General features: G+C 68.5%; 48 protein-coding genes and 1 pseudogene (2 of these 49 cut by a window edge). 22 read left to right on the forward strand and 27 right to left on the reverse strand.

Annotated elements, in window-relative coordinates; all coding sequences use genetic code 11:
- Window positions 1–139, forward strand: the 3' portion of a protein-coding gene (locus C5O79_RS23435; protein ID WP_046548012.1) for a MarC family protein. 533 nt of this gene lie to the left of the window's left edge; 139 of the gene's 672 nt are visible here — the last part of the coding sequence; its start codon lies beyond the left edge, outside the window; it ends in the stop codon at window positions 137–139.
- 190 nt (window positions 140–329) lie between these two features.
- Window positions 330–1,310, forward strand: a complete 981-nt coding sequence (locus C5O79_RS23440; protein ID WP_122476087.1) for an aldo/keto reductase — start codon at window positions 330–332, stop codon at window positions 1,308–1,310.
- 20 nt (window positions 1,311–1,330) lie between these two features.
- On the opposite strand, the gene C5O79_RS23445 is transcribed toward C5O79_RS23440, so the two are convergent.
- The 4 genes from C5O79_RS23445 to C5O79_RS23465 form a co-directional block, all read right to left on the reverse strand.
- The gene (locus C5O79_RS23445) at window positions 1,331–2,197 is read right to left on the reverse strand and encodes a CPBP family intramembrane glutamic endopeptidase (RefSeq protein WP_046548010.1); all 867 of its coding nucleotides are present in this window, start codon (window positions 2,195–2,197) and stop codon (window positions 1,331–1,333) included.
- A gap of 74 nt (window positions 2,198–2,271) precedes the next feature.
- Window positions 2,272–2,928, reverse strand: a complete 657-nt coding sequence (locus tag C5O79_RS23450) for a VC0807 family protein (protein WP_046548556.1) — start codon at window positions 2,926–2,928, stop codon at window positions 2,272–2,274.
- 158 nt (window positions 2,929–3,086) lie between these two features.
- Window positions 3,087–5,024 carry a HAMP domain-containing sensor histidine kinase gene (locus C5O79_RS23455; protein ID WP_122476085.1) on the reverse strand — a complete coding sequence of 646 codons (1,938 nt, stop codon included), beginning with the start codon at window positions 5,022–5,024 and terminating at the stop codon, window positions 3,087–3,089.
- Window positions 5,025–5,466: 442 nt separating this feature from the next.
- A complete protein-coding gene (locus C5O79_RS23465) occupies window positions 5,467–6,531 on the reverse strand; it encodes a 2,3-butanediol dehydrogenase (protein ID WP_047849830.1) in 1,065 nt (354 codons plus the stop codon).
- A gap of 526 nt (window positions 6,532–7,057) precedes the next feature.
- On the opposite strand from C5O79_RS23465, the pseudogene C5O79_RS23470 reads away from it, so the two are divergent.
- Window positions 7,058–7,192, forward strand: a pseudogene (locus C5O79_RS23470) (MFS transporter); the annotation flags it as partial.
- A 38-nt stretch (window positions 7,193–7,230) separates the two neighbouring features.
- The gene (locus C5O79_RS23475) at window positions 7,231–7,710 is read left to right on the forward strand and encodes a DUF3331 domain-containing protein (protein ID WP_122476080.1); all 480 of its coding nucleotides are present in this window, start codon (window positions 7,231–7,233) and stop codon (window positions 7,708–7,710) included.
- 24 nt (window positions 7,711–7,734) lie between these two features.
- Here C5O79_RS23475 and C5O79_RS23480 read toward each other — a convergent pair whose 3' ends face one another.
- Window positions 7,735–8,937, reverse strand: a complete 1,203-nt coding sequence (locus tag C5O79_RS23480) for a GNAT family N-acetyltransferase (protein WP_122476077.1) — start codon at window positions 8,935–8,937, stop codon at window positions 7,735–7,737.
- A gap of 216 nt (window positions 8,938–9,153) precedes the next feature.
- On the opposite strand from C5O79_RS23480, the gene C5O79_RS23485 reads away from it, so the two are divergent.
- The 4 genes from C5O79_RS23485 to C5O79_RS23500 all read left to right on the forward strand — a co-directional run bounded on the left by C5O79_RS23485 (window position 9,154) and on the right by C5O79_RS23500 (window position 14,765).
- Window positions 9,154–10,626 carry a PLP-dependent aminotransferase family protein gene (locus C5O79_RS23485; RefSeq protein WP_122476075.1) on the forward strand — a complete coding sequence of 491 codons (1,473 nt, stop codon included), beginning with the start codon at window positions 9,154–9,156 and terminating at the stop codon, window positions 10,624–10,626.
- Between the two features lie 412 nt (window positions 10,627–11,038).
- Complete coding sequence (locus tag C5O79_RS23490) at window positions 11,039–12,625, forward strand: trypsin-like peptidase domain-containing protein (RefSeq protein ID WP_131931794.1); 1,587 nt, start codon at window positions 11,039–11,041, stop codon at window positions 12,623–12,625.
- 227 nt (window positions 12,626–12,852) lie between these two features.
- Entirely contained in the window at window positions 12,853–14,064 is a 1,212-nt protein-coding gene (locus tag C5O79_RS23495) for an MFS transporter (RefSeq protein WP_131931796.1), read from the forward strand.
- Window positions 14,065–14,225: 161 nt separating this feature from the next.
- Window positions 14,226–14,765, forward strand: a complete 540-nt coding sequence (locus tag C5O79_RS23500) for a DUF4303 domain-containing protein (protein WP_047849836.1) — start codon at window positions 14,226–14,228, stop codon at window positions 14,763–14,765.
- A gap of 63 nt (window positions 14,766–14,828) precedes the next feature.
- Here the strand turns inward: C5O79_RS23500 and C5O79_RS23505 are convergent, their stop codons facing one another.
- The 7 genes from C5O79_RS23505 to cobA form a co-directional block, all read right to left on the reverse strand.
- Complete coding sequence (locus C5O79_RS23505; protein WP_047849837.1) at window positions 14,829–15,527, reverse strand: fumarylacetoacetate hydrolase family protein; 699 nt, start codon at window positions 15,525–15,527, stop codon at window positions 14,829–14,831.
- Between the two features lie 125 nt (window positions 15,528–15,652).
- Window positions 15,653–16,594 (reverse strand): helix-turn-helix transcriptional regulator, encoded by a 942-nt coding sequence (locus C5O79_RS23510; protein ID WP_046548001.1) that lies wholly within the window; start codon window positions 16,592–16,594, stop codon window positions 15,653–15,655.
- 119 nt (window positions 16,595–16,713) lie between these two features.
- Window positions 16,714–17,508: a YkgJ family cysteine cluster protein gene (locus C5O79_RS23515; RefSeq protein WP_131931798.1), complete on the reverse strand. Its 795-nt coding sequence runs from the start codon at window positions 17,506–17,508 to the stop codon at window positions 16,714–16,716.
- Window positions 17,509–17,568: 60 nt separating this feature from the next.
- Window positions 17,569–18,168: a uracil-DNA glycosylase family protein gene (locus C5O79_RS23520; protein WP_124472087.1), complete on the reverse strand. Its 600-nt coding sequence runs from the start codon at window positions 18,166–18,168 to the stop codon at window positions 17,569–17,571.
- Window positions 18,169–18,287: 119 nt separating this feature from the next.
- The gene (locus tag C5O79_RS23525) at window positions 18,288–19,340 is read right to left on the reverse strand and encodes a CmpA/NrtA family ABC transporter substrate-binding protein (RefSeq protein WP_046547998.1); all 1,053 of its coding nucleotides are present in this window, start codon (window positions 19,338–19,340) and stop codon (window positions 18,288–18,290) included.
- Between the two features lie 5 nt (window positions 19,341–19,345).
- A complete protein-coding gene (locus tag C5O79_RS23530; protein ID WP_047849841.1) occupies window positions 19,346–19,942 on the reverse strand; it encodes an ANTAR domain-containing protein in 597 nt (198 codons plus the stop codon).
- Between the two features lie 156 nt (window positions 19,943–20,098).
- Window positions 20,099–20,869 (reverse strand): uroporphyrinogen-III C-methyltransferase, encoded by a 771-nt coding sequence (cobA, locus tag C5O79_RS23535; RefSeq protein WP_046548554.1) that lies wholly within the window; start codon window positions 20,867–20,869, stop codon window positions 20,099–20,101.
- A 666-nt stretch (window positions 20,870–21,535) separates the two neighbouring features.
- Here cobA and C5O79_RS23545 point away from each other — a divergent pair.
- Genes C5O79_RS23545 through C5O79_RS23560 form a run of 4 tightly spaced genes read left to right on the forward strand, consistent with a single transcriptional unit; the run spans window position 21,536 to window position 30,070 of the window.
- Window positions 21,536–22,861 carry an MFS transporter gene (locus C5O79_RS23545; RefSeq protein WP_046547996.1) on the forward strand — a complete coding sequence of 442 codons (1,326 nt, stop codon included), beginning with the start codon at window positions 21,536–21,538 and terminating at the stop codon, window positions 22,859–22,861.
- A gap of 21 nt (window positions 22,862–22,882) precedes the next feature.
- A complete protein-coding gene (gene nirB, locus C5O79_RS23550) occupies window positions 22,883–25,480 on the forward strand; it encodes a nitrite reductase large subunit NirB (protein WP_046547995.1) in 2,598 nt (865 codons plus the stop codon).
- A gap of 38 nt (window positions 25,481–25,518) precedes the next feature.
- Window positions 25,519–25,866, forward strand: a complete 348-nt coding sequence (gene nirD, locus C5O79_RS23555) for a nitrite reductase small subunit NirD (RefSeq protein ID WP_046547994.1) — start codon at window positions 25,519–25,521, stop codon at window positions 25,864–25,866.
- 16 nt (window positions 25,867–25,882) lie between these two features.
- On the forward strand, window positions 25,883–30,070 hold the full coding sequence (locus C5O79_RS23560) for a bifunctional nitrate reductase/sulfite reductase flavoprotein subunit alpha (RefSeq protein ID WP_122476058.1): 4,188 nt from the start codon (window positions 25,883–25,885) through the stop codon (window positions 30,068–30,070).
- A 42-nt stretch (window positions 30,071–30,112) separates the two neighbouring features.
- Here C5O79_RS23560 and C5O79_RS23565 read toward each other — a convergent pair whose 3' ends face one another.
- Together C5O79_RS23565 and C5O79_RS23570 are read right to left on the reverse strand one after the other, a co-directional pair.
- Window positions 30,113–30,889, reverse strand: a complete 777-nt coding sequence (locus C5O79_RS23565) for an SDR family oxidoreductase (protein ID WP_046547992.1) — start codon at window positions 30,887–30,889, stop codon at window positions 30,113–30,115.
- A gap of 4 nt (window positions 30,890–30,893) precedes the next feature.
- Window positions 30,894–31,331: a heme-binding protein gene (locus C5O79_RS23570; RefSeq protein WP_122476056.1), complete on the reverse strand. Its 438-nt coding sequence runs from the start codon at window positions 31,329–31,331 to the stop codon at window positions 30,894–30,896.
- Window positions 31,332–31,437: 106 nt separating this feature from the next.
- Between C5O79_RS23570 and C5O79_RS23575 the strand changes: the two genes are divergently transcribed.
- The 4 genes from C5O79_RS23575 (at window position 31,438) to C5O79_RS23590 (ending at window position 37,140) form a co-directional block, all read left to right on the forward strand.
- Complete coding sequence (locus C5O79_RS23575) at window positions 31,438–32,352, forward strand: LysR substrate-binding domain-containing protein (RefSeq protein ID WP_122476054.1); 915 nt, start codon at window positions 31,438–31,440, stop codon at window positions 32,350–32,352.
- An 80-nt stretch (window positions 32,353–32,432) separates the two neighbouring features.
- Entirely contained in the window at window positions 32,433–32,867 is a 435-nt protein-coding gene (locus tag C5O79_RS23580; protein WP_122476051.1) for a hypothetical protein, read from the forward strand.
- 401 nt (window positions 32,868–33,268) lie between these two features.
- Entirely contained in the window at window positions 33,269–35,863 is a 2,595-nt protein-coding gene (mprF, locus tag C5O79_RS23585; RefSeq protein ID WP_047849848.1) for a bifunctional lysylphosphatidylglycerol flippase/synthetase MprF, read from the forward strand.
- The gene (locus tag C5O79_RS23590) at window positions 35,860–37,140 is read left to right on the forward strand and encodes an AcvB/VirJ family lysyl-phosphatidylglycerol hydrolase (RefSeq protein ID WP_122476049.1); all 1,281 of its coding nucleotides are present in this window, start codon (window positions 35,860–35,862) and stop codon (window positions 37,138–37,140) included. Before mprF ends, C5O79_RS23590 begins: the two co-directional genes overlap by 4 nt.
- A gap of 78 nt (window positions 37,141–37,218) precedes the next feature.
- On the opposite strand, the gene C5O79_RS23595 is transcribed toward C5O79_RS23590, so the two are convergent.
- The 6 genes from C5O79_RS23595 to uxuA all read right to left on the reverse strand — a co-directional run bounded on the left by C5O79_RS23595 (window position 37,219) and on the right by uxuA (window position 44,109).
- A complete protein-coding gene (locus C5O79_RS23595; protein ID WP_047849850.1) occupies window positions 37,219–37,629 on the reverse strand; it encodes a DUF934 domain-containing protein in 411 nt (136 codons plus the stop codon).
- On the reverse strand, window positions 37,626–39,410 hold the full coding sequence (locus tag C5O79_RS23600; RefSeq protein ID WP_122476046.1) for a nitrite/sulfite reductase: 1,785 nt from the start codon (window positions 39,408–39,410) through the stop codon (window positions 37,626–37,628). The genes C5O79_RS23595 and C5O79_RS23600 overlap by 4 nt, the downstream gene beginning before the upstream one ends.
- A gap of 201 nt (window positions 39,411–39,611) precedes the next feature.
- Window positions 39,612–40,007, reverse strand: a complete 396-nt coding sequence (locus C5O79_RS23605; protein WP_122476044.1) for a hypothetical protein — start codon at window positions 40,005–40,007, stop codon at window positions 39,612–39,614.
- Between the two features lie 92 nt (window positions 40,008–40,099).
- Window positions 40,100–41,533: a PLP-dependent aminotransferase family protein gene (locus C5O79_RS23610; protein ID WP_122476041.1), complete on the reverse strand. Its 1,434-nt coding sequence runs from the start codon at window positions 41,531–41,533 to the stop codon at window positions 40,100–40,102.
- Between the two features lie 129 nt (window positions 41,534–41,662).
- Window positions 41,663–42,973 carry an MFS transporter gene (locus tag C5O79_RS23615; protein WP_122476039.1) on the reverse strand — a complete coding sequence of 437 codons (1,311 nt, stop codon included), beginning with the start codon at window positions 42,971–42,973 and terminating at the stop codon, window positions 41,663–41,665.
- Window positions 42,974–43,044: 71 nt separating this feature from the next.
- Window positions 43,045–44,109: a mannonate dehydratase gene (gene uxuA, locus C5O79_RS23620; protein ID WP_174242148.1), complete on the reverse strand. Its 1,065-nt coding sequence runs from the start codon at window positions 44,107–44,109 to the stop codon at window positions 43,045–43,047.
- A gap of 270 nt (window positions 44,110–44,379) precedes the next feature.
- On the opposite strand from uxuA, the gene C5O79_RS23625 reads away from it, so the two are divergent.
- The 3 genes from C5O79_RS23625 (at window position 44,380) to C5O79_RS23635 (ending at window position 48,184) form a co-directional block, all read left to right on the forward strand.
- Window positions 44,380–45,102 carry a FadR/GntR family transcriptional regulator gene (locus tag C5O79_RS23625; protein ID WP_122477454.1) on the forward strand — a complete coding sequence of 241 codons (723 nt, stop codon included), beginning with the start codon at window positions 44,380–44,382 and terminating at the stop codon, window positions 45,100–45,102.
- Window positions 45,103–45,263: 161 nt separating this feature from the next.
- Window positions 45,264–46,397: an extracellular solute-binding protein gene (locus C5O79_RS23630; RefSeq protein ID WP_122476037.1), complete on the forward strand. Its 1,134-nt coding sequence runs from the start codon at window positions 45,264–45,266 to the stop codon at window positions 46,395–46,397.
- Window positions 46,394–48,184, forward strand: coding sequence for a GGDEF domain-containing protein (locus tag C5O79_RS23635; protein WP_122476034.1), 1,791 nt, complete (start codon window positions 46,394–46,396; stop codon window positions 48,182–48,184). The genes C5O79_RS23630 and C5O79_RS23635 overlap by 4 nt, the downstream gene beginning before the upstream one ends.
- A 102-nt stretch (window positions 48,185–48,286) precedes the next feature.
- Here the strand turns inward: C5O79_RS23635 and C5O79_RS23640 are convergent, their stop codons facing one another.
- The 3 genes from C5O79_RS23640 to C5O79_RS23650 form a co-directional block, all read right to left on the reverse strand.
- Window positions 48,287–48,586 (reverse strand): DUF4148 domain-containing protein, encoded by a 300-nt coding sequence (locus C5O79_RS23640; RefSeq protein ID WP_122476032.1) that lies wholly within the window; start codon window positions 48,584–48,586, stop codon window positions 48,287–48,289.
- A 282-nt stretch (window positions 48,587–48,868) separates the two neighbouring features.
- On the reverse strand, window positions 48,869–49,123 hold the full coding sequence (locus C5O79_RS23645; RefSeq protein WP_027791787.1) for a hypothetical protein: 255 nt from the start codon (window positions 49,121–49,123) through the stop codon (window positions 48,869–48,871).
- 53 nt (window positions 49,124–49,176) lie between these two features.
- Window positions 49,177–50,502, reverse strand: a complete 1,326-nt coding sequence (locus C5O79_RS23650) for a D-serine ammonia-lyase (protein ID WP_122476029.1) — start codon at window positions 50,500–50,502, stop codon at window positions 49,177–49,179.
- Between the two features lie 103 nt (window positions 50,503–50,605).
- Here C5O79_RS23650 and C5O79_RS23655 point away from each other — a divergent pair, with 103 nt between their 5' ends.
- Window positions 50,606–51,562: a LysR substrate-binding domain-containing protein gene (locus C5O79_RS23655; RefSeq protein ID WP_163009058.1), complete on the forward strand. Its 957-nt coding sequence runs from the start codon at window positions 50,606–50,608 to the stop codon at window positions 51,560–51,562.
- Between the two features lie 315 nt (window positions 51,563–51,877).
- On the opposite strand, the gene C5O79_RS23660 is transcribed toward C5O79_RS23655, so the two are convergent.
- Window positions 51,878–52,780, reverse strand: a complete 903-nt coding sequence (locus C5O79_RS23660) for a sulfite exporter TauE/SafE family protein (protein ID WP_122476024.1) — start codon at window positions 52,778–52,780, stop codon at window positions 51,878–51,880.
- A 321-nt stretch (window positions 52,781–53,101) separates the two neighbouring features.
- Between C5O79_RS23660 and C5O79_RS23665 the strand changes: the two genes are divergently transcribed.
- Window positions 53,102–53,998, forward strand: a complete 897-nt coding sequence (locus C5O79_RS23665; RefSeq protein WP_122477451.1) for a LysR family transcriptional regulator — start codon at window positions 53,102–53,104, stop codon at window positions 53,996–53,998.
- A gap of 123 nt (window positions 53,999–54,121) precedes the next feature.
- Window positions 54,122–54,751: a LysE family translocator gene (locus C5O79_RS23670; RefSeq protein ID WP_046548551.1), complete on the forward strand. Its 630-nt coding sequence runs from the start codon at window positions 54,122–54,124 to the stop codon at window positions 54,749–54,751.
- A gap of 77 nt (window positions 54,752–54,828) precedes the next feature.
- On the opposite strand, the gene yddG is transcribed toward C5O79_RS23670, so the two are convergent.
- The 3 genes from yddG to C5O79_RS23685 form a co-directional block, all read right to left on the reverse strand.
- Window positions 54,829–55,773 carry an aromatic amino acid DMT transporter YddG gene (yddG, locus tag C5O79_RS23675; RefSeq protein ID WP_163009027.1) on the reverse strand — a complete coding sequence of 315 codons (945 nt, stop codon included), beginning with the start codon at window positions 55,771–55,773 and terminating at the stop codon, window positions 54,829–54,831.
- Window positions 55,774–55,980: 207 nt separating this feature from the next.
- Window positions 55,981–56,268, reverse strand: coding sequence for a hypothetical protein (locus tag C5O79_RS23680; protein ID WP_122476018.1), 288 nt, complete (start codon window positions 56,266–56,268; stop codon window positions 55,981–55,983).
- A gap of 97 nt (window positions 56,269–56,365) precedes the next feature.
- On the reverse strand, window positions 56,366–57,671 hold the 3' portion of the coding sequence (locus C5O79_RS23685; RefSeq protein ID WP_047849861.1) for a metallophosphoesterase family protein. It continues 380 nt past the right edge of the window; the window shows 1,306 of its 1,686 coding nt (coding positions 381–1,686); the start codon falls outside the window, past its right edge — the gene reads right to left on this strand; the stop codon is at window positions 56,366–56,368.

The raw sequence follows: 57,671 nt of genomic DNA on the forward strand, positions 1-57,671 counted from the left end.
GCTGTCGCGCTACCTCGGCAGCGAAGGCACCAAGGTCGCGAAACGCGTGTCGGCGTTCCTGCTGCTGTGCATCGGCGTGCAGATCATGCTGACCGGCTTTTCCGCGTTCCTTCAGCCGATCGCCGACCAGGCCAAGTAAGCAAGCGACCCGCGCCGCTGCGCACGTGCTGCGCGGCCGGCGCCCCGCACGACCTCGCGCTCGCGGGCACGCCCTTCGCACCTTGCGGCGACGCCGCACGCATTTTTGCCGCCCGGGATACCATGCGACGGTTCGGCGGATGCGCGGCGCGCATCCGGCCGTCAGCTCAACTTCAATGGCGAGGCGTGCAATGGAATACGTGAAATTCGGATCGACAGGACTGGAGGTGTCGAAGCTGGTGCTGGGTTGCATGACGTTCGGCGAACCGTTACGCGGCTCGCATCCGTGGACGCTGCCGGAAGCGGAGAGCCGTCCGATCATCCAGCGGGCGGTTGAAGCCGGCATCAACTTCTTCGATACCGCGAACATGTATTCCGACGGCACGTCGGAGGAGATCGTCGGCCGCGCGCTGCGCGATTTCGCAAAACGCGACGACATCGTGATCGCGACCAAGGTGTTCTACCGGATGCGCCCTGGGCCGAACGGCGCGGGGCTGTCGCGCAAGGCGATCATGACCGACATCGACCAGAGCCTGAAGCGGCTCGGCACCGACTATGTCGATCTCTACCAGATTCACCGCTGGGACAACGGCACGCCGCTCGAGGAGACGCTCGAGGCGCTGCACGACGTCGTGAAGGCCGGCAAGGCGCGCTACATCGGCGCGTCGTCGATGTTCGCGTGGCAGTTCGCGAAGGCGCTGCACACGTCGAAGCAGCACGGCTGGACCCGCTTCGTCAGCATGCAGAACCACCTGAACCTGCTGTATCGGGAAGAGGAGCGGGAAATGCTGCCGCTGTGCGAAGACGAAGGGATCGCGGTGATTCCGTGGAGCCCGCTCGCGCGCGGCCGCCTCACGCGCAACTGGGACGAGTCGACCGAGCGGCAGCAGAGCGACGCGGTCGGCCAGCGGCTTTACGACGCGACGGCGGAGTCGGACAAGGCGGTCGTCGATGCCGTTGCGACGATCGCGGCCGCGCGCAACGTGCCGCGTGCGCAGGTCGCGCTCGCCTGGGTTGCGCAGAAGCGCGGCGTCACCGCGCCGATCGTCGGCATTTCGAAGCCGCAGCAGCTGGACGACGCACTGGCCGCGCTCGAACTGAAACTGTCCGACGACGAGATCGCCACGCTCGAACGCCCGTACGTGCCGCACGCGGTCGCCGGGATCAACTGAGCGGCGGCGCCGCGCGGCCGTCAGCGCGCGGCGTCGAGCATCGGGTAGGTGAACAGGCCGAAGTGAACGACGTTCAGCCCCGCATGCGCGAGCGCGGACGCGAGCAGCCCGCCGCGCCGCCACGCTAGGCCGTAGCCGACGCCGGCCACCGTGCCGAGCACGATCCATTGCCAGCCGCCGGCCGCATGCGCTGCGCCGAACAGCGCCGCGCCGATCGCAAGCGCGGCCCACGGCCCCCATGCGAACGCGTGCAGCGCGCGCGTCAGCCCACCCTGAACGTAGCCGCGGAACAGCGCTTCCTCGGCGAGCGTCACGATCAGCAGGTTGTTCACGAGCCACAGCCAGCCCGACGGCGGCCATTTGGGCGCCCAGCCGACCATCCCGAACGCGAGCGCGCCGGCCAGGCACGCGGCCGCCGTTGCGACGGCCGCCACCGCGCCGGTGCGCAGCGCGCGCGACAGCGGGATGTCGGGGGCGACCCACGGCAGCACCCACACCAGCCACAGGCCGACGAGCGGTTTGTCGAGATTCAGGTACATCGTGAACGGCGCGGCATCCGGCGTGAAGCGCGTCGGGCCGATCACGCGCGGATTGTGGAAGCCGGGAATCAGGTGCAGGCTGAGCGCGATCGCGACGGCGGCAAAGACGACGTGCGCGGCGATGCGCACCGCGCGCGGGCGCTCGGGCATCACGCCCCAGGCGGCCGCGGCCAGCAACGCGAGCGGGGCCAGCGCAAGCGGCCCGAGCATGCCGAACGCCAGCGCGCACGCATAGCCGAGCGCGGCGAGGCCGACGCTCAGGCCGTGCTGCGGGCGATGCCACGCGAACGCGGCGGCCGCGAACAGGGCGAGCCAGATCGTGGCGGACGGAAGGAGCGAAAGAGACATGACAGGAGCGGCATTCGTCGGACGAGACGCCGCGCATCATACAGCAGCCGTCGTGCGACGACGGTGGGGAGCGGTCAGCGGCCGGCGGTTTCGGTGGCGCCGTCGCGGCCCGGGACGTGGACGCTGTTGCGCTCGCGCATCCGCCGCCGGTACCAGAACGTCCACAGCAGCAGACAGCCGAACACCGTGTAGCCCATGACCGGCGATACGACCAGCACGCGTTCGACCGGCCAGGTCACGACCATCCAGAGGCGCAGCAGCATTTCCAGCGTCATGAACGCGCCCCAGACGAAGGTCATCCGCCGGAGCATCTGCCGCAGCCCCGGCTGTGCGTTCCAGACGGCTTCGAAATGCGCGGCGCCGCCGTCCATCTCGCGGGCCACCGTGGCGCGGGCGAGGTAGAAGATCAGCGGGCGTTCGCGGAACAGCGACAGCAGGAACACGACGCCGATCGTGCCCGACGCGAGCGATTCGCGCATCAGCAGCGTGCGGGCGCTGCCGCCGAGCGCCATCCCGAGGATCGACAGCGCGATGCCCAGCAGCACGATGGCCGCCACCGCATCGACGCGGCGCGAGCGGATGAATTCGACGATCGACCAGATGATCGGTGGGACCGCCGACGCATACAGCGCGCCGGTTTCGCCGAAATACGGCTGTGCGGCCCGGTAGGCAACCCAAGGCAGCACCAGGTTGACGAAGAGTTCGAGGATCAGTCCGGCTCGCGGTTTCACGGTGAGCAATTCCACGCAGGTGGGGCGAACCTGCAAAGGGCGTGGTGGCCCGCGGTTGCCCCGAAAAGGGTTCGGTCCAGTATATCGAAGAATCGGGCGCGGCTGCGGCATCGCTTCGCCGCTTGCAGCTTGTGCTGCCGTCGTCGCCAGCGCCGTCGTTATGGCGTCGTCACAGCCGGCAGCGTGATCGTGACCGTGGTGCCCTGCAGCACGGCGCTGTCGACGTGGATGCTGCCTTGGTGCCGCTCGACGACGGCCTTGACGAACGCCATGCCGAGCCCGACGCCGCTGGTTTCCGGCTGGCCGGCGGTGCGGAAGCGCCGGTAGCGCTCGAACAGCCGCATCTGGTCCGCGCTGCTGATCCCGCACCCGCTGTCGCGGATCGTGCAGCGCACGGTCTTGCCGTCGGCGCCCGGCTCGACCCTGCATTCGACGCTCGTCAGCGATGCGCTGTACTTGACGGCGTTGTCCAGCAGGTTGATCAGCGCGCGCGACAGCAGCGCCGGGTCGCCCAGCACGATCGTGTCGTCGCGCCGCGGCACGTCGTCGATCGACATGGATTTCCGGTGCGCGAGCGGCCACACCGCGTCGCGAGCCTCGTTCATCAGGTCGGCGAGGTTGGCCGGCACGCGTTCGTAGTCGCTGGCCTCCGCCCGCGAGAGCTGCGCGAAGCCGTCGGCCATCGCCAGCGTGTGCCGCGCCAGCTTGCCGATTCTCGCGAACTGCTGATTCGTCTGCACGTCGCCCGCTCTGCCTGCCTGCGTGTCGATCAGGATGATCAACGAGGTCAGCGGAGCGCGCATGTCGTGTGAGAACAGCGTCAGCATGTCGTTGCGCTGGCGCTCGAGCATGTCGCGGCGGACGGTCGCGTGGCGCAACGTTTCGAGCGCGTGATGGATCCGCGCGATCTCCGGCCCGATGCCGCGCGGCATCGCGACGTGCGACGTATCGCCATCGCTGAGCGCGACGATCCGGCGGCCGAGCGCATCGAGCGGCTTCGACAGCAGCCGCTGCACGCCGCGCGCGAGCGACGCGAGGATCGCGATGCACAGTGTCGTGGCGAACGCCGACAACGCGACCTTGATCCGGGCGGTGTTCCGGTCGCCGATCACGCGACGCCGGGCGAGGTCGATCACGCGGTCGCGCAGCAGCTCGCTCGGCCGGAAATGCGGCACGATCGCGCGGGAAAAGTCGGCCGCACTCATCGCATAGACGCCGTTCTTGCCGCCGGCGACGGCCGCGTCGACGAGCGGCAGGATGTGCGCGTCGAAGGCCCCGTTGAGCTGCGCGTATTCGCGTGCCACGTCGGGGTCGTCGAGCTGCGCGCCGATCGAGCCGTCGATCAGCGCGCGCAATTGCTCGATGCGGCCGCGCATCCGCATGATGTCCGCGAACTGCGTGCGGTCGAGCGCCTGCCGCGCGAACATCGGCGCGATGAGCAGCGAGCCCGTGCGGCCCGCGTATTCGCGGAGATCGCCGAGAAGCCGCGCGAGCAGGATCGCACCCGACGTGCGCGGGTCGCGCATCGCGGTATCGGTCATTGCGCCGTCGATCAGCAGCGACAGCGTGTCGACGATCCGGAACAGGCGCGCCTGCGCGTGCTGGATGTCGTGAACGCTGCGTGTCGCGAGCGGCCGCATGCCGAGTGCATCGACTTCCGAACGCGCATCGGCGAGCGTGATCCGGACCGAGTCGAGTGCATGCAGCAGGTTGCTGCGTTCGCGATCGTCGAGCACGGTTGCCTGCGCAATGCCGGCGCGAAAACGTTCGAGCGCCTGGTCGGAACGTACGCGCGCGGCGAGCAGGTTGCGGGCCTCGGCGGCGCCGTCGTCCTTCAGGCGCACCAGCAGGTCGTTCGTCGGGCCGCGTTCGGCCGAGATCACGTTGGCGGTGCTCATCGCGCCACGAACGAATTCGAAGCTCTGCAGGTCGGCATTCTCCTGCCGGTATTGCCGGAAACTCCCCCAGATGATCGTGCCGCACAGCAAGGCCAGCAGCGTGGTGACGAGTGCGAAGCCGATATGGGTCTTCTGCTGGATCGTCAGCGATCGATTGTTATATGCGCGTTCCCGGCTAAACGAGAATGAACGATTCATGACACACCATGTTTGCAAGCTATCCCGGGTGGGCCCGTATTCTCGGCCTGTCGGCGCCGTGACACCGTAAGGTTTTGTGGGGGCGGTGGCCGCCTTCAAGGGGGCGGCCACGAATGCGGCAGGGAGCCGGATCGTGCCTTGCACAGGATCACCTTGCGTCAGTGTCCTGTCGACACCGGACGAATTTCGCTTGATCCGGAGAAACCCTGATCGTGCATCGGACCGGTGGTGAATTACGACGGATGGTTTGGATTGCGAATGTTTCGGATCGTCGTGTTCGATCGGCGCGCGGCACGACGTTCGCGACGGACGACGGCGGCAAGGAAGGGGCGCTGGAAGGGAATGGCAGGCAGGCGCGCCGCCCGCGCACGGACGACGCTTCAGGGTGACGATTGCAGCACGCGTGCCGCGGCGCGAATCGGTGCCGCGGCGGTGCGAGCGATCAGGCGAGGGCGGGCTGGACGATGATCTTCACGTTCCGGTCCTTGTGGTTGACCAGTTCCTCGAAGCCGTGCGAGACGATGTCGCCGAGCGCGATGCGCCCGGTGATGAGCGGCTGCACGTCGATGCGGCCGTCCGCGATGAAGCGGATCACGTCCGCGAATTCGCCGTTGTACGCGAGCGAGCCGATCACTTCCTTCTCGGTCGACACGATGTCGAAGAAGTTGAACGGCGCCGGCTCCTCGAAGATCCCGACCATCACCGACTTGCCGGCCTTGCGGATCACGTCGATCGCGAGCTTCGCGGTGGCCGTGTGCCCGATGCACTCGAACGACACGTCGGCGCCGTAGCCGCCGGTCAGCGCCTTGACTTCCGCGATCGCGTCGGACGTCTTCGGATCGATGACCACGCTCGCGCCGACCTCCAGCGCCTTCTGCTTGCGCGCGGCCGACATTTCCAGCGCGATCACGCGCCCGGCGCCCGCGGCCTTCGCGCACATGATCGTGCACAGGCCGATCGTGCCCGCGCCGACCACGACGACGGTCTGCCCGACGATGTTGCCGGCCTTCTTCACCGCATGCAGCCCGACCGCGAGCGGTTCGATCAGCGCGCCGGCCTCGGTCGGGAAGTCGTCGGGCAGCTTGTACAGCAACTCGGCCGGCACGTTCACGTATTCGGCGAATGCGCCGTTGTTCATCAGCCCGGTGAACGCGAGGTTCTCGCAGATGTTGTACAGGCCGTGCTTGCAATACCAGCAGGTGCCGCAATGCTGGCAGGCGTCGGCCGTCACGCGATCGCCGACCGCGTAGCCCGTCACGCCCGCGCCGAGTGCGGCGATCTCGCCGCTGAACTCGTGACCGAGGATGCATTGGCCCTTCAGGCCCGTCAGCGGATGCGGCGCATCGACCGGGATGAAGACGGGGCCCGCGACGTATTCGTGCAGGTCGGAGCCGCAGATCCCGCACCAGTGCACGCGAATCGTGACCCAGCCTGCCGGCGGGCGCTCGGGAACGGGAACCTGTTCGACGCGGATATCGTGGCGGCCGTGCCAGACGGCGGCTTTCATGCTGGGGGCGGTGGTCGATGCCGGTGTACTCACGTTGCTGTCTCCATCAGGTTGTCGTCGGGCGCGAGGCGTGGCTGCCGGTGCGCCCGTCGCGCGATTGCGCGATCGACCGGCATGCAGGAACGGGGCCAGCTCGAGTGGGGCGCCGGACGGCGATCAGATGAGGTGGGCGCGGTGCGACGCACCATTCACCAGCGCATTGACAGGAAATGATTTGACGGAAGAACGATGTGAAATTTGCTGCGAAAGCAAAAACTCAGGTTGGGTGAGACGCTGGGACGTTCGTCTCAGCGCAATGAGACGAATTGCGAGACGCACGCCGCCACGCGGATCCATTGCCGCGATCGACGGAACGGACCGTTGCGCACATTACCCCTTTACTTGAAGTTAACTTCAATTTGTATCATGTGCGCCGGTCCGATCGCGGGCGTGTGACGCATCCCGTTGCACGCGGCCGTTTCAACGGAGGGGGAGATGACCGAATCGCCTGTCGCGGCCGATGCCGCCACGCTGTCGTCGCGCAGCTATCGGGCCGCTGGCGATCGGCTCGATCGTCGGCGCATTCGGCTGGTCGGGCGGCATCGGGCTGATGCTCGCGGCTGCCGTCACCGGTGCGGCGATCGACCTGTCGCTGCTGCGCGAACCGATGGGCCGGCGCTGAGCGCGGCGCCGTTCAATCTGCTCGGAAATCCGTCAAGCATGCTCAACACCATGGAAAGCCTGATTTGCGAAGAAGCTCCGCCGTGCGATGCATCGGCATGGAGCGAACACGATGCGATGCCGCTGCGTGGCGGTGTCGCGCATCCGCTCACGACGATCGACCGGGCGCTCGTTCCCGAGCACGTGGCGGCGGCCGTCTCGCCGTTGCGCCCGCAACTGTTCGTCACGGTGCTGGAGGCCGACGACAATGCATTGCTGATCCGCTGGGTCGAGAGTGGCCGGTGCCATTACGGCGAGCAGCGCTGGCGCTTGCGCGTCGCATTGCAGCCGGGTCGCTGCGCGATCTCGGGGCAGCCGATCGAGGCGGGAGAGCCGGTGTTCCGGCCGGTGCGAAGGCCGGTACCGGCGAATGGCGACGAGATGATCTGCCCGGCGTCGGTGCCGGGTGCGGCCGGCCTGGCACGTGACGCCGCCGCGGAGGGCGACGACGCGCACGAGCCGGCCGACGTTTCCGGTTGAACGCCGTCCGGCTGCGCCGCCGCGTTACTTCTTCACGTCGTGCCGGTACTGGATGAACCCGGCGTTGTTCGCGAGCTTGTCGTACAGCGCGCGTGCCGTCGTGTTGGTTTCGTGCGTGAGCCAGTACACACGGCTCGCCCCGGCTTCGCGGGCATGTTCGTACACGGCCTCGATCAGCGCGCCGCCGGCGCCTTGCCCGCGTGCGTCGGGTGCGGTGTACAGGTCCTGCAGGTAGCAGTACGGCCCTTCGGTCCAGCACGAGCGGTGGTAGATCGAGTGCACGATCCCGACCAGCGCACCCGATGCGTCGAATGCGCCGAGCACGAACATCGGCTCGGCGGGATCCATCAGGCGCGCCCACGTCGTGGCGAATACCGCCTCGCTCAGCGCGGTGTCGTAGAACTTTTGATAACCCTGCCACAGCGGGCGCCACGCGGCTTCGTCGGCGGCGACGAGCGGGCGCACCGTGACGCGTGTCGCGTCGTTCGCGCGGCTGGCCGCATCGCGCGCGCTTGCCTGCGCGTGGCGGATCGCAGTGAGCGACTGGCGTTGCTTGCCTTGGGCGTCGAAGTTCTCCGGTGCGAGCCACGCGTCGAACGCGGCGCGCACATCCGGCCATTCGCCGTCGATGATCGAGAACCACGCGGTGTCGCGATTGCGGCCGCGATAGATGATCGCCTGCCGGAACGTGCCTTCGTAGCGGAAGCCGAGGCGTGCGGCGGCCTTGCGCGACGGGAGGTTCAGATCGTCGCACTTCCATTCGTAGCGCCGGTAGCCGAGCGTGTCGAACGCGTACTTCATCAGCAGGAACTGCGCTTCGGTCGAAATGGGCGTGCGCTTGAGCAGCGGCGAGAACGTGACGGAGCCGACCTCGATCACGCCGTTGGCCGGATCGATGCGCATCAGCGCGAGCGTGCCGACCGCGCGGCCGGTGGCGCGGTCGATCACCGTGTAGTGCAGCGGATCCGGGCTCGCCTGCGCGGCGCGCGCGTACTCGCGGTAGCTCGCTTCGTCGGCGTACGGGCCGTGTGCGAGATAGGTCCAGTCGCTGCCGTCCGGCGCCTGCGAGTAGGCGGCGTGCAGGTCGGCCGCGTGGCGCTCGGCGTCGAGCGGTTCGAGCCGGCAGTAGCGGCCTTCGAGCACGATGCGCTCCGGGCGCGGGCGCGCGGACCAGTCGGGAACGGGGTGGCCGATGGGTTGCTGGAAAGCATTGGTGAGCGTGGACAAGGTCGATCTCGCTTCGGTTGGCGGCCGGCGACATACCGGCATGCAGACGATCGTAGTCGCGACGAGGTACCATGAGAAGCGCCAGAGATCCGCAAATTTATGGTGCCACGCATTTGGGGGCGCAAACCGCGAGCCGCATGCAACTCGCCGTGCGCAACGAGCTGTCCGCCGCCAGCCGTGCGCCATGTTCCGACATTTTCACGCTGCGATGCTCCGATGACGACTGTTCTTCCCTCCGGCGATGCGCCGTTGCTGCCGCTCGACGCGCCGCTGGCGCGCACGCCGGGCGCGCCTTCGCTGCAGCGCCAGTTGCTGCGCCGCGTGCGCGACGCGATTCTCGGCGGTGCGATGCCGGCCGGCACGCGCTTGCCCGGCACGCGCGCGCTGGCCGAGACACTCGGCGTGTCGCGCAACACGACAGCCGCCGTCTACGAGCAGCTCGTGGCCGAAGGCTTCCTGCAGTCCGACCGCCGCGGTACGCGCGTGGTCGGGTTGTCACGGCCGGCGCCGCCGCGCCGGCGTGCCGCGCCTCCGGCCGTCGCGCAGCGCCTCGGCCGGATTCGCCCGAGCCGCATCGGCACCGGTGAATCGGAGGGCTTCCGGCCGGGCGTGCCCGCGCTGACGCATTTCCCGGCGGACGCATGGCGCCACGCGATCGACCGCGCGCTGCGCCGCGCGGGCCGCGACCTGCTCGGCTACGGCGACCCGCTCGGCGAGCCCGCGTTGCGCGAATCGATCGCGCGCCATCTGGCCGTGACGCGCGGCGTGCGCTGCGATCCCGAGCAGATCGTGATCACGGAAGGCGCACAGGGCGCGATCGCGCTGTGCGCGCAGTTGCTGACGAACCCGGGCGATACGGTGTGGGTCGAGGAGCCCGGCTATCGCGGCGCGCGCACCGCGATGCAGGCGGCCGACCTCGACGTCGTGCCGATGCCGGTCGACGCGGAAGGGCTGCGTGCCGAAGAGGATGACTGGCGCGAGCGGACGCCGCGCCTCGTCTACACGACGCCGTCGAACCAGTTCCCGACCGGCGCCGTCCTGTCGATCTCGCGCCGGCTCGCGCTGATCGATGCCGCACGCCGGCATCGCGCGTGGATCGTCGAGGACGACTACGACAGCGAATTCCGTCACACCGGCGAGCCGATCGGCGCAATGCACGGGCTCGCGCCCGATTCGCCCGTCGTCTATCTCGGCTCGTTCAGCAAGACGATGTTTCCGGCGCTGCGGATCGGTTTTCTCGTGCTGCCCGACGCGTTGCTGGCGGCGGTGCGGCCAGTGTTGCCCGAGATGCTGCGCGGCGGGACGCGCCACGTGCAGCTCGCGCTGGCCGATTTCATCGAGACGGGCGAGTACGGCCGCCATCTCGGCCGCATGCGCCGGCTGTACCGCGACCGGCGGCGCTTGCTGCTGGCCGCGCTCGACGGCAACCTGAGCGTGCCGCATCAGATCGAGGGCGGCCCGTGCGGGCTGCATCTCGCGCTGCGGCTGCCGGCGCGCTACCGCGATCGCGCGATCGTCGACGCGGCGCGCGCGCATGGCATCGGGCCGTTTCCGTTGTCGGGTTTTTCGATCGATGCGGCATCGGCGGGCAACGGGCTCGTGCTCGGTTTCGGCAATACGTCGGCCGACGCGTTCGAGCCGATGTTGCGGATGCTGTCGGCGATCGCGGAGCGGGTGGGTGGGGAGTGACGTGGGGGCGTCCGAGCGCCCGCGATACGTCACCCGTCGCCGGTGATTTCCGCGATCGTATCGATTTCGTTTTCGACCTCGCATTCGCTTCGGCATCCCGACAGGAGAATCGAGTCATGAACATGCGAACTGGATCGGTGACGACCGTCGTCGCTCCGGCTGCTTTCGCTACAGGAGCCGGACGCTCTCGTGCGACGGATGACAATCGGACTTGTGCGGATTGACGAACCGCGCACTTTGTTCGAAACGAACGCCGTCGCGGCTCCGCACTCGCCGCGCCGCCGGCATTCGGGTTTCGATTCGTATGTTCGAACAGGCCGCGTGGACTATAAATGGATGGGTGTACCGGGCCTTGTCGAGCGCCTGCGCGTCTCGCGCATGTCGGCGCCTTGACTCCCGGGGGAGGTGCACCGTGGTTCGCCAGACGCTTGCTCGCGCCGTGCTTCGCACCGCGTTGATCGGGGGCGTGTTTGCCGGCTGTTTGCCGGCCCCGCCGGCCGCCCTTGCCGGCACCCTCTCGCCGCCCGTCACGCCGCACACCATGAAGCAACGGCCGGCTGCCGCGCCTTACGCGATGCCGGTCGATTTTCCGGCGATCGTCGACCGCTACGGCCCGGCCGTCGTGACCGTCATGACCGCCGCACCCGACCAGCAGGCCAGCGGCCCGTCGTTCGCGATCCTCGATCCCGACGATCCGCTCGCCGCGTTCTTCCGGCACGACGCGCCGCCGCCCGCGCAAGGCCCGCAGGGGCAAGGCCAGCAAGCACAGGTACCGGCACCCGACGCCGCACCGCGCGCGGTATCGGGCAGCGGCTCGGGTTTCATCGTCAGCGCCGACGGCCTGATCCTCACCTCCGCGCACGTGGTCGACGATGCGACCGACGTGACGGTGCGGCTCACCGACCGACGCGAATTCAAGGCGACCGTGCTGGCCGTCGATCCGCAAAGCGACGTCGCGGTGCTGCGGATCGACGGGAAGAAGCTGCCGTTCGTGCGCGTCGGCGATTCGTCGAAGGTGCGCGCGGGCGAACCGGTGATGACGATCGGCGCGCCGGACGGATCGGGCAACACGGTCACCGCCGGCATCGTCAGCGCGACATCGCACCGGCTGCCGGACGGCAGCGCGTTTCCATTCTTCGAAACCGACATCGCGCCGAACCCCGACAACTCGGGCGGCCCCGTGTTCAATCGCGCGGGCGACGTGATCGGTATCGCGGTGCAGGTCTATACGGGCACCGACCGCTACGCGAGCACGACGTTCGCGATCCCGATCGCGTTTGCCGCAAAGGTGCGGGCGCAACTGCAGAAGCAGATGCAGGCGCAGGCGCGGCAGTCCCAGGCGCCGGGCGAGTCGTCCTCCGGCAACGCGATCGGCGTCGACGTGCAGGATGTCGGCATGGGGCTGGCCGCGGCATTCGGGCTGCCGCGTCCGGCGGGCGCGCTCGTCAACGGCGTCGCACCCGGCTCGCCGGCCGCCGCGGCCGGGGTGAAGCCCGGCGACGTGATCGTGAAACTGGGCGACAAGACGATCGGCCGCTCGGCCGAACTGAATGACCTGGCCGCCGCGCTGCCGCCCGGCCAGAAAGCGCCGCTGCGGCTGATCCGCAACCGCGCGCCGATGATGCTGACGATCACGGGCGCCGGCGAGGCCGGCGGCAACGCGGATGCGACCGTCGGCATGGCCGCGCCGAAGGCGGCTGCACGACCGGGGGCGGGCGCAGCGGCTGCCGACGGCGGCGACCGCCTCGGGCTGACGATGCATGCGCTCAGCGACGATGAGCGCCGCTCGACCGGGCTCGCGGTCGGGATGATGGTGGACGCGGTGCACGGCCCGGCAGCCAAGGCCGGCATCCAGCCGGGCGACGTCGTGCTGGAGCTCAACGACACGCTGCTCGAGACGCCCGATGACATACCGACGCTCGAAGCGAACGGCAGCGTGATCGCCGTGCTGATCCAGCGCAACAACGCCCGGAGGTTCGTGTCGGTGCATGCGCGGTAGGGCGTTGACGCGCCCGGCATCGTCCGCCTAACATCGTCCGATATCGCACGCAGTCAGCCAGGCCATCAGGAGCCATCCGGCATGAAAGCAGCAATCTTCTTCGTAGTAGTCCACAGGCGCAGGGTCCGGTAGCGGCACCGCGCCGGCACCCATGCGCCCCCGACTCGTTCGGGGGCTTTTTTTTGCATTGCGCACGGCCATGCGGCACGTGCATGGAGGGCATCCGCTTGCAATCGAACCTGCCGGTCGCTTCCGAACGGGCGTCGCCGAGACTCGCGACGCTGATCCTGCTGTGCGCGTGCTCGGTGCTGCCGCTGAGCCTGTTCCTGCCGTCGCTGCCGGCCATCGCGCGCGACCTGCGCGCCGACTATGCACTCGTCGCGTTGTCGCTCGGCGGCTATGCGGCGGTGGCCGCGTCGCTGGAGTTCGTGATGGGGCCGCTGTCGGACCGGTTCGGGCGGCGCCCGGTCGTACTGGCGAGCGTCGGCGTATTCGCGCTCGGCTCGCTCGGCTGCGCGATGGCGACCGACATTCGTGCCTTCCTGGCCTGCCGGCTGATGCAGGCGGCGATCACGTCGGTCTATCCGGTGTCGATGGCGACGATCCGCGACACCGGCGGCGGTGCGCGCGCGGCGAGCCGGATCGGCTATGCGGCGATGGCGGCCGCGTTCGCGCCGATGCTCGGCCCGACGCTCGGCGGCGCGCTCGACCAGACGTTGGGCTGGCGCGCGAGCTTCTGGCTGCTCGGCGCGGTGGGCATTGCGCTGTTCGTCTGGTGTGCGTTCGACCTCGTCGAAACCCATGCGAACCGGGCGTCGACCCTCGCGCAGCAGCTTCGCGCTTATCCGGCGCTGCTCCGCGCGCGCCGTTTCTGGGCCTATGCGCTCTGCATGGCGTTTTCGACCGGCGCGTTCTACGCGTTCCTGGCCGGCGCGCCGCTCGCCGCGCAATCGGTGTTCGGCATCGCGCCGGCGGCGATCGGTTTCTACATGGGGACCATCACGGCCGGCTTCGTGTGCGGCAGTTTCCTGGCCGCGCGTTACGCGCGCCGCTACGCGCTGGCCACGACGATCCTGTTCGGACGGGTGGTCGCGTGCGCGGGGCCGTTGATCGGCCTCGCGCTGATGTTCGGTGGGGCGACGCAGGCGATCGCCTGGTTCGGGCCGTGCGTGCTGGTCGGCATCGGCAACGGTCTGAGCAATCCCGGGGCGCACGCCGGTGCGGTGTCGGTGCGCCCGGAACTGGCGGGCAGTGCGTCGGGGCTGGCCGGCGCGATGACGATCGCCGGTGGCGCCGCGTTTTCGTCGCTGACGGGGGCGGTGCTGACGGCAGGCAACGCGGGCTACGCGCCGCTCGTGATGATGCTGCTGTCGGCCGCGCTCGCACTGGCGGCGGCCGTCTGCGTACGCGGGTTCGATGCGCGCGACGCGGGGCGGTGAACGCAGGCGCGCGGTATCGCCGTCCGGAGCAGGGCATGCGGGCGGGCACCGCTACCGTGCCATGAGCGATTGGCGGACAATCGGTCGATTATCAGGAGACGACGACCCCGCCGCGCGCCGAGCATGCTCCGGCGCGAGAAGGGCGACTGGACGAGGATGCGATGAGCGACTTTTCTGATTTCCAGCGAGACATTGCCGACGCCGCGAGAGCGACATTCAGGGCGCTGCGGGCGCATCATCCGGACGAGCGTTTCTATGCGTTCGCGCTGTATACCGACAGCGGCGCGATGACGGTGGTGCCGGCAGCCAATTCGATCGAGGGGCTGCGCCGGATCCGCGAGCAGCAGGCCGTCCCGGATGACGACCCGTGGTATGCGTGGGGCTTTTCCGAATGGGCGTACGCGGCGGCGGAAGCGTCGCCGTTCAATGCGATCTGCGGCAAGCTTGCCGACGACGTGCTCAGCCCGCAGTTCGTCCGGTCGAGATTCCCGGAATTTTCGCGGCAACTGCACGCCGACATGATCGCGGCGTTGCGCCTGCTCGACCGCGAAGGCTTGTTCGGCACGGGCGACGAAAGGGCGGCGATCACGCTGTTCGTGTCGATCAGCGACGACGATGCTGCCGAGGCGCTGGAAAACGAATCGGCGAAAGCGCTGAATCCTCCGGCCGTCGCCGACGCATTCCTGCGCCGCTACGGCTGACCGAAATCGGGATAGCGCACGGCGGCCCCGCGCAGGCGGCCGCCGTGCGTGCTGCGTGACGGCTTACGGCTTCGCGCCCACGACGAATTCGAACGTCGCGACGCCGTCGACGCCGCCGGTGACGCGATCGCCAGGCTGCAGCGCACCGACGCCCGCCGGCGTGCCGGTGAAGATCAAATCGCCGGCCTTCAGCTCGACCGAACGCGACACATACGCGATGACGTCAGGCACGGCCCAGATCATGTCGGCCAGGTCGCCTTGCTGGCGCGAGTCGCCGTTGACCGCGAGCCAGATACGGCCCGTCGCCGGGTGGCCGGTGGCCGATGCCGCACGCAGCGCGGTTACGGGGCCCGATGCGTCGAAGCCCTTCGCCCAGTCCCACGGACGGCTCAGCTTCTTTGCTTCGGCCTGCAGGTCGCGGCGCGTGAGGTCGACGCCGACGCCGTAGCCCCATACGTGCGACAGCGCGTCGGCCGGGTCGATCGACCGGCCGTCCTTGCCGATCGCGACGACCAGCTCGATTTCATGATGAAGGTCGTTCGTCAGAGGCGGATAGGCGACGGTGCCGCTGGCCGGGACGATCGCATCGGCCGGCTTCGTGAAGAAGAACGGCGGTTCGCGGTCGGGATCGGCGCCCATTTCGCGTGCGTGGTCGGCGTAGTTGCGGCCGACGCAGAAGACGCGGCGCACCGGAAAGCGCGCGGACGACTGGTCGACTTCGACGGAAGGACGCTCGGCAGCGTCGATGACATATGCGGACATCGGATGGCCTCGTTCGATAGGAAGACGGATGCCGCGCCCGTGCGGCGCACGGGCCGGCATGCGTGCAACGATACCCGACCGCCGTGCGGCCGGATGCGACGCAACTGCGTTTTACCGGGACAAAACTACGCGTCGGCCGCCGCCGGTGTGTCGTCGCCGTCCGGCAGCGCGGCGTTCGCGTCGCGGTATGCCTTCGGCGATACGCCGACCCGCGCACGGAAGCGCCGCGCGAAATACCCTTCGTCGCGGAAGCCGACCGAGCGTGCGATATCCGCGATGCGCCGGCTGGTATGCGCCAGCAGCGACTGCGCGAGCGCGATCCGGCGCTCGGTCACGAGATCGGTGAACGTGCTGCCGGTTTCCTTGCGGACCAGGTGCGCGAGGTAGTTGGGCGACAGGAACGCGGCCTCGGCGGTCGCGGCGAGCGTCAGGTCTTCGCGGGTCAGGTTGGCGCGCACGTGCCGCAGCACGCGCGCGAGCGCGTCGCGCCGGCCCGCGCGCTGGGCGCCGCGCTGCGCGAGCTTGTCGAGCGCACCCGCATACTGCGTGCAGACGAGCCCGATCAGCTGCAGCAGGTAGCCGCGCAGCAGCGTGGTCGAGCCGAACGTGCGCACGCGATCGGTGTCGAGCATGCACAGCGCGAGGCGGCGCGCTTCTTCGTAGGTGTCGCCGGTCAGGATGAAGTCGAGGTGTTCCTGGAAGCGGAACGGCGTCAGCTCGGGAAAGCGGTGCGCGGGCACGTCCTCGAGATCGAGCGGGTCGACGTCGAGATCGGCGCGCAGGAACGCCTGGCTGAAGTTGATCACGATGAAGTGCGCGCCTTCCGGATGCGGGATCAGGTGCTCGCGGTGCGGCAGCACGAACGCGAGCGCGCCGCGCGGAAACGGCCGCGTGACGCCGCCGATCCGCTGTTCGGTGTCGCCGCCGAGATTGAACTGGATCTGGAAATACGCGTGCCGGTGCGGTTCGGTGATCGCCTGGCGCGACGCCTGGTCGCGGATATAGAAGTCGAGCCGGTCGCTGCGTTCGGGCATCCCGTACAGGCGCGGCGGGGCGATGGAGGGCATGAAGGATTCTGCTGTTCGTGACGCGGTTGAGCCGCGATGGTACAGCGAACCGGGCGCGGCGGCGATCTGTGCGGCTGGACGGCTTCGCCCGGTATCGCTCGCGGCGTGCCGCGGAGCAATCATTCGTCCGGATGGAAGCCGAGATAACGGGCGTGCGGGTGGCCGCTACCGGTACGCTGGCTTGCCGCGCCGACCGACACGAGTGCATTCAACGTCGACGTACGGTTCGACACCAGCGTCCACGCGATGGCGTCGTCGGCATTGGCCGGGGCCGACTCCGACGCGCGCTGCGTCGTCAAAGCCGTCAGCGCGGCGAGCAGCGTGGCGGCCGGCGGCGCATGGACCGCGAACCCTTCATTGGCCACCGCCGCCGTATCGATCCCCAGCACCGCGCACAACCGCGCTCGCAGCGGCGTCTCGGCTTCGCTCGCCGCACGCGAGCGCGCGATGTTCTCGCGGGTGGCCGCGTCGACGATCGTGCCGCCGCGGACGAACGGCGCCTGCTGCCACGCGTCGGGCGTGCATTGCTTGCCGTCCGGCACCAGCGGCACGAACGGATTCACTTCGGCCGGATAGATCCGGCACACGAGCGGGCGCTCGTCGTAGATCGCGCAACGCAGGTCGTCGCGCAGGTTCGGGCACGGCCCGGCATGCGCGGCAGTGAGCATGACCGTGATGCGGACGGGCAGCGAGCCGCTGAGCGCGGCGGTCGAGCGCACGCGCTTGTACGCGGCGAACGCGTCGTCGGGCTCGGGCTCGACGACCCACGGCATCGCATCGCACAGCAGCTCCACGTGGCCGCCGCGCTGCAGCCACGCGATAGCCTCGTCGATCGTCAGCGGAATGCGCAGGTCGCGGCAGCATCCGCCGCAGCCGTTGCAGGCAAAGTCGAGGTCGGTGGGGGTGTCGTTCATGCTCGATTCGGTACGGGTAACGGGGTGTCGTGAAGCATCGCGACGTGGCAGCGGTTTCGTTTACCGAGTGAGCAAAGGCGCGACCCGGCGCCGCAGCTCGGGCACGACCTCGGCGTCGAACCACGGGTGGTGCTTGAACCACGCCTGATTGCGCGGCGACGGATGCGGCAGCGGCAGCACGTCGGGGCCATAGCCGCGCCAGGCGTGCACGGTGTCGGTCAGCGTGGCCTTGCGCGTATCGCGCAGGAAATGCCGCTGCGCGTACTGGCCGATCAGCAGCGTGAGCCGGATCGACGGCAGTTCGGCGAGCAACCGGTCGATCCACAGTGACGCGCATTCGGGGCGCGGCGGGTTGTCGCCGCTGGCGCCGCGGCCCGGGTAGCAGAAGCCCATCGGCACGATCGCGAAGCGGGTCTCGTCGTAGAACGTGCCGGGGTCGACGTCGAGCCAGCCGCGCAGCCGTTGGCCGCTCGCATCGTCCCACGGAATGCCGCTCGCGTGGACGCGTGCGCCCGGCGCCTGCCCGACGATCAGGATGCGCGCGTCGCGATGGGCCCGCACGACGGGGCGCGGGCCGAGCGGCAGGTCGGCTTCGCAGGCACGGCACGCGCGGATTTCGGTGAGCAGCACGTCGAGCGGCGCGCGCGTGGGTTTCGGCATCGAATCGGGGACGGAGTGGTGGTCATGCGGCGTCGCCCGGGGCCGCGTGCCGGGCGCCGGCAGGCGGCCCGGACAGGCGTGGCGCGGGCGCGCACGCCGCCTGCATCAAGCGGCGCGCATCACGCCTGCGACAGGCCCGGTGCGCCGCTTTCGGCGACGGCAGCATCATACAACGCGGTTTGCGCGATCGCTCGGGCGATCCCCGCGTCGTCGTGCGCCCCGTCGAGCATGCCCCAGCGCCGGTATTGGGACAGGAACCACTCGCCTTCGCGCGGATCGGGGCGGTTCACGGCGCCGCCGTCGTGAAAGCGGATCGGCAGCGGCGGCACGGCGAACGGGCCCGAGCCGTAGTCGCCGAGCAGGCGCGGCGCGATCAGCCGGGCCGGCACGCCGAGCGCATCGGGTGACGCCAGCCAGTCGGCCGCCTCGCGACGGTGCGCGGCGCTGTCGAGCCACGCGCAGGCATCGACGAGCGTGCGGATCAGCGCGCGGGCCGTGGCCGGGTACAGCGCGACGAAATCGCGCCGGGCCGCGAGCACCTTCTCCGGATGATCGGGCCAGATCTCGCTCGTGACGGCAACGGTCCGCCCCGCGCCGCACGCCTCGGCCACGGCATGCCACGGCTCGCCGGCGCAGAAGCCGTCGAGTTCGCCGCCGGCGAGCGCGGCCACCATCTCGGGCGGCGGGATCACGACGCTGCGCACGTCGCGCAGCGGATCGATGTCGTGCGACGCGAGCCAGTGGTTCAGCCACATCGCGTGCGTGCCGGTCGGGAACGTCTGGGCAAGGAGCGGCTTGCGGCCGAGCGTCGCGAACGCGTCGCGCACACTGCCGCCGGCGCGATATGCGTCGGCGAGGCCGCGCGACAACGAGATCGCCTGGCCGTTGCGGTTCAGCACCATCAGCGCGGCCATGTCGGCCTGCGGGCCGCCGATGCCGAGCTGCAATCCGCAGACGAGCCCATACAGCGCATGCGCGGCGTCGAGCTCGCCGCTCAGCAGCTTGTCGCGCACGGTGGCCCACGACGGCTGGCGGCTGAGTTCGAGCGTGAGGCCGTGCCGTTCGCCGAGGTTCAGGCGCTGCGCGACGATCAGCGGGGCCGCGTCGCTCAGCGCGACGAACCCGAGGCGAAGATGCGCGCGTTCCGGCGTGGTGGCAGAAGAGGTATCCATGGCATTCATGACTGGGGTGACGCGTCGAGCAGTTGCCGCGCGACGTCGACGATGCGCAGGCCCTGATTCATCGCGCGCTTGCGCAGCGCCGCGTAGGCGTCGTGTTCGGACAGCTTGCGCTCATCCATCAGCAGGCGCTTCGCGCGGTCGATCAGCTTGCGCTCCGCGAGCTCGCGCTCGACGTCGGCGAGCCGGCGGCGCAGCGCGTCGTCGTGCGAGAAGCGGGCAAGCGCGACTTCGAGAATCGGCGCCAGGCGTTCGGCCGACAGCCCTTCGACGAGATAGGCGCTGACGCCCGCGCCGACCGCCGCGCGGATCAGCGACTGGTTCGAGTCGTGGCTGAACATCAGCACGGGGCGCGGTGCGGTGGCATGCATCACCGCGAGCTGCTCGAGCGTGTCGCGCGACGGCGAATCGGTATCGATGATCACGACGTCGGGATGCTGCTCCTCGACGGCAGCCGGCAGGCGCGCGGGCGTCGCGACGTCGTTCAGCATCTCGTAGCCGAGGTGCGCGAGCGCGTCGCCGAGCTCGCCGATCGGCTTGTCGGTGTCGGTGACGAGCAGCACGCGCAGGCGGGCGGAAGAAGCAGGCGTATTCATGACGCGGACGGCGATGAAAGCGTGGCGCGATGGCCGGAACGGGGGCGACGGCTCCGGGCGCACATCGCGTCGATGTCGCGCGCGGCGGCCCGGCCGCCGGTGCGGCTGTCTTCATGATCGGTGGTGGGCGGCCGGTGCCGCGTGGTGTCGCGCATGTTACGCGGCCCGGGACAAGGCGGTTTCGATCGCGGCGCCCGCGTCCGGCACGTGCTGCACGGCCGCTTCGCCGATCGCGCCGCCGACGAGGATCACGGCCGGGCTGCCGAGGCGCGCTTCGTCGATGCCGCGCGCGAGATCGCCTAGCGTGCCAATCCAGCAGCGTTCGTCGGGCGTGCCGGCCCATTGCACGGCCGCAGCCGGCGTCGAGGGCGACAGCACGGCGAGCAGGCCGGCGGCAATGCTGTCGACGCGGCTCATGCCCATGTAGATCGCGAGTGTGGTGCCGGTCGCCGCGAGACGCGCCCAGTCGGGCTCGCCGTGGTCCTGACGGTGCGCGGTGACGAACGTGACGCCGTGGCAATGCTCGCGATGCGTGAGCGAGATGCCGAGGCTCGCGGCGGCCGCGAAGCCCGACGAGATGCCGTTGACGATCTCGACCGGAATCGCGGCGGCGCGCAGCGTCGCGAGTTCTTCGCCGGCGCGCCCGAACAGCAGCGCATCGCCGCCTTTCACGCGCACCACGTGCGCACCGCGCAGCGCGTAGCGGCGCATCAGCTTCTCGATGAATGCCTGCGGCGTGGAGCGGCAGCCGCCGCGCTTGCCGACGCGGATCACGCGTGCCTGCGGAGCGAGTTCGACGATGCCCGGTGCGACGAGATCGTCGAGCAGCAGCACGTCGGCAGCGGCCAGCGCCTTCACGGCCTTCAGCGTGAGGAGATCGGGATCGCCGGGGCCGGCGCCCAGCAGCGTGACTTTGCCTGTCGTCATGTCGTGTTCCTGTGCCGCCTGCATGGGGCGGTCGATAGCGCATTGTCTTGCGCGGCGGCGGCGGGCGGTCGAAACGCACCGGCATCCGGCCGTGCCGCGCACGGAGGGACGCCGTTGTCCTGATCGGCCCGCCGGAATGACGGGCATGGTTTGCGGGGACTGCCCACCGGCGCCGTTGCCGGTGTCATGCAGCGGATTCAGCAATATCCGGGCCAACCGGCACGACACGTTGCGCCGGTGCGGCGGGAACGGTGAGCATCGTGCCAGCGCGCTGGCCCCGTGCATGCATGCGGCCGCCGCGCGCGGGCAGCCGCAATGCCGTATCGGCGTGCATCGCGCACCGTCGGCGCGCACCGCGATGTCGCACGGCGACAGTGCTGCAGCGCACCACATCTGTGCTTCGCTGCATCACGGCGCATCGTGGGTCGCGTGGCATCGGGCGTCGGAAAACGCCCGATGCGCCTTGCGTGGCGGGGCCGCGGGCTCGATTCGCTTCGACATGGCACGGCGTTTGCGTCAGGGGGTTCGGGCGGATCAATGGCGATTCGTCCGGCAGTACCGATTACAGACGCGCCCGGCAACGGGCTTCATGGGCAACGGCGTCCTACGCATCGGGTCTCGACGAGACCGGGTGCGCAGGACGCCGTTTTTCGTTTGGCGGATGACATGACCGACAAAGCTACCCGTATCGATCTCTTCAGCTTCCGCACCGCGCCGATGCGCGCGTTCCACCTGACGTGGATGGCGTTCTTCGTATGCTTCTTCGCGTGGTTCGCGTGCGCGCCGCTGATGCCGCTGATCGCACGCGAATTTCACCTGACGGCCGCACAGGTCGCCAACATCAATATCGCGGCGGTGGCCGCGACGATCGCCGTGCGGCTGCTGGTCGGCCCGCTGTGCGACCGCTTCGGCCCGCGCCGCGTGTACGTCGGCCTGTTGCTGCTCGGCGCGATCCCCGTGTTCGCGGTGTCGTTCACGCACGACTACCTGTCGTTCCTGATCTGCCGGCTCGGCATCGGTGCGATCGGCGCGGGCTTCGTGATCACGCAGTACCACACGTCGGTGATGTTCGCGCCGAACGTGGTCGGCACCGCGAACGCGACGACGGCCGGCTGGGGTAACGCCGGCGCAGGCGCGACGCAGGCGCTGATGCCGCTGCTCGTCGCCGCCGGCCTGATGCTCGGCTTCGGCGAGGATTCGTCGTGGCGCATCGCGCTGGTCGTGCCGGGCGCCGCGATGCTCGTGATGGCCTGGGCGTACTGGCGCTTCACGCAGGACTGCCCGCAAGGCGACATCCTCGCGCTGCGCAAGGAAGGCGTGACGGTCGACAGCGGCAAGAAGGGCGGCTGGGCGAGCTTTTTCGCGGCCTGCGGCAACTATCGCGTGTGGATGCTGTTCGTCACGTACGGCGCGTGTTTCGGCGTCGAGGTGTTCATCCACAACATCGCCGCGCTGTACTACGTCGATCACTTCAGCCTGTCGTTGAAGGACGCCGGTTTCGCGGTCGGCCTGTTCGGGCTGCTCGCGCTGTTCGCCCGCGCGCTCGGCGGCTGGCTGTCCGACAAGATAGCCGCGCGTCGCAGCCTCGACGTGCGCGCGATGCTGCTGTGCGCGCTGATCGTCGGCGAAGGGCTCGGGCTGATCTGGTTCTCGCATGCGCAAAGCATCGGCATCGCACTCGTCGCGATGCTCACGTTCGGCCTGTTCACGCACATGGCCTGCGGCGCGACCTACGCGCTGGTGCCGTTCATCGACCGCAAGGCGCTCGGCGGCGTGGCGGGGATCGTCGGCGCGGGCGGCAACGTCGGCGCGGTGGCCGCGAGTTTCCTGCTGAAGGGTGTTGGCGACGTGCAGCACACGCTGAGCCTGCTCGGCCTGGCCGTCACCGCGACCGCGCTGTGCGCGATGGCCGTGCGCTTCAGCGAAGAGCACAAGGCGCGCGAAGCCGAGCTGCGCGACCGCGCGCTGGCTGCCAGCGGCGTTGCGAACTGATCGACCGAAGGAAACGTCACCATGAAACTCATCGTCATCGGCCACGGCATGGTCGGCCACAAGTTCCTCGAATGCATCGCGGCGGAAGCGGGCGCCGCGGGCGCGCTGCAGGTCACGGTGCTCGGCGAGGAGCCGCGCCCGGCCTACGACCGCGTGCACCTGTCCGAATTCTTCGCGGGCAAGTCGGCGGACGACCTGTCGCTCGTCGAACCCGGTTTCTTCGAGCGTCATCCGCAGTTCGACCTGCGCCTGAACGCACAAGTCGCTTCGATCGACCGCGCCGCGCATACGGTCACGCTCGTATCCGGCGAAACGCTCGCGTACGACAAACTGGTACTCGCGACGGGTTCGCGCCCGTTCGTGCCGCCGATGCCGGGGCACGATCGGGACGGCTGCTTCGTGTACCGGACGATCGAGGACCTCGAAGCGATGCAGGCGTGCGGCACGCATGCGAAGCGCGGGGTGGTGATCGGCGGCGGGTTGCTCGGCCTCGAATGCGCGAAGGCGCTGCGTGACATGGGGCTCGATACGCACGTCGTCGAATTCGCGCCGCGGCTGATGGCCGTGCAGGTCGACGACGGTGGCGGCCGCATGCTGCGCGCGAAGATCGAGGCGCTCGGCGTGACCGTGCATACGGGCAAGAACACGCTCGAGATCGTCGATGGCGAGGAAGGTACGCACCGGATGGCGTTCGCCGACGGCTCGCACCTCGACGCCGACATGATCGTGTTCTCGGCCGGCATCCGCGCCCGCGACGAACTGGCCCGCGCATGTGGCCTGGAAATCGGCCCGCGCGGCGGCGTCGCGATCGACGACGCATGCCGCACGAGCGACGCCGACATCTACGCGATCGGCGAATGCGCGGCCTGGAACGGCATGGTCTACGGCCTCGTTGCCCCCGGCTACGACATGGCGCGCGTGGTCGCGAAGCAGCTTGGCGGCGATGCGAACGGCCAGGCCGAGGCCGCATTCGCCGGCGCCGACATGAGCACGAAGCTGAAGCTGATGGGCGTCGACGTCGCGAGCATCGGCGACGCGCACGGCACGACGGCCGGCAGCCGCACCTACCAGTACGCGGACGAGCGCCGCCAGGTCTACAAGAAGCTCGTGGTGTCCGACTGCGGCAAGTTCCTGCACGGCGCGGTGATGGTCGGCGATGCAGCCGAATACGGCACGCTGCTGCAGATGATGCTGAACCGCATCGAGCTGCCGGAGTCGCCGGAATTCCTGATCCTGCCGTCGTCGGACGGCGTCGCGAAGCCGGCGATCGGCGTCGAGGCGCTGCCGGCGGCCGCCCAGATCTGCTCGTGCAACAACGTGTCGAAGTCGCAGATCTGCACGGCGGTCGCCGACGGCGCGACGAGCCTCGGCGCGCTGAAGACGTGCACGGGCGCCGGCACGTCGTGCGGCGGCTGCGTGCCGCTCGTCACGCAGATCATGAAGGCCGAGATGAAGAAGCAGGGCCTCGCGGTCAACAACCACCTGTGCGAGCACTTCCCGCATTCGCGTCAGGAGCTGTTCCACCTGATCCGCGTCGAGCGCATCACGACCTTCGACGAGCTGCTCGCGAAGCACGGCCACGGCCTCGGCTGCGACGTGTGCAAGCCGGCGGTGGCGGGCATCCTTGCGTCGTGCTTCAACGAATTCGTGCTGAAGAAGGAGCACGCCGGGCTGCAGGATTCGAACGACTACTACCTCGCGAACATCCAGCGCGACGGCACGTACTCGGTCGTGCCGCGCATGCCGGGCGGCGAAGTCACGCCGGAAGGGCTGATCGCGGTGGGCCAGGTCGCGCAGAAGTACGGGCTCTACACGAAGATCACCGGCGGCCAGCGCGTCGACCTGTTCGGCGCGCGCGTCGAGCAATTGCCGTCGATCTGGGAAGAACTGATCGCCGCCGGCTTCGAATCGGGCCACGCGTACGGCAAGGCGCTGCGCACCGTGAAATCGTGCGTCGGGTCGACGTGGTGCCGCTACGGCGTCGACGATTCGGTCGGCCTCGCGATCGATCTGGAAAACCGCTACAAGGGGCTGCGCGCGCCGCACAAGATCAAGTTCGGCGTGTCCGGCTGCACGCGCGAGTGCGCGGAAGCGCAGGGCAAGGACGTCGGCATCATCGCGACCGAGAAGGGCTGGAACCTGTACGTGTGCGGCAACGGCGGGATGAAGCCGCGCCACGCGGAACTGCTCGCGTCCGATCTCGACCGTCCGACGCTGATCCGCTACATCGACCGTCTCCTGATGTTCTACGTGCGCACCGCCGACCGGCTGCAGCGCACCAGCGTGTGGCGCGACAACCTCGAAGGCGGCCTCGACTACCTGATCGACGTCGTCGTGCACGACAAGCTGGCGATCGCGGCCGAACTCGAAGCCGACATGCAGCACGTGGTCGACACCTACGAGTGCGAATGGAAGAAGGCCGTGACCGACCCCGACACGCGCAAGCGCTTCCGCCACTTCGTGAACAGCGACGCGCCCGACTCGACCATCGAATTCGTCGAGACGCGCGGCCAGATCCGGCCCGCGACGCCCGGCGAACGCGCGGGCGGCAAGCCCGTGCCGATTCCCGTCGTGGCTGTAGGCGCGGCGCAAGCCGCCACCGAACCCGCTACCGTTTGACCGTGACCGACACCAGCGTCTTTTCCAAGGAGTCCATCATGAACGATCGTCTTCCGCTGTCCTGGACCCGCGTGTGCCCGCTCGACGACATCGTGCCGAATACCGGCGTGTGTGCGCTCGTCAACGGCGAGCAGGTCGCGGTTTTTCACGTCGCGCATGCCGAAGCCGGCGGCGTGTTCGCGATCGACAACGTCGATCCCGTGTCGCAGGCGGCCGTGATGTCGCGCGGGCTGATCGGCAGCCTCGGCGAGCGCGTCGTCGTCGCGTCGCCGCTGTACAAGCAGCATTTCGACCTGCGCACCGGCGAATGCCTCGAGGCGCCCGAGCAGTCGGTGAGCGCGTATCCGTCGCGGGTCGAGGACGGTTTCGTGTGGATCGCAGCCTGACCGCCCCGGAGCGCGCATGACCGCCACCCCCGTCAAGAGCGTGTGCCCGTACTGCGGCGTTGGCTGCGGGATGGTGCTGCACGTCGAGGAAGGCGAAGTCGTCAAGGTGTCCGGCGACGCCGACCATCCGACCAACTTCGGGCGGCTGTGCACGAAGGGCTCGTCGGCGCACGTCGCGCTGCGCCGCTCGGGGCGGCTCGACCGCGCGTTCGTGCGCCGCGCGCGCGAGGATGACCTGGTGCCGCTGCCGGCCCGCGACGCGATCGCCGACACCGCGCGCCGCCTGCGCGCGGTGCTCGATACGCACGGGCCCGACGCGCTGTCGTTCTACGTATCGGGGCAGATGTCGATCGAAGCGCAATACCTCGTCAACAAGCTCGCGAAGGGCTTCGTCGGCACCAACAACATCGAGTCGAACTCGCGCCTCTGCATGGCGAGCGCGGGCACCGGCTACAAGCAGTCGCTCGGCGCGGACGGCCCGCCCGGGTCGTACCAGGATTTCGATCGCGCGAACCTGTTCTTCGTGATCGGCGCGAACATGGCCGACTGCCACCCGATCCTGTTCCTGCGGATGATGGATCGCGTGAAGGCCGGCGCGAAGCTGATCGTCGTCGATCCGCGCCGCACCGGCACGGCGGACAAGGCCGACCTGTTCCTGCAGATCCGGCCGGGCACCGATCTCGCGCTGACCAACGGGCTGCTGCACCTGCTGCATGCGAACGGCCGCACCGATGCCGCGTTCATCGATGCGTACACCGAAGGCTGGGACGCGATGCCCGCGTTCCTCGCCGACTACACGCCCGAGCGTGTCGCGGAAATCACCGGGCTCGCGGAAGCCGACCTGCGCACAGCCGCGCAGTGGATCGGCGACGCGCAGGAGTGGATGAGCTGCTGGACGATGGGGCTCAACCAGAGCACGCACGGCGTGTGGAACACCAATACGATCTGCAACCTGCACCTCGCGACGGGCAAGATCTGCCGCCCCGGCAGTGGTCCGTTCTCGCTGACCGGCCAGCCGAATGCGATGGGCGGGCGCGAGATGGGCTACATGGGCCCCGGGCTCCCGGGCCAGCGCTCGGTGGCGTCCGACGACGATCGCCGTTTCGTCGAAAACTTGTGGCGCGTGCCGGCCGGCACGCTGCGCACGGAGACCGGGCAAGGCACGGTGGACATGTTCTCGCGGATGGCGGCCGGCGACATCAAGGCCTGCTGGATCATCTGCACGAACCCGGTCGCCACGGTGCCGAACCGGCAGAACGTGATCGCGGGGTTGCAGGCCGCCGAGCTCGTGATCGCGCAGGATGCATTCCTCGACACCGAGACCAACCGCTATGCGGACATCCTGTTGCCGGGCGCGCTGTGGGCGGAAGGCGACGGCGTGATGATCAACTCCGAGCGCAACATGACGCTGATGCGCGCGGCGGTCGCGCCGCCGGGCGACGCGCTGCCCGACTGGCGCATCGTCGCGGAAGTCGCACGCGCGATGGGCTTCGGCGATGCGTTCGACTATGCGTCGGCGGCCGACGTGTTCGACGAGATCGTGCGCTTCTCGAATCCGGCGACCGGCTACGACCTGCGCGGCGCGAGCCATGCGGCGCTGCGCGACGGGCCCGTGCAGTGGCCGGTCGCGCCGGGCACCGCGCGCGAACGCCACCCGATCCGCTACCTGAACGACGGCGTGAGCCAGACGCTGCGCCCGGCCGCCGACGGCAACGACGCGCCGCGCGTCGCGTTCCCGACGCCATCGGGCAAGGCGCGCTTCTTCGCGCGGCCGCACGTCGATCCGGCCGAGCTGCCCGACGATACGTTCCCGATCGTGCTGAATACCGGGCGACTGCAGCATCAATGGCACACGATGACGAAGACGGGCAAGGTCGCGATGCTGAACAAGCTCAACCCGCGCCCGTTCGTCGAGCTGCACCCGGACGATGCGAGCGCGCTCGGCATCGCCGCGAAGGACAGCGTCGAGATCCGTTCGGCGCGCGGCCGCGCGGTGCTGCCGGCCGTCGTGACCGAGCGCGTGCAGCGCGGCAACTGCTTCGCGCCGATGCACTGGAACGACGTGTACGGCGACGAGCTGTGCATCAACGCGGTGACGAACGACGCGATCGACCCCGAATCGCAGCAACCCGAACTGAAATACTGCGCGGTCGCGCTGCGGCGCGTCGAGACCGATGCGTTCGCGTCCGCCGATGAAGAGACCGCGCAACCCGACGCCCACGCCGATGGCGCGCAGGCCGCGCCGGCGCTGGTGCAGGCGACTGCTTCACAGGAATCCGACATGGCAGACATCGACACTTTCGCGGCCGCGCTCGGCGTGGCCGACATCGCGCCGCCGCCGTTGACGGACACCGAACGGCTGTACGTGGCCGGCCTCGTCAGCGGGCTGAAGGCGAGCGCGGGCCGGCGCGAGGGCAGCGTGCCCGTGGTGCCGGCAGCCGCGCCGCTCACGCTGCCGGTTCGCTTCTGGCTCGACGGGATGCTCGCGGGGTTGTTCAGCCGTTCGGCGCCCGCTCGGGCACAGGACGGGTCGGTGCCGTCGTTGCCGGCCGATGCCGGCGCGTCCGGCGGCGTGCGGATCGTGCGCACGCGGCCGAAGGTCGTGCTGCTGTGGGCATCGCAGACCGGCAACATCGAATCGTTGACCGAGGATTACGCGACGCAGTTGATGAACGCGGGCTTCGAAATCCGCACCGCGTGCATGTCGGACTATCCGGTGGCCTCGCTCGCCGGTGCGCAATACGTGCTGCTGATGACGAGCACGTTCGGCGACGGCGATGCGCCCGACAACGGCAGCGAATTCTGGGACGCGCTGCAGGCCGGCAATGCCGCGCGCCTCGACGGCGTGCACTTCGCGGTGCTCGCGTTCGGCGATCGCAACTACGACCAGTTCTGCGGCCACGGCCGCCGGCTCGACGCGCGGCTCGCGGAGCTTGGCGCTGCGCGTCTCTGCGCGCGTGTCGATTGCGATGTCGAATTCCAGCGCGACGCCGACCAGTGGCTCGAACGCGTCGTCGCGCGGATCAAGGAAGCCGATGCGGCGCTGCACGCGGTGCCGACCGGCGGGATGAGCCCGTCGGGGTTGCTGCCGACGAAGGCGCATCCGGCGCCGTCGAAGCTCGTCGCGAACCTGCGGCTGAACCGTCCGGGCGCGGCGAAGGACACGCGCTACGTGTCGCTGTCGACCGAAGGCGCGAACCTCGAATACGAAACCGGCGACGCGCTCGGCGTGTGGCCGACCAACTGCCCGGAGCTGGTCGACGAGCTGCTGTCGGTCACCGCGCTGAAGGCCGATGCGCCGGTGTCGATCGCGGGTGTCGGCGACGTGCGCCTCGGCGACGCGCTCGCACGCCACTTCGACATCACGCGCCCGCATCCCGACACGCTCGCGTTCATCGCGTCGCGCAGCGCGAACGGCGCGCTGAAGTCGCTGCTCGGCGACGACCGCAAGAGCGACCTGAAGCAATGGCTGTGGGGGCAGCAGCTCGCGGACGTGCTGCACGAGTTTCCGGTCGAGCTGTCGGGCACGGAGCTGGTCGGGATGCTCAAGCGCATGCAGCCGCGCCTCTATTCGATCGCGTCGAGCCCGAGCGCGCACGAGGGCGAGATCCACCTGACCGTGTCGGCCGTGCGCTATCACAACGGCCGGCGCGCGCGCAAAGGGGTGGCGTCGACGTTCCTCGCCGATCGCGCGGACGACGGCCGCGTGCCGGTGTTCGTGCAGAAATCCGCGCATTTCCGGCCGCCGGTGAACGGCGACGTGCCGATCGTAATGGTCGGCCCGGGTACCGGCGTCGCGCCGTTTCGCGGCTTCCTGCACGAGCGGCAGGCGCGCGGCGCGCGCGGGCGCAACTGGCTGTTCTTCGGCGAGCAGCACGCGCAGACCGACTTCTACTACGGCGACGAGCTGGGCGCGATGCACGACAGCGGCTTCCTGACGCGGCTCGACCTCGCGTTCTCGCGCGATCAGGCCGACAAGATCTACGTGCAGGACCGGATGCGCGAGCAGGGCGCCGAGCTGTTCGCATGGCTGGAGGAAGGCGCGCACTTCTACGTGTGCGGCGATGCCGCGCGGATGGCCAAGGACGTCGATGCGGCGCTGAAGGCGGTCGTTGCCGAGCACGGCGGCATGTCGGACGAAGCCGCGAACGACTACGTCGCGCGGCTTTCGAAGGCGCGGCGCTACATGCGCGACGTGTACTGAACGCGCGAGCGGCGGCGTGCCGCTCGCCGCTCCGCCGGCAGGTTACTGCTGCCGCTCCCACGCACGCGCCTGTTCGGCGCGCACGAACGCTTCCGACGATGCCGGCAGCACATTGCGGAATGCGCCGCCGTCGCTGTCGATCACGTCGACCATCTTCGCGATCATTTCCTCCGGGTCGTGCTGTTCGAGCGGGAACGTCAGCCGCTCGGGCGTCACGGTATGCACGGCCGGATCGCGCCAGCGTCGCGTCGTTTCCATCATCCGGTCGTTGAAGCCCGTGCTGTACGGGCCGGGGTTCACCACCGCGACCTTGATCCCGTGCGGCGCGAGTTCCGCGTGCATCGCCTCGGCCACCGATTCGACCGCGTGCTTCGACGCGCAGTAGGCGCCGGTGAACGGCCCCGTGATCAGGCCCGCGATCGACGACACGAACACGATCTTGCCGTGCCGGCGCGCGAGCATGCCGCGCGCGATCTGCTGCGTGAGTTCGAGCGGCCCGAACACGTTGACGTCGAACAGCTCGCGCACGATCTCGACCGGCAGGTCGACGAGCGCGCCGGCTTCGCCCACGCCCGCATTGTTCACGAGCACGTCGACGTCGAGTTCGGCCGCGCGGGCGCGGTCGTGTGGCGACGTCACGTCGAGCTTGATCGCGCGCAGCACGGTGCCCCGCTGCGAGGCGGCAGCCGTCAGTGCGTCGATTTCCGCGGTGATGCGCACGCCGGCCGTCACGTCGTGACCGCGTTCGGCGAGGCGCAACGCGACTTCGCGGCCGAAGCCGGTGCCCGCGCCGGTGATGAGGATGCGTTTCTGTGCCATGTGCTTACCTTGTGAAGTGGAACGTTGCCGGAAAGCGGTCGCGGCAGTGCTGCGCGATCGCGGTGTCTTCGTCGACGCTGCCGCCCGAGACGCCGATCGCGCCGACGCAGCGCCCGTCGCTGTCGACGAGTGGTTCGCCGCCGCCGAACGTGACGAGCCCGCCGTGGCTGTGCTCGATGCCGCGCAGCGGGCCATCGCCCGACATCGCACCGAGTGCGCCGGTCGAGGCGCGGAAGCGGATCGCCGTCAGCGCCTTGCGTTGCGCGAGATCGATCGCACCGAGAAAGCAGTCGTCGGTGCGCGCGAACGCGAGCAGGTTCGCGCCGGCATCGACGATCGCGACGGCGATGCCGGCGACCTGCAGCGATGCGGCATGCGCCAGCGCCGCGTCGATCGTGCGGCGGGCGACGGTGAGCGGCAGTGCGGCGGTGAGCGGGTCCATGCGAGGCTCCGGTGGGACGACAGCGCCAGTGTAGGCGGTGGCGGTATATGGGAGAATCCGCATTCCGCTCGAAGGAGTTTCAAGTTTTTTTAATGACGGGAAGACGATGAGCAGACGCGATCCAATGGCCGGGCTGCACGTGTTCATGACCGTCGCGACGGCCGGCAACTTCACCCGCGCCGCGGCTGCCCTCGGCCTGACGCCGGCCGCCGTCAGCCTGGCGATCGGCCAGCTCGAAGGCGAGCTGAACGTGAAGCTGTTCAACCGCAGCACGCGCGGCGTGAGCCTCACGGAAGCCGGCCAGCGCTACTGGCGGCAGACCGAGCCCGCGTACCGGCAGGTCATGCAGGCACGCGACGAACTGAAGGATGCGCGCAGCGAGCCGAGCGGGTTGTTGCGCGTGACCGCGTTACCGCTGGCGCGAGCGCTCGTGATCGCGCCGGTGCTCGCCACGTTCCGCGAACGCTATCCGAAAGTCCGGCTCGAGATCCGCTACGAAAACGAGCTGGTCGATATCGCGAAGGACGGGTTCGATGCGGGAATTCGCCTGGCCGACAGGTTGCAGCCGGGCATGATCGGCGTGCGGATCGCGCCGGCGCTGACGTGTGCGCTGGTGGCGTCGCCCGGCTATCTGGCGCGGTATGGCGTGCCGGCGTCGATTGCCGGGCTCGAGCGGCATGCGTGTATCCGATTCCGGTTCTCGGAGAGCGGGCGCCTGCACAAATGGCTGTTGCGCGACGGGCAGCGCGACGTCGATCTCGATCCGGACGGCGTGTTCGTGACGAACGATGCCGACGGGGTGATCGACGCGGCGCGTGCGGGTGTCGGTATCGCGTTCGCGTTCATGCGCGAGCGGATCGAGCAGGACTTGCGCGACGGCACGCTCGTCGAGGTGCTGCCCGGCGCGTGCCGCAGGCTCCCGCCGATGTGGCTGTACTACGTCAATCGCAAGCACGTGCCGGCCAAGCTGCGGGCGTTCATCGACGTGCTGCGTGAGCGCGAAGGCGCGGACGACGCGTAGGCGCAGCGGCCTGCCGACTGCAGCATTGGGGCCGGCGGCGCATGATGGCGACTCCAGCCACGAAGCCAAGGAGTTGCGTCATGAAGGCACGCCCGGATTTCCCGATTCGAACCTTTGCCATTGCTGCAGTGTTGGCCGGTGCTGCGATCTGCAGCGCCCCGGCCGTCGGCCAGACTTCGACCGTGCCGGCGGGCTCGGCTGCCGCGACGCCCGACAATGCGGTGCTGCTGACCGTTTTCCTCAAGCACGACCAGTCGCGCCCGCTCGCCGAGCTGAATGCGCAACTCGCGAAGCAGGGGTTCTACAAGGCGTTTCCGCCGCCGGGCGTCGAAGTCGTGAGCTGGACCGTGACGATGGGAATCGGGCAGATCGTCGTGCTGCGGCTGCCGGCGTCGCGGCTGCGCGAGGTCAATCGCGTGCTCGAGGATACGGCGTGGGGCGCATACCGGACGGAGTTCTATCCGACGTACGACTACAAGGCGATCGGGTTGGGGGCGCATGAGCGGGCGAAGTGACGGAAAGCGGGGTGCTTGCCCGAGGTCGGCGCCTCCCGTCCCGAAAAGCCGCGCGGCGTTGCGTATTTGTCCCTGTCCGCGCGGGCGCGCCCGGCGATTTTTTCCCAAATGCATCACAAGTCATTCATCACATGAAAAAACCGTCCTGGTTCCCGGTATGATGCGCACCTTGCGTTGCAGGACGCCTTGTCTCTTTATGCGATTTTGATGGACGAGATACCACAAATCCGCACAAAGCCGGCGTGAAAGATTCTGTAATATAAATTCCGTATACTCGTAAGTTCTGACCCAGGCGCCTCCGAGCCCGTCTTCGGCCGGCCGCCCACGCAGAACAACCACAGATACGTCGCCGCCCGGCCAACCCGCGCCGCGACACGCTATGCACCACCACTGAACAACTTATGTCTTCCCGCCACTCTGGTTCGCCCGGCCGTGCCGCGGCGGTGATCGCCCGTGCCCGGGCGCTGATCCGCAACGAGCGCGTGCTGTCGCCGCTGCTCGCGCTCGGCATCGGCCTGCTGCTGATCGTGGTTTTCCAGCACCTGTCGGAATCCGTCGACTACCGGTCGGTGATCCGCCAGCTGCGTCACATGTCCGCCGGCGAGTGGGGCGCTTCGCTGGCCGCGACGGCCCTCAGCTATCTCGCACTCGTCGCCCGCGACGCGGTCGGCCTGCGCTATGTCGCCGCTAAGGTGCCGCGCGTCGCTCTGTGGATCGGCGCGATCGCCGGGTCCGCGCTCGGTAACGCGACCGGCTTCGGCGCGCTGACGGGCGGCGCGGTGCGCGCACGCGTGTATGGCGTATCGGGTGTCACGCCCGCGCAGATCGGCCGGATGACGGTGTTCACGAGCGGCACGCTGGCGCTCGCGATGGTGTGGATGACGGCGATCGGCATGGTCTGCGTGCCGGAGGCGCTTGCCGCGATGCTGCACGTCGCGCCTGGCGTGCTCACGTGGACCGGTGCCGCGCTGCTCGTGGTGCTGGCCGCGATGGTCGTGATGTGCGGCAATACCGCCCGCCCGGTCGTCACGCGCTTCAAGTGGCTGTCGTTCGACGTGCCGGCGCGGCGCGATCTCGTCGCGCAGGTCGTCTATGCGGTGCTCGACGTCGTCGCGGCGGGCCTGACGCTTTGGGTGCTGCTGCCGGCCGCGCCGGTCGGCTTCCCGACCTTCATTACGGTTTACGCCGCCGCGTTGCTGCTCGGGATGATCGGCCATACGCCGGGCGGGATCGGCGTGTTCGAAGCCGCGATGGTCTTCACGCTTGGCCGCGAAGTGCCGCCGCACGCGATGGTGGCCGCGCTGATCGCGTATCGCGCGATTTATTTCGGCGTGCCGCTCGTGCTGTCGGCCGGCCTGCTGGCCGGTTTCGAGGGCCGTGCGCTGCGGCGCCGGCTCGTGACGCGGCAGGCCGTGCGCGTGTCGCAGCTCGCGCCGGTGTTCCTGAGCCTCGTGACGTTCGCGGTCGGCGGGATGCTGGTGATCTCGAGCGCGACGCCCGCGTTCTGGCACCGGATCGCGATCCTGCGCCACCTCGTGCCGCTGTGGGTGCTCGAAGGCTCGCAGGTGATCTGCAGCGTGCTCGGCGTGGCGCTGCTGTTCGTCGCGCGCGGGTTGCTGCGCCGCCTCGACGGCGCATGGTGGATGACTTTCGCGTTGACGCTCGCCAGCCTCGCGCTGTCGCTGGCGAAGGGCCTCGCGTTCGTCGAGGCAGGCGTGCTCGGCACGCTGCTGGTGCTGCTGCTCGTCAGCCGTCGCCGCTTCAACCGCCATTCGTCGCTGCTGGCCGAGCGCTTCACGGTGAGCTGGTTCGTGTCGGTGGCGATGGTGCTGATGCTGGCCGTGTGGGTGCTGTTCTTCGCGTTCCGCGACGTGCCGTACACGCGCGAGCTGTGGTCGCATTTCTCGTTCGACGCGCGCGCGCCGCGGGCGCTGCGCGCGACGCTCGCCGCTGGCGTGTTCGTCGCGCTGTTCGCGCTGTGGCAACTGCTGCGCCCGGCGCCCGGCCGTTTCGTGAAGCCTGCGGAGCAGGATCTGTCGGATGCCGAACGGATCATCCGCGCGCAGGAGTGCAGCGATGCGGGCCTCGCGCTGATGGGCGACAAGTCGTTCCTGTTCTCGGAGTCCCGCCAGGCCTTCCTGATGTATGCGAAGAACGGCCGCACGTGGGCCGCGCTGCACGACCCGGTCGGGCCGCGCGAGGAGTGGCCGGCGCTGATCAGCAAGTTCATCGCGCTCGCGCACGCGCATAGCGGCCGTGCGGCGTTCTACCAGGTGCGCGCGAACGCGCTGCCGCTGTATCTCGACGCGGGGCTCACGCTGATGAAGCTCGGCGAGGAAGCGCATATCGCGCTCGACCGCTTCGACCTGAAGGGGTCGAACCGGTCACACCTGCGCTACGCGCTGCGCCGCGGCGACAAGGACGCGCTGACGGTCGAAGTGATCGCACCGAGCGACGTGCCGGCCGCGCTGCCGGCGCTGCGCGACATCTCGGACGGCTGGCTCGACAGCCGCGACGCGCGCGAGAAGAGCTTCTCGGTCGCCGCGTTCCACGACGGCTATCTGGCGACGCAGTCGGTGATGCTGGTGCGGCAGGCCGACAAGCCGATCGCGTTCGTCACGTTCATGACGACCGACCTCAACACCGAGGCGACGGTCGGCGTGATGCGCCATCTGCCGGACGCGTCGCCGTACGCGATGGAATATCTGTTTACGCAGCTCGCGCTGCATCTGAAGGAAGCGGGCTTCCGCAAGCTGAGCCTGGGTATCGCACCGTTCTCGGGGATGGGGGCGGCGAAGATGCCGTCGCCGTTGCACCGGATCGGCCTGATGGTCTGGCGCTTCGGCGGCCGCTTCTACAACTTCCGCGGCTTGCGCGCATTCAAGAGCAAGTTCGAACCGCACTGGGAGCCGCGTTACCTCGCGGCCTCGGGCACGGTCGGCGTGTTCGTCACGCTGGCGGATCTGTCATTGCTGGCTGGAGGTCGGCGTTCATGATGTTGACGAAGGGAATCGCGCGGGCGGCAGCCGCCTGCGCGGGAATGATGCTGGCCGGCGCCGCGTGCGCTACGCAGCCAGCCGCAGTGAAGGCCGAAACCGTATCGGGCGGCCGCTACGGGCCCGTGACCGTGACCAAACCCGGCGGGGCGCTGCGTGGCTTCGTCGTGCTGTTCTCGCGCGAGGCCGGCTGGAATGCGGCCGACCAGCAGGCTGCCGACGCGCTCGCGAAGGCCGGTGCGATGACGGTCGGTGTCGATTCGGAGCGTTATGCGATGAATCTCGCCGCGAAGCAGGAGGCCTGCCACCACCTCGACGGCGACGCCGAAGCGGTCAGCCACCAGCTCGAACGCCTTGCACAGTCGTCGCGCTATTTCACGCCGATCGTCGCGGGCGTGGGCCAGGGGGGCGCGATCGCGAAGCAGATCCTGTCGATGGCGCCGGAGAACACGATCGCCGGTGTCGTCTCGGTCGATCCGGCCGCCAAGCTCGATCCGCGCTTCAAGCCATGCCCGCCCGATCCGACGATCGTGCGCCGCGCGATGCCGGGCTTCGTCGAAACGGCGGCCACGGGCGATTCCACGAAGCTCGTGTCGCTCGTCACGTCGCATCTGCGGGACACCACCAGCGGCGACGAACTCGACGTGTCGGACCTGCCGCTCGTCGAGTTGCCGGCCAAGGGCGGCAACGGCCAGCTCGCGATCGTGATCTCGGGTGACGGCGGCTGGCGCGATCTCGACAAGACGATCGCCGAGGCGCTGCAGCGCGACGGCGTGTCGGTGGTCGGCATCGACAGCCTGCGCTATTTCTGGAGCGAGAAGCCGCCGGCGCAGGTGAGCCGCGATCTCGCGCGGGTGATGCGCACCTACATGGCGCGCTGGCATGCGAATCGCGTGGCGCTGGTCGGCTACTCGTTCGGTGCGGACGTGATGCCGTTCGCGTACAACCGGCTGCCTGCCGATTTGCGCGACAAGGTCGCCGTGATGTCGCTGCTCGGCTTCGCGCCGGCTGCCGATTTCCAGATCCGCGTGACGGGCTGGCTCGGCATGCCCGCGAGCGACAGGGCGCTGAAGGTCGCGCCGGAAATCGCGAAGGTGCCGCCGCAGCTCGTGCAGTGCTTCTACGGCGCGGAAGAGAAGGACACGATGTGTCCGGCGCTCGTGAATACGGGCGCCGACGTGATCAAGACGCAGGGCGATCACCACTTCGGCCGAGACTACATCGCGCTCGAGAAGAAGATCCTCGGCGCGTTCGGCAAGCCGGTCGCGGCGCGCTGAACGCCGGCGCCCGCTTTGCGGCGGGCGCGGGCCGGCAGCATCCGGTTCATCGTACGGGCGGCCTGCGGGCCGCCCGTTTCATTTTCCGGCAGGCGTTGCCGTTCGCGCATCGTGCTGGTAGAAGCCCGTGAACCGGTCGAGCTGGCGCCGCGCGGCAGCGATGTCGGTGCCGTCGCCGAGCACCGCGCTCGAGAATCCCGTGCGTTCCATCAGCAGCAGCTGGTCGACCAGCACCTCGCCGGTCGCGCGCAGGTCGCCGGCGAAGCCGTAGCGCTTGCGCAGCAGGTACGCCTGGCTGTACGCACGCCCATCGGTGAACGACGGAAACGCCAGGTCGATGCGCGCAGCCCGCGCGATGTGTTCGGCGAGCGGCGGCAGCTCCTCTTCGTTGCCGATCGTCAGCGTCGCGTCGTCGTTCCGCTGCGTGTCGCCGGCGTGCTCGGCCGGCGTCAGCAGCCGGATGCGTGTGGTCGGATGCGCCTGCTTCATGCTTGCTCCACCTGATGGCGCGCGTCGTTCGCGGCCGCCTTGAAGGGTTCCGTGCCGATGCGGCGGACGGTGTCGATGAATCGTTCGCTGCGGCCGTCGTCATCGATGCGCGCGTCGAGATACGCGTTGACGATCGCATCGACGACATCGACGATCTCGTCCGCCGAAAACGACGGGCCGATCACCTTGCCCGGCCGTGCGGGGCCGCTCGCGGTCGAGCCGTCCGATCCGCCGAGCGTGACCTGGTACCACTCGGCGCCGTCCTTGTCGACGCCGAGGATGCCGAGGTGGCCGCTGTGATGATGGCCGCACGAGTTGATGCAGCCGCTGATGTGCAGGTCGATGTCGCCGACGTCGTGCAGCATGTCGAGATCCTGGAAGCGCTCGGCGATCGCATCGGCGATCGGGATCGACCGTGCATTCGCGAGCGCGCAGAAGTCGCCGCCGGGGCACGCGATCATGTCCGTCAGGAGTCCGACGTTCGCGCTGGCCAGGCCGATCGCACGCGCGTTTTCCCACAGCAGGAACAGGTCGTCGACGTGCACCCATGGCAGAACGACGTTCTGCGTGTGGGTGACGCGCGCCTCGCCGGCCGAGAACTGGTCGGCGAGATCGGCGAGCGCGTCGAGCTGGTCGGGCGACGCGTCTCCCGGCGCCTGCAGGCGGCGCTTGAACGACAGCGTGACGATGCGCAGCGCCGGGTCGCGGTGGTCGGCGACATTGCGTGCGAGCCAGCGCGCGAAGGCCGGATGGCGTGCGGCCTGGGCGGACACGCGCAGGTTCGCGTCGCGCAGGCTGACCGTGCGCGGCTTGAGCCGCGGCGGGACGAACGATGCGGCGACGCGGTCCAACTCGACCTGGGCAATCGTGTGCAGCCCGCCGTCGTGATCGACGATCTGGCGGAACTCTTCCTCGACGTCGTCGATATAGCGCTGTCCCTCGGTCTTCACGAGGATCTTGATGCGCGCCTTGTATTTGTTGTCGCGCCGTCCGTAGCGGTTGTACACGCGAACGATCGCCTCGATGTAGTTCATCACGTGCTGCCACGGCAGGAACGCGCGCAGCAGCGTCGCGATCACCGGCGTGCGTCCCATCCCGCCGCCGACGCTCACGCGAAAGCCGAGTTCGCCCGCATCGTTGTGCACGAGCTTGAGCCCGACGTCGTGCCAGTCGGTGGCCGCGCGATCTTCGGTCGCGCCGGTGATCGCGATCTTGAACTTGCGCGGCAGGAATGCGAACTCGGGGTGCAGCGTGGTCCACTGGCGCATCACTTCGGCGAACGGGCGCGGATCGGCGATCTCGTCCGGCGCGACGCCTGCGCGCTCGTCGCACGAGATATTGCGGATGCAGTTGCCGCTCGTCTGGATGCCGTGCATGTCGACGGTCGCGAGCAGGTCCATCACGTCGGCGGCCTTGTCGAGCGGAATCCAGTTGAACTGCACGTTGGTGCGTGTCGTGAAGTGAGCGCTGCGGGTCGGCAGCCGCAGCGTGCCGAGCAAGGCCTGCGCGTCGGTTGCGGCGCGGTAGGTGGCCTCGTCCGGCACGTCGTAGTCGCGCGCGATCCGCGCGAGCACGCGCAGCTGCGCACTCGACAGTTCGCCGTACGGGACGGCCACGCGCAGCATCGGCGCGTGGCGCTGCACATACCAGCCGTTCTGCAGGCGCAGCGGCCGGAATGCGTCTTCGCTCAGCGTGCCGTGCTGCCAGCGTTCGAGCTGGTCGCGAAACTGGGCGGCGCGGCTGTGCACGAGCGCCCGGTCGAAAACGGTATATCGATACATGACGTGATACGCGAGAGGAGCCGTGGCGCGGAGCGCGCGGCTCGGGACAGACGTTGCGACGGGTGTCAGGCAACCGAAGACAGCGTAGGGAACGCGATGGGGCGGGACAAGCAGCAGATGGGAACGAAAAGGGCGCAGCAGATGGCCGGCGTGACGCCGGCGCGGGCCGGGCATGCGTGCGTGCATGCCCGTGGCGGGCGTTTATGCGGGGGCGTCGACGACGAGCGCCGGATCGAGCGCTCGGATGCGCTGGTCGATGAAGTAGCCGCCGCCTTCCTGGTAGCGCAGGAACAGGCGGCCGCACGAGCGGCAGCGGTTGACGGTGCAGCGGTTGTACGGGAAATGGCGCAGTGCGATCGGCGCGTCGTCCGACGCGTAGCGTGTGCCGGCCGGGTGATATTCGGCGTAGGTCGGCTCCGTCTCGTCGGGCGGCGCGAGCGTGGCGATTTCAGTCAGTTGCGCGTCCTGCAGCGACAGCGGCAGGGTCGTCCATCCCGCGAGCGGCGTTTTCGTGCAGACGCACGACTGCGTGATGTGCGCGGCTTCAGCGGTCAGTTTCAACAGCGCGTCGTGATCGAGGTAGGGCAGTTGACTCATGGGCAATCGTGAACGGCGGCGGGATCAGCACTGTAACCCGCGTGCGGATTGCGCGCATCACCGTGACGCAGGCGGTGCGCACCGGGTGAGATTCAACCGCCCTTGCGGACGGAAGGCTGCGCGACGAGCTCGCCGAGCACGCGGATCGCGCGCTCGATGTCGCGGCTCCACGGATGGCCGAAGTTCACGCGCACGCAACGTTCGAAGCCATGCGCGGCCGAAAACAGCGGCCCCGGCGCGAAGCTGATCCCGCGTGCGATTGCCTGGCGATGCAGCTCCATCGCGTCGATCGCGTCGGGAAACGCGAGCCACAGAAAATAGCCGCCTTCTGGCCGCACCCACTCGACGCCGGCCGGCAACCAGCGCCGCAGCGCGTCGTCCATCCGGTCGAGCTGCGTGTGCAGCGCACCGCGCAGCTTGCGCAGGTGCCGATCGTAACCGCCGTGCTCGAGATAGTTCGCGATACCGACTTGCGCGGGAATGCTGGCCGACAGCGTCGTCATCAGCTTGAGCCGCTGCACCCTCTCCGCGAACCGGCCGGCGGCGGCCCAGCCGATCCGGTAGCCGGGCGCGAGCGTCTTCGAGAACGAGCTGCAATGCATCACCAGGCCGTGCCGATCGAACGCACGCGCGGGCAGCGGATAGTCGGGGCCGAAGTGCAGTTCGCCGTACACGTCGTCCTCGATCAGCGGCACGTCGCGCGCGGCGAGCAACTCGACGAGCGCGCGCTTTTTCTCGGCGGACAGCGTGACGCCGGTCGGATTCTGGAAGTTCGTCATGAACCAGCACGCGCGGATGTCGTGCCGGTCGAGCGCGTTCGCGAGCGTGTCGAGATCGAGGCCCGTGCGCGGATCGACGGGAATCTCGACCGCGCGCAGGTCGAGCCGCTCGATCGCCTGCAGCGCCGCATAGAAACCGGGCGCTTCGACGGCCACGACGTCGCCGGGCCGCGTGACGGCCATCAGGCACAGGTTCAGCGCTTCGAGCGCGCCGTTCGTGACGACGATCTCGTCGATCGGCTGCGAGATGCCCGTCGCGAGATAGCGCCGCGCGATCTGCTGGCGCAGCGCCTCGTTGCCGGGCGGCAGGTCGACGACCGTGCTCCACGGGCTGACGAGTCGCGTGGCCTGCGCGAGCGATTTCGCGAGACGCGGCAGCGGAAACAGTTGCGGCGACGGGAACGCGGAGCCGAGCGGCACGATGCCGGGTTGCGTGGCCGCGTCGAGGACGGAGAACACGAGGCTGCTGATGTCGACCTTGCGCGTGGCGCCGGCACGGCTTGCCCGGCGCCTGGCGGCCGGGCTTGCCGCCGGCGTGGCGCCCGGCGCGACGTAGTAGCCCGAGCGTTCGCGCGCGCGGATCAGCCCCCACTGCTCGAGCAGGTAGTACGCGCGAAACACCGTCGACTGGCTCACGCCGTGCTGCGCGATGATCTGCCGCAGCGACGGCAGGCGCGTGCCGACGGCGAGGTTGCCGTTGCGGATGTCGTCGGCGATCGTGTGGGCGAGGGTTTCGTAGCGTTTCATCGGCGAGGGTGGCGCGCGCCGTCGCCACGCACGGGCCGGAGTGGCGCCGCGCCGGCGGGCGCGGCTCATTGTCCGATGCGCGGCCCGAAAAGGAAAGCGCAGGCGAGGCGGCCGCGCTTTCCGGCTGCGTCAGGCCGCGTTCGGCTCGACGTTCTGCGGGTTTGCACCGCCGCGCAGCGGCGGCAACGGCTCGACCTTGCCGACGATGAACAGGTACGACAGTGCACCGACGACGCACAACACACCGGCCACCGCGAGCGGCACGACGAACGAGCCCTTCGTGATCGACAGCATCACGCCCGTGAACGTCGTGATGAAGATCCCCGCGAGATTGCCCGCGAAGTTCTGGATGCCGCCGAGCGATGCGACATGCGCGGGCGTCGGCGCGACTTCGCCGACGAGCGTCCACACGTTGGCGCCCGCGAACGACAGGCTCGCATAAGCCAGCGCGAACAGGCCGAGGCAGGCCCACACGTTCTCGACGACGGCCGACAGCGCGATCGACGAAGACAGCAGCATGCCGAGCACGAGGCAGGTCTTGCGCGCGGCGGTCGCGCTCCAGCCGCGGCGGAACAGGCTGTCCGACACGTAGCCGCCGAGCCAGCCGCCGGGAATCGCGAGCAGCGCGGGCAGCATGCCCCACGTGCCGAGCGACGCGAGCGAGAAGCCGCGCGACTGCAGCAGGTAGCTCGGGAACCACGTGATGAAGAAGTAGATCGCGAAGTTCAGGCAGAACAGGCCGATCATCATGCCCCACACGGTGCGGTAGCGGAACAGGTCGAGCCACGACACCTTCGGGCCGTCGGTTGCGGCCGCAACGGTCGGTGCGCCGCGCTGCGCGAGCAGTGCATCGACGGCGTCGGGCGCGATCGCGCGATAGCGTTCCGGGTCGCGATAGATGAACCACCACGCCAGTGCCCACACGATGCCGATGCCGCCGGTGATCACGAACGACCCGCGCCAGCCGACGATCGAGATCAGCCACGCGACGAGCGGCAGCGACAGCGCGGAGCCGACGCGCGAGCCGCTGTCGAAGATGCTGCTCGCCAGCCCGCGTTCGCTGCGCGGGAACCAGTTGAACGCGACCTTCGCGAACGACGGGATCGCGGCCGCTTCGCCGACGCCGAGCATCAGCCGCACGCCGACGAGCTGCGTAAGGCCGCGCGCGGCGCCCGTCGCGACGGTGAACATCGACCACCAGCCGACGGCGAGCGCGAGGCTCACGCGCACGCCGACCTTGTCGATGAACCAGCCTGCCGGCAGTTGCAGGAACGCGTAGGTCCAGAAGAATGCGCTCAGCACCAGCCCCATGCCGACCGCGTCGAGGCCGAGGTCGGCGCGGATGCTGGGCGCCGCGATCGCGAGGTTCGCGCGGTCGATGAAGTTGATGACGTTGGCCAGGAAGCACATGAGGATCATGGCCCATCGGATGCGTGGCATGCGGTGTCTCCGCGCGGAATGTCGTGACGGGCCGCCGGCGATCCGCAGCGCCGGCGGCCTCGATGGGCGGGTTATCGCGTGGCGTGCGACGGCGTACGGTCGAACTTCGCGAGCGCTTCCCACAGGCCGTTCAGGTAGACCGCGCCGAGCGCGCGGTCGTAGAGGCCGTAGCCGGGCTTGCCCGTCTCGCCCCAGATCATGCGGCCGTGGTCGGGGCGCACGTAGCCGGTGAAGCCGGTGTCGTGGTACGCCTTCACGATCGCGGCGATGTCGAGCGAGCCGCAGCTCGACAGGTGGGCGGTTTCCTCGAAATCGCCGTTCGCGTCGACCTTCACGTTGCGGATGTGCGCGAAGTGGATGCGGCCCATCGCGCCGAATTCGCGAACGAGTGCCTCGACATCGTTCTGCGGACCCGCGCCGAGCGAGCCCGAGCACAGCGTCAGCCCGTTCGCGGGCGTGTCGACGATGCGCACGATCCGCGCGAGATCGTCGCGGTTCTTCACGATGCGCGGCAGCCCGAAGATCGGGCGCGGCGGATCGTCGGGATGGATCGCCATCTTCACGCCGGCTTCCTCGGCCGCGGGGATGATCGCCTTCAGGAAGTATTCGAGATTCGCCCACAGCGCCGCTTCGTCGACGTCGCGATACTCGGCGAGCAGTGCCTTCAACTGTTCGGGCCGGTAGCTCGAATCCCAGCCCGGCAGCGCGATGCCGTCATCCGGATCGATCCGGTCGACCGCGTCGGTGCTGAACGCGAGGCAGGTCGAGCCGTCGTCGAGCGTCTTCGACAGCTCGGTGCGCGTCCAGTCGAACACGGGCATGAAGTTGTAGCAAATGACGCGCACGCCGGCCGCGCCGAGATGGCGAATCGTCTGACGGTAGTGGTCGATCAGGCGGTCGCGGCCCGGCTTGCCGAGCTTGATGTCCTCGTGGACCGGTACCGACTCGACGACTTCGAACTGCAGGCCGGCGCGCTCGATCGTCGCCTTCAGCGCGTCGATCTTGTGCGCGGGCCAGACTTCGCCCACCGGTTCGTCGTAGATCGCGGACACGATGTGCGTGACGCCCGGGATCTGGCGGATGTATTGCAGCGAGACCGGATCGGACTCGCCGTACCAACGGAAAGACATCTTCACTGGAGCGGCTCCTGGCGGGCGGTTGAGGCATCGGACGGACGGGCGGCAGCGTGCCGGCCCCGTCTCCGGTGTGCGGATTATGATTGGTATGCCAGTTACGTGGGATAGTGGTTTACCAGTTATCGGAATGGAAACCGGTTGTCAGGGCATCACAGGAAAGGCCTGCGGCACACCGGCCACCATGCCGAACCGGAGGCTGCCCGGAATTGGTGTACCATTTTGGCGATCCGGCGCCGCGACGGCGCCGGCCAGCCTGTTGCGAGCCTTTCGATGACCGATCTTTCCAGCCTGCCAGCCAGCCGCGATACCGATGCCGCGGACCGCTCCTATATCGGCCTTGCGCGACAGATTCACGCGATGGTGGCCGCCGGCGCGTTCGAGGCCGGCGCGCGGCTGCCGTCCGAGCGCAGCCTGGCCGACCAGTTCGGCGTGAGCCGCACGCAGGTGCGCGAGGCGATCATCGCGCTCGAGGTGCAGGGGATCGTCGAGGTGCGGATCGGTTCGGGCATCTATGTATCGACTGCCGACGCCGCACGGCCGGTGACGTTCGAGGTGCCGCGCGGCCCGGGGCCGATCGAGACGCTGCGCGCACGCGGGCTGATCGAGGCGGAAGTCGCGGCGCTCGCGGCGACCGAACGCAAGGATGCGGATCTCGACCGGCTGTTTTTCTCGCTGACGACGATGCGCGAGCAGATGGACGACAAGGTCGCGTACGACGCGGCCGATCGCCAGTTCCACCTGCGTATCGCGGAATCGACCGGCAACACGGTGCTGCTGCACATGGTCACCGCGATGTGGGACTGTGCGCGCAGCGATCCGCTGTGGGACAAGATCGAGGAGCATTTTCATTCGACCGCGCTGCGCGAGGCGTCGCAGGAAGATCACCAGCGGATCTTCGCCGCGATCATGGCGCGCGACGCCACTGCGGCACGCGACGCGATGCGTGCGCACCTGTCGCGCGTGATCGCGGAATTCACGCAGGCGTGGCGCTGACGCTCGTTCCGTCGGAGCAGTCAGGCCGGCGTAACGTTACCGTCATACGGCGGTGAGCAACGGCGCGCGCGTCCCCCTTGTACGGCTTCTTCCGATTGCGCGACCGCAGGTTTTATGGTCTCGTTGCGGGATATCGCATCGACTCGAAAAAGGACAGTCGAATGCAGCCGGGCGATTCACACGGGGTCCAATTGATCAGGGGAATAGGCAGGCGTACATGCGTACGTATTGCCGCTCGCCGGCTGCTTGTCATTTTGACGGCGGGCTTACTTGCCTCGGTGCTTCCCCCGGCGTTCGCCGCTTCTCCCGAAACCGTCAACGACAACGTGCTGCGTGTGCTCGCATGGCCCGGCTATGCGGACGACGATGTCGTCAGTGCGTTCGAGGCGCAATTTCACGCGCGCGTCGAAGTGACGTTCGTCGATTCCGACGAAGCACTGTGGACGCGCATGCGCAGCGCGGCGCCACCGCCGTACGACGTACTGGCCGCGAATACGGCCGAGATCCAGCGCTATGCGCACGAACGCCTGCTCGCGCCGATCGACCTGTCGCGCATTCCGAACCGGCGGCGGCAGTTGCCGAACTTCCAGCAACTCGCGGCGATCGACGGGCTCGTCGAAGCGGGCGCCACGTATGCGATTCCGTTCACGTATTCGTCGATGGGGCTGATCTACGACCGCAAGCAGGTGCCGGCCGCGCCGCACTCGATGCGGGAGCTGTGGAATCCGCGCTACCGCGGCAAGGTGCTCGACTTCAACAGCGCGCAGCACAATTTTTCGTTCACGGCGCTGGCGCTCGGCTATCCCGATCCATTCCGCTTGTCGCCCGCGCAGACGCTCGCCGTCACGCACAAGCTGATCGACCTGCGCCGCAACCTGCTGACGTACTACACGCTTCCGGAAGAGGCGACCGCGTTGTTCGTCCGGCATCGCGCGGCACTGATGTTCGGCAACTACGGCACGCAACAGGTCGAACTGCTGCGACGTGCCGGCGCGGACGTCGGCTACGTGATCCCGGATGAGGGCGCGCTCGCGTGGCTCGACTGCTGGGCCGTCACGCGCGGCGCGCAACATCCGGAGCTCGCGTTCGCGTGGATCAATTACATGCTCGAGCCGGCGATCGGCGCGCTGCTGACCGAGCGCCAGGGCCTCGCGAACACGCTCGCACCACCGCCGGGCCTCGACACCGGGCACCAGCATCTCGTCTGGCTCCAGCCCGTGGAGGACATCGCGCGGCGCGAATCGCTGTGGAACCGCATCGTGTCGGGCGACCGGCCGGAGCGGTTCGGAAAATGATCCGGCTCGGGCTCACGTCGAAACTGTCGGTGCTGTTCGCCTGCATCGGCGTGATCGCGTCCGGCACGACCGGCTATTACGCGTATCGCGCGAACCGCGCGATGCTTGTACAGGAAGCGCAGCACAGCCTGCTGATGTCGACGCAACTGCTCGGGCAGCGCTTCACCACGGTGCTGTCCGACGTCTCGGACGATGCGCTCGTGCTCGCGCAGTTGCCGTCGTGCGCACGGGTCTCGAGCGGCGACAACCGGGATGGCGCGCCACGCGCGCGGCTCGAGCAGGTGTTCTACAGCTTCATGAGAAATCACCCGGAGTACCTGCAGATCCGCCTGATCGCGCGCGGGGATTTCGGACTCGAACGCATCCGCGTCGATCGCGATGCGCATGGCATCGTGGTGCTGCCGGACAGCGCGCTCCAGGAGAAAGGTCAGTTTTCCTACGTATTCGATACGCTGGCAACGGCGCCCGGCCATGTCTACCTGTCGCCGATCGTGATCAACCACGAGACGGGGTCGCACGCGGCCGAAGGGCTGCCGATCCTGCGCGTGGGCACGCCGGTCGTCGACGCGTCGGGCCAGACGGTTGGGGCGCTCGTTGTCGACGTCGAGCTGTCGCGCGTGTTCGACCGGCTCGAACGTGATCTGCCGGAAGACTACGCGGTGTACCTCGCGAACGAGTGGGGCGATTTCCTCGTGCATCCCGATCCGGCGCAGACGTTCGGCTTCGATCGCGGCCGGCGCGTGTTGATGCAGGACCGCTTCGCCGTCACGCGTGCGCTGTTCGACAGCGCGCGTACTAACGTTACCCTCAATGGGCTGGCCGACCCCGTCGCGGCGCCGGGGCAGATGTTCGCGTTCGTGCGCACGCCGTTCGGGCACGACGAGGGCAACCGCTTCGTCGTGCTCGGAATGGGGCGCCCGCTGTCGGACGTGTTGTCGCCGGCGGGCATGCTCGGCGAGCGGATCGTCCGGATGGTGCTCGTGTCGAGCTTGATGGCGGTGATCCTCGCGATCCTGTTCGCGCGTGCGATCACGCGGCCGCTGCAGACGCTCGCGCGCGCCGCGACGCACGTGTTCGACGATCCGGCCACCGAGCAGTTGCCGGTCGGGCGTGCCGACGAGATCGGCGTGCTCGCGCGCTGTTTCGACAGCATGCGTGTCGAGATCCGCACGCAGGTCGCGATGTTGCGAGCGAAGCAGCTGGAGCTCACGCACCTTGCCGGACACGATGCGCTGACCGAGCTGCCGAATCGCCTGCTGTTCATGGAGCATCTCGATGCCGCGATCCGGCGTGCGGCGGCGATGCACGAAGGGCTGGCCGTGATGTTCGTCGACCTCGACCGCTTCAAGCAGATCAACGACCAGCACGGACACTCGGCCGGCGACCGCACGCTCGTCGCGGTCGCCAAGCGGCTGAGCCTCGTGCTGCGTCGCGGCGACATGGTCGCGCGGCTCGGCGGTGACGAATTCATCGTGCTGGTTACGGACGTGGGCTCGCCGGCGGTGATCGGCGAGGTCGCGTCGCGCATCCAGCTCGTGATGGACGAGGAACTGGAATTCGGCGACCGGCGCGTGGCGGTCGGCGCGAGTATCGGCGTCAGCGAGTTTCCGGCTGACGGCGCGTCGGCCGAGGAACTGCTCGTCAAGGCCGATGCGGCGATGTACGCGGCGAAGGCGTCCTCGCAGCGCGCATTCGTGCGCTATCAGGAACTGCTGGGCAACGGGAGTGGCGCCAGCAGCGGGACGGACGAAGCGACCGGCCGGGTCGCGTCGAGCGGCGGCCGGTAACGGCCGCCGCCGATCCGCGCGTTGCAAACGCCACGAGCCCGTCGCAAGACGGGCTCGTGGCGGATACGGACTGCGCGCGAAGGCGCGCAGCGGCAGGCTTGCTTAGTGGCCGAAGTAGACCGAGTCGCGCGCGTTTTGCACCTTGACGGCCGGTGCGCCACCCTGGACGGTCGCGGCCGGTTGCGCACCGTAGCCGCTGTTGTCGGCCCCCTGCACGCGGGCTTGCGCGGCCTGGATGTCGGCCGGGTAATACGGGCTCGACTGGCTCGGCTTGTAGCCGGCGCTTTCGAGCTGGACCAGTTCGTTGCGCACTTGAGCGCGGGTCACGGTGCTTTGGGCGAAGGCGCCGAACGAGGCGGACAGGGCGACAGCGGCAACGACTGCGGAAACGAGCGATTTCATGATGACCTCCGATGTTTTTGGCTTTCCGCGTTCGACACCATGTCGTAAGCGGTTGATTACATCGTAGGCGCCGGTCGACCTAGGGTAAACGTGAGTTTTGGCGAAAGATCGTTGCAGCCGGGACAATAATTTCGAGATAAATGCCTTCCGTCCCTAATCGACGTTGCCGGATTTGCAAGGGAGAGGAGGCGGATGCGCATGGCGCGGACGGCACGCCCGCACGGGTGCGCGGCGGGAAAGGCGCGGGTGGAGAAGCGGTGGGCGAACTGCGGCGCGGCCGGATCAGACGTCGTCGTCGATTTCCTTGCGCTCCCGGCGTTCCTCGTTGCCGCGGCGCGCGCGCAGGCGCTGGCGCGACAGCACGGCGATCACCTGCTGGGTCGGCGCGCCGGACGGCAGTTCGTTGCGGATGCGATCGGGCACCATGGGCAGGCCCGCGCGCTGCCGGCGCAGCGCCTTGGCGATTGCCCGGCGGCATTCGTCACCGTGGCAATCCCATTCATCGCGGATTCTCTGGCAATAACGGCATTGTTCCATCGGGACAGTCTAACGCGTCTTCGGAAGCGGGGCTGAACGCTTGCCCCGATGCGTCACGTGTTGGCTGCGGCACCGGCGAGCGCTTTCGCACGCGACTGGAAGCGTCGGTGCTCTTCCGGCGGCACGAGCGAGCCGCCGGTCGCCCAGATGACTTGCGTCGACCGGCGCAGGTCGATCGCGTGGCGATGCACGTAGTCGCGGCCGGCCGGGGACGCCGTCAGCCACCCGGGGCCGCTGACGGCAGCGGCGGCCGACGGTTCGAGTTCCACGCCGGTCGCGCGCTGAACCGCGAGCAACTGGGCGTAGAGCTGCGCGTCGCTGACGGTGAACACACCCGACAGCAGCGACGCCATCAGCGGACCGACGAGGTGCGATGCCTGTGCGACGGCGAGGCCGTCGGCCTCGGTCCGGTTGTCGAGCCCCACGTCGTAGACGGACACGGGCTTCCCGGGGCCGGCGGCCAGTTGGACGAGCATGCACGGCGACGCGACGGGCTCGGCGAAGAAGCAATGCACGTGCTCGCCGAACAGCGCCTTGAGGCCATACGCGATGCCGCCCGGTGCGCCGCCCACCCCACACGGGACATGAACGAAGAGCGGATGCGTCGCGTCCACGCGGCGACCCGCCTCGGCGAGCTGCGCGGCGAGATGGCGGGCGCCGGCCGCGTAGCCCAGGAACAGCATCAGCGAGCCTTCGTCGTCGACGAAGTGGCTGCGCGGCTGATCGCGTGCCTGCGCGCGTCCGGCCGCGACGGCTTGCGCATAGTCGCCGTCATGCTCGATCACGCGAACGCCGCGCTTTCTCAGGCGCGCCTTCTTCCATGGCTTCGCGTCGGTCGACATGTGCACGACCGATTCGAACCCCAGCGCGGCGGCCATCACGCCGATGCTCAGGCCGAGATTGCCGGTGCTGCCGACGATGACGGTGTGCGCGGCAAACAGTTCTCGAGCGGCGGCCGATGCCAGGATCTGCCGGTCGCCCGCGGGGTCGAGCAACGCGTGCTCGATCGCGATCGACTCCGCGAGCGCGAGCACTTCATGAAAGCCGCCGCGCGCCTTGATCGAACCGGCGATCGGCAACGCGTCGTCGCGCTTGATGAACCACGCGCCGTGTGCGTCTGCCGGGAGCGACAGCATGCGCTGCAGCGTGTCTGCCGGCATCAGCGGCGACTCGATTTTTCCCGCGCTCGCCGCGAGTTCGGGAAACAGTTCGGCCATCAGCGGTTCGCAGCGCGCCAGCCGCGCTTCGGCCATCGCAATGGCGCCGAGCCCCGGCGCGTCGTGCGGCAACGGGCTGCCGGCATGATGGTTCAACCACAGCAGGGGGTGACGGGATTGCAGTCTGGCTAATAGATCGGCGGGTTGGAGCGTGATGGTCATGGATCGGTCCTGCGCTGGATAAACGAGAGGCATGGCCGAAATGCTACGATCCGGGAAGCCGGCGCGAAAGCGCCGATTTCTAATGAATCCATTAGCCTGACTGATATCTATGCGACTCGATGGTTCGATCCTGGGTGCTTTGCTCTGCTTTGAAACGGCCGGCCGGTTGCTGAGCTTCACGAAGACGGCACAGGCGTTCAACCTGACGCAAAGCGCAGTGAGCCAGCAGATCAGGAACCTGGAGGACCGGCTCGGCTATCCGCTGTTCGTGCGCCAGGCGCGCGGGCTGAAGCTGACCGAGAAGGGCGGGATCCTGCTCGGGACGATGTCGAGCGCGTTCGTCGACATCAATCGCACGCTTCAGGCGCTCGGCATGCCGGATGCGCCGCTGCAGGTCAGCTGCCTGCCGTCGCTCGCGCTGCAGTGGTTGATGCCGCGCCTGTCCGAATTTCACCGGCAACAGCCGGACGTGCCGGTTCGCGTGAAAGCCGAGTTTCAGGTGCTGGATCGTCAGGCCATGGAGGCCGACGACATCGATGTGGCCGTGCGCTACGACCCGGTGCAATACGATCGGCTGCATGCCGAGGCCGTCCTCGACGAGATCCTGTTCCCGGTCGCCACGCCGGCGTATCTGGCGCAGCATCCTGCTTTTGCCCGCGGTGAATCGCTCGACGGCGTCGTCCTGCTGCACGACGCCGCGCCGTGGGGCGGCGCGCCCGAGTTCGTGGAGTGGCGCACATGGCTGGAGGAAGTCCGTCCGGCGTGGACGGCGCACCTTGACGGCCCGCAGTTCAACTTCTCCAGCCTGGCGATCACGGCCGCGCTGAACCATCAGGGTGTCGCGATGGGGCGTGCCGCGCTCGTGCATGACGAGATTGCGAGCGGGCGGCTCGTGGATGTCTTCGGCAGGCACGTGCGTGCGCCGGCGCGCTACATGCTGTTGTCTCGCCATCCCGACGATCCGCGAACCGAGGCGTTTTCGACTTGGCTCAAGGCCGAGTGCACGCGCTTCGAGGCCGCGCGTTCACGTTTGCTTTCGAGTGGAAACGGACTCGGGTAGCTGACGCTGTCTGGTCGCTGAATCGGACTGCGAAGTAGTCGGGTGACGAATGCGGATGCGAACTACATTTTCCCGTCCGTCACCCTACGGATGGCTTGCGCGTGGACGGGGCGTGCAAGCGTTACTTGAGTTGCGAGATGCCCCAGACGGCGATCAACAGGCCGAGGCCTAATCCGCAGCCGAGCAGTACGTAGGTTTCCATGTCATGCCTCTGAAAGCGTGGCAGCGCCGATGCGGGCATCAGCGAGCGAGCAGCAACGTCGGTGACGTATCGTTCGGCCCGTCGGGCGGAGCGATACGCCGGGTCCGCGAATACTACGCTTCGCAGCTTTCAGAACGCATGCGCGATCGATGGCTTTGCGCCATCTCCTGGTTATTGCCCGCGTGCGCGTTGTTCATCCGGGTCACGTGCGATCCGCCATGCCGGAACACACCCGATTTCCAGATCATCTGCGATGCCGCGACGAGCACGAACAGCAGCACGACCATCCTGAAGAGGCGGGGCGACATCTTGTCCCGCAGCGGGCGGACGAGCCACATGCCGGCAATGGCCGGCAGGCTCGCCGCTGCCGAGATCGCGAGGTCGGCGCCGCTCGCGTGCGCGGCGCCGCTGAACGTCGTGATCAGCGTGACGATCGATACCACGAGGATGATCGCGATCTGCTTCGTGAAGACGCGCCCGGTCGCGCCGGACGAGATCAGGTAGGTGGCGAGCAGCGGGCCGGGAACCGACGCGATGCTTTCCATCAGCGCCGCACCGAAGCCGAGTGCGAAGCCGACGGGCTTCTGCCAGGCGTCCGGCAGGCTGAGTTTCGGCGCGGCGAGCATCAGCGCCGCGGCGACGATCAGCAGCGCGCCGGATGCCGCCTGCGCGTGCCCCGGATTGAGCGACAGCAGGATCGCCACGCCGACGATATTGCCGATCACGGTGCCCGCGATCGGCGCGGCGATCTTGCGTGCCGTCGCCAGCAACTGGCCGCCTTCCAGCGCCTGCGGAATGTTGCCGAGGATGATCGGCATCGACAGCAGCAGCACCGCATGCCGGATCGGCAGGAACTGGCTGAGTATCGGCATCGCGATCAGCGGCACGCCGATGCCGGTGATCCCCTTGGCCATGCCGCCCAGCAGCAGCGCGATGGCGATGCCGGCCAGATCGAACGCGCTGAGCCCCTGCAGGCTGGAGACCAGCACCCCTTCAGTCAGATTGAAATGCATCATGAAATGGCATGTCGCGGCATATCCGGCAGCGAGCGCTGTCGATGGCGCACGTGGCGGTCGCGTGTGTCTTGCACGCATTTGTTCTGGATCGGCTTGAACCGGACGTCGATCGCTTGGCGCCGCGCCATGGTGCGGCAGGAGTCGCAGGCAATCGACAGGCGGTTCGACGGTGCATCTTACCTGAGCGTTGCGAAGGACATTCGGCACTGGCCGTGGCGCGTCATGCGGCGCATCGACATGATCATTTTCGCTGTTCAATATAATTCATGACAGTTTGTCGTCTCATGTGCCGGATTCATATCGTTGAGCAAGGAGGTGTCGATGACGCTTGCCCAGTTGCAGGCCCTGGCGGCCGTGGTCGAACTCGGCTCGCTCACGGCTGCGGCCGACCGGTTGAGCCGCAGTCAATCCGCGATCAGTCATGCATTGACCGAGCTGGAAGAGCTCACGGAGGTCAAGCTGCTGTGGCGCGACCGGCAGCCGGTCGTCCTGACGGCGGCGGGCGAACGCCTGTGGCCGTCCATCCAGAACGTGGTGCGGGAAGCGCAGCTGCTGCGCCAGCAGTTCAGCCTGTCGCGCGGCAAGCTGGAAGGGAAGCTGGTGGTCGCGTCGTTGCCGAGCGTGTCGCTGGCGTTCGTCGTGCCCGCGCTCGAGGCGTTGAAGGAAATGCACCAGGGCGTGTCGGCGGTGCTGCTCGAAGGCACGGACAGCGAAGTCGAAGGGTGGATCGACGACGGTACGGCCGATATCGGCGTGGTGGCCGGCACGAAGACGTTCGCACACAATCTGCCGCTGCTCGACGAGGATTTCGTCGCGGTGGCGGCGGACGGCATGTTCGCCGGCCGCAAGCGCGTGTCGGCGAAGCAGTTGTCCGCGGCGCCGTTCATCTTCTCGAAGGCAGGGTGCGGGCCGGTGATCGCGGATTACTTCGCGCGCAGCGGCGCACCGCTGCGTGCCGCGTTCAACGTGGTCGAGATGCGCACCATCCTGTCGATGGCGGAAGCCGGCATGGGCGTGTCGATCGTGCCGCGCATCACGCTCACGTACACGCCGTTCGGCGGCCGCGTGCTGGAGTTGTCGCCGAGGCTGCATCGCTCGGTGCGGTTGTCGTGGAATACGGCCGGCAACGCGGTCACGGACGCGTTCGTGCGGCTCGTCGACGCGCAACGCGCGAAGGGGGCGAAGGCGGTGAACACGCGCGCGACAAAGGCCCGGTAACGAGCCGCTTCAGCGATGAACAGCGCTCATGGGCGACTTGAAGTTTATTCATGCCGATAAGCATCGAGATGCAATACATTGTTCGAACTCGCCCCTGACCGCTTCGTCCCGAAGGAGATCGCCGTGCCGGCCTTGCCCACTTTGCTTGCTTTCGGACTCGTGTCGCTCGGCATGGTGCTGACACCCGGGCCGAACATGATCTACCTGGTGTCGCGTTCGATCTGCCAGGGCCGCCGTGCCGGGCTGGTGTCGCTCGGCGGCGTCGCGCTGGGGTTCGTGTTCTACATGGTGTGCGCGGCGCTGGGCATCACCGCGCTGGTGATGGCCGTGCCGTTTGCGTACGATGCGTTGCGCTTTGCCGGTGCGCTTTATCTGGCGTACCTGGCGTGGCAGGCGCTGAAGCCGGGCGGCCGCTCGGCGTTCCAGGTCAGGCAGTTGCCGCACGACAGCCGTGCCAGGCTGTTCACGATGGGCTTCGTCACGAACCTCGCGAATCCGAAGATCGCGGTGATGTATCTGTCGCTGCTGCCGCAGTTCATTTCGCCGGGGCACGGCAGCGTGCTCGCGCAATCGCTGGCGCTCGGCTGCGTGCAGATCGCGGTGAGCGTCAGCGTGAATGCGCTGATTGCCTGCATGGCAGGCGGCATCGCGGGCTTTCTGGCGGGGCGGCCGGTCTGGGCGTCGGCCCAGCGCTGGTTGATGGGCACGGTGCTGGCCGGGCTGGCCGTGCGTATCGCACTGGAGTCGCGTTAGCGCTAGCGCGAGTGACGGGCGGTTTGCAGGACCGCCGGGGTGTTCGAGTTGCTGCGCGACGAACGCGCCCGGCGTCGTCAGCCCTGGCAGTTGCCCTGCGCTTCGTTGCCGACCCGGACGGGCGCGGCTCGTTCACGGCGCCGGCTGCGCGTCGCGAGCCAGCACAGGATCGATCCACCGCAAACCATCGATGCGCCTTGCCAGAATTCGATCGACAGCGGCGCATGCAGCAGCGTCGCGGCGAGCAGGGCGGTGAGCACCGGGGTGAAGTACGACGCGCCGACGATCACCGTCACGTTGCCGTGCATGATGCCGGTGTTCCAGGCCGCATAGCCGAACCCCAGCGCCGATGCCGCGAGCACGACGTAGATGAACGCATGCAGGCTGAACGTCATGCCGCCGCCGCCTTCGATCGCGAACTTGATCCAGAGCGCCAGCGCCACCAGCATGAAGAACGGCGTGACGCCGTTCTTGCCGTCGGCGAGGCGCGCCGTCACCGTGCAATAGCCGGCCCAGATCAGTGCGCCGACGAATGCGAGGCCGTAGCTCAGCGGATTGTCCGCGACGTTGTGCAGCATGCCGGCCGGGTCGAGGCCCCGGTCTCCGCCGAGCACCCGGCAGATCCCGAGCATCGACAACAGGACGCCGGGCACGACCAGCAGGTTGGCGCGCTGCTTGTTGAACACGATCGCCGCGACCAGCGTGAAGCTCGGCCACAGATAGTTGACCATCGCGACTTCGATCGCCTGTCGGCCGTTGCTGGCATAGCCGATCGACAGCGACAGGCACAGCTCGTACGCGACGAACAGCAGCCCGCCCCAGAGCAGATACTTTTTGGGGAATTTGCCGAGATCGGGGAAGCCGATCGTGAACAGCAGAAGCGTGGATGCGACCGTATAGATCATCGCGGCGCCGCCGGTCGCGCCGAGGCGTTCGCTCACGCCACGAACGAGGGCGACCACGGAGGCCCACAACAACACCGCGCCGAGCCCGGCGAGCGTTGCCTTATTCTTGCGCTTCATGCTTCCTGCCTGTTTCAACATTCAAATTCGATTTCTGGTGATTCGGGTCTGCCAGCATGAGCCACGCGCGCATTCGCCATGCGGGACGGCCACTGCCGACGAAATCGCGTAGTTTAACGGGGTGACGAAGACCGGGTCGCCGCGTTGGCGGTGATCGGCCCGGCGCTTGCGGCCGATCCGGGAGTATGGGCGTCACGCGGCAACCGGTCACGCGTCGTCGATGCGCCAACCCGCGCCGATTGCCGACAACGCGTTGCCGATCGAGTCGAGCATCGCGTGCCGCGTCGGCCCGAGCGTCGTGACCAGGAAGAAACCGTCTTCGTCGGCCGACAGGGTGATCAGCGGCCAGCCGCCAGTGTCGTCACGGACTTCAAGCTGTCGCCGGTCTGGATCGATATCGATGTCGTCGTGTGCTTGCCGCAACGCATTCGCGATGGCATCGAATGCGTCGGTCGACGGCGTCGTGTGGATGCGGTATTCGAAACTCATCTTCATGGGCCGGCGGGCGAGGCGCGCAGTCTAACGCGTGGCATCGCGCGCCGTCCCGCAACGGCACTACGTCAGGCGCCCGCCGCAACGGGCGCCTGCCCGATCACCGTTCGTTGCGCTTCTTGCTCAGCTCGATCGTCTCGAACAGCTCGTAGTCGGCGGTCGGGTGCTGGTCGGCGCCCGGCGCGTGGTAGTAGCGCATCGTGATCGTCGTGTGACCGCCCGGCTTGCCCGGGTCGTGGTCGAACACCGCGATCCCGTAACCGGTGCCCGTATCGCGGCGCGCGGACCAGATCGCATCCTCGAGCGCATCGGCCGGCGCGCGCACGAACGTATTCGGCGCCGTGCCGGGCACCGGCCGGTTCGGCTTCGTGAACACCTTCGCCCGCGCAAAGCCGGTCGCGGGGTTCTCGCCGTACACGTCGAGCGGCGCGCTGGTGCCGCCGCCGCCGAGGATCAGGTGGATCGTGCCGTGACTCGTGTCGAACTTCGTGCGGTCCGGGTCGTTCGAGCCGACCGGACGCGGCTGCAGCGTCTCGACGACTTCGCCGGTCGTCGCATCGACACCCGCGCGGTGATTGCAGCCGCGCACCGGGTAGCTGCGCTCGTAGTCGTGATCGTGGCCGCACAGCACGAGGTCGACGCCGTAGCGGTCGAACAGCGGCAGCCACGCTTCGCGGATGCCCTTGTCGGAACCGTTGCCCGTCTTCGACGAACTGAGCGCGTCCTGGTGCATCTGCACGACGATCCAGTCGATGTCGTCGTCGTGCGCGGCGTGACGCAGCGTGTGTTCGAGCCAGCGCGTCTGCTCGCCGTTGCTGTAGCCGCGCACGTAGAACGACGTGCCGGGTTCGATCGGCGGGTGGCCCGTGCTCGCGGCCGGCACGAGCGGTGCGGGGCCGCCGACGAACGCGGCGGCGTCCTGGTACACGACATCGTCGGCGTCGAGCGAGACGAACAGCACCGAGCTCACGCGGAAGCTGTACCAGCGGCCCTGAAAGCGCGTGCCGTTCTCCGGCAGCGTATAGCGTGCGAGATACGAGTCGAGCCCCTGCGGGCCGTTGTTGAACTCGATCTCGTGATTGCCCGGGCACGGCATCCACGGACGGTTGGCGGCCGACGTCTGGTTGTTGTTGCCGAAATCGCGCCATACCTCGGGCTGGTGCGCGGGGTTCAGGTTCGCGTAGCAGAGGTCGCCGTTCAGCAGGTGGAACAGCGGCTGGAACTGCTCGACCGCCTGCACCGCGAAGCGGCTCTGCGGCGACGACAGCACCCACGCGCCATTCGGCGTCGCGAGATCGCCGTAGCTCGTGAAGCGGAACGGTGCGCGGCCGCGCGGCGCGGTCGAGAAATTCGCGGAGAACGGCTGCGCGGCGTTGCTGTCGTTGTCGGCCGTGATCTCGTAGCGG

This window comes from Burkholderia sp. SRS-25, assembly GCF_004343765.1.
Taxonomy (GTDB): domain Bacteria; phylum Pseudomonadota; class Gammaproteobacteria; order Burkholderiales; family Burkholderiaceae; genus Burkholderia; species Burkholderia contaminans.

Coding starts and splice junctions, on each gene's coding strand:
- C5O79_RS23485 (WP_122476075.1), top strand. CDS start 9,154: ATGACGACTGTTCTTCCCTCCGGCGATGCGCCGTTGCTGCCGCTCGAC.
- C5O79_RS23560 (WP_122476058.1), top strand. CDS start 25,883: ATGACCGCCACCCCCGTCAAGAGCGTGTGCCCGTACTGCGGCGTTGGC.
- C5O79_RS23530 (WP_047849841.1), bottom strand. CDS start 19,942: ATGAATACGCCTGCTTCTTCCGCCCGCCTGCGCGTGCTGCTCGTCACC.
- C5O79_RS23580 (WP_122476051.1), top strand. CDS start 32,433: ATGAAGGCACGCCCGGATTTCCCGATTCGAACCTTTGCCATTGCTGCA.
- C5O79_RS23630 (WP_122476037.1), top strand. CDS start 45,264: ATGCAGCCGGGCGATTCACACGGGGTCCAATTGATCAGGGGAATAGGC.
- C5O79_RS23645 (WP_027791787.1), bottom strand. CDS start 49,123: ATGGAACAATGCCGTTATTGCCAGAGAATCCGCGATGAATGGGATTGC.
- C5O79_RS23625 (WP_122477454.1), top strand. CDS start 44,380: ATGACCGATCTTTCCAGCCTGCCAGCCAGCCGCGATACCGATGCCGCG.
- C5O79_RS23680 (WP_122476018.1), bottom strand. CDS start 56,268: ATGAAGATGAGTTTCGAATACCGCATCCACACGACGCCGTCGACCGAC.
- C5O79_RS23500 (WP_047849836.1), top strand. CDS start 14,226: ATGAGCGACTTTTCTGATTTCCAGCGAGACATTGCCGACGCCGCGAGA.
- C5O79_RS23545 (WP_046547996.1), top strand. CDS start 21,536: ATGACCGACAAAGCTACCCGTATCGATCTCTTCAGCTTCCGCACCGCG.
- C5O79_RS23520 (WP_124472087.1), bottom strand. CDS start 18,168: ATGCCGAAACCCACGCGCGCGCCGCTCGACGTGCTGCTCACCGAAATC.
- nirB (WP_046547995.1), top strand. CDS start 22,883: ATGAAACTCATCGTCATCGGCCACGGCATGGTCGGCCACAAGTTCCTC.
- C5O79_RS23505 (WP_047849837.1), bottom strand. CDS start 15,527: ATGTCCGCATATGTCATCGACGCTGCCGAGCGTCCTTCCGTCGAAGTC.
- C5O79_RS23565 (WP_046547992.1), bottom strand. CDS start 30,889: ATGGCACAGAAACGCATCCTCATCACCGGCGCGGGCACCGGCTTCGGC.
- C5O79_RS23445 (WP_046548010.1), bottom strand. CDS start 2,197: ATGTCTCTTTCGCTCCTTCCGTCCGCCACGATCTGGCTCGCCCTGTTC.
- C5O79_RS23575 (WP_122476054.1), top strand. CDS start 31,438: ATGAGCAGACGCGATCCAATGGCCGGGCTGCACGTGTTCATGACCGTC.
- C5O79_RS23605 (WP_122476044.1), bottom strand. CDS start 40,007: ATGAGTCAACTGCCCTACCTCGATCACGACGCGCTGTTGAAACTGACC.
- nirD (WP_046547994.1), top strand. CDS start 25,519: ATGAACGATCGTCTTCCGCTGTCCTGGACCCGCGTGTGCCCGCTCGAC.
- C5O79_RS23440 (WP_122476087.1), top strand. CDS start 330: ATGGAATACGTGAAATTCGGATCGACAGGACTGGAGGTGTCGAAGCTG.
- C5O79_RS23465 (WP_047849830.1), bottom strand. CDS start 6,531: ATGAAAGCCGCCGTCTGGCACGGCCGCCACGATATCCGCGTCGAACAG.
- C5O79_RS23650 (WP_122476029.1), bottom strand. CDS start 50,502: ATGACCATCACGCTCCAACCCGCCGATCTATTAGCCAGACTGCAATCC.
- C5O79_RS23635 (WP_122476034.1), top strand. CDS start 46,394: ATGATCCGGCTCGGGCTCACGTCGAAACTGTCGGTGCTGTTCGCCTGC.
- C5O79_RS23590 (WP_122476049.1), top strand. CDS start 35,860: ATGATGTTGACGAAGGGAATCGCGCGGGCGGCAGCCGCCTGCGCGGGA.
- C5O79_RS23640 (WP_122476032.1), bottom strand. CDS start 48,586: ATGAAATCGCTCGTTTCCGCAGTCGTTGCCGCTGTCGCCCTGTCCGCC.
- C5O79_RS23475 (WP_122476080.1), top strand. CDS start 7,231: ATGCTCAACACCATGGAAAGCCTGATTTGCGAAGAAGCTCCGCCGTGC.
- yddG (WP_163009027.1), bottom strand. CDS start 55,773: ATGAAGCGCAAGAATAAGGCAACGCTCGCCGGGCTCGGCGCGGTGTTG.
- C5O79_RS23660 (WP_122476024.1), bottom strand. CDS start 52,780: ATGATGCATTTCAATCTGACTGAAGGGGTGCTGGTCTCCAGCCTGCAG.
- C5O79_RS23510 (WP_046548001.1), bottom strand. CDS start 16,594: ATGCCCTCCATCGCCCCGCCGCGCCTGTACGGGATGCCCGAACGCAGC.
- C5O79_RS23665 (WP_122477451.1), top strand. CDS start 53,102: ATGACGCTTGCCCAGTTGCAGGCCCTGGCGGCCGTGGTCGAACTCGGC.
- C5O79_RS23570 (WP_122476056.1), bottom strand. CDS start 31,331: ATGGACCCGCTCACCGCCGCACTGCCGCTCACCGTCGCCCGCCGCACG.
- C5O79_RS23595 (WP_047849850.1), bottom strand. CDS start 37,629: ATGAAGCAGGCGCATCCGACCACACGCATCCGGCTGCTGACGCCGGCC.
- C5O79_RS23615 (WP_122476039.1), bottom strand. CDS start 42,973: ATGCCACGCATCCGATGGGCCATGATCCTCATGTGCTTCCTGGCCAAC.
- mprF (WP_047849848.1), top strand. CDS start 33,269: ATGTCTTCCCGCCACTCTGGTTCGCCCGGCCGTGCCGCGGCGGTGATC.
- C5O79_RS23525 (WP_046547998.1), bottom strand. CDS start 19,340: ATGGATACCTCTTCTGCCACCACGCCGGAACGCGCGCATCTTCGCCTC.
- C5O79_RS23610 (WP_122476041.1), bottom strand. CDS start 41,533: ATGAAACGCTACGAAACCCTCGCCCACACGATCGCCGACGACATCCGC.
- C5O79_RS23515 (WP_131931798.1), bottom strand. CDS start 17,508: ATGAACGACACCCCCACCGACCTCGACTTTGCCTGCAACGGCTGCGGC.
- cobA (WP_046548554.1), bottom strand. CDS start 20,869: ATGACGACAGGCAAAGTCACGCTGCTGGGCGCCGGCCCCGGCGATCCC.
- C5O79_RS23600 (WP_122476046.1), bottom strand. CDS start 39,410: ATGTATCGATATACCGTTTTCGACCGGGCGCTCGTGCACAGCCGCGCC.
- C5O79_RS23455 (WP_122476085.1), bottom strand. CDS start 5,024: ATGAATCGTTCATTCTCGTTTAGCCGGGAACGCGCATATAACAATCGA.